This window comes from Hominiventricola aquisgranensis (genome assembly GCF_040096225.1).
Classification (GTDB): domain Bacteria; phylum Bacillota; class Clostridia; order Lachnospirales; family Lachnospiraceae; genus Hominiventricola; species Hominiventricola aquisgranensis.
The window spans coordinates 1-57,671 of record NZ_JBBMFC010000005.1; the positions used below are offsets into that span (position 1 = coordinate 1).

The window sequence follows — 57,671 nt, forward strand, 5'->3', positions numbered from 1 at the left end:
CATAAAAATAACCTCCAAACTGAGTAATTTTATCTTACATCAGTTTGGAGGTTTACACAAACTTTGGGATACTCCCGTTTCTCTATTATATCTTCTCACCAAATTCTTCTATCAATTTATTTCTAAAATCATCATCTCTCACCGCTCGTTCTAGGTCATTTCCACGCCCGGCATTTACAAGTTTCAAAGCCACATAAGCCATTGTCACTTCTCCTGTTTTTATGCCTTTTTCTTCAATCCGGTCTAATACATCACACATGGTTTTTAATCCTCCTTTATCATTTTTCAATTCTTCATTGTAAATATCTTCAAATCTGTGATCATCCGTCATAACACTAAGTAACTGCAGAACTTCTTTCACGTGTTTTATCTGCTTTATATGCGGTCCTTGTTGTCTGGTCTTCCAGATCATTTTCTAATATAACCTCTTTACCGCCAAACAACAATACATTTACAATATCCGAAAATACATCATTGTAAGACAGCAATACCTTTTCTGCAATATCTTTTTCCCCCATTTGAATCCCATCCTTTGTATATTTTATAATATAAACAAACTGTTGTCACTACCATTTATTAGCAGGAATACAACTATTCGTTTATTTTTTTCATTGGAATCTTTCTCTCGACTTGAGATAGATTATACGATCTCTTGATTATGATTAAATAATATCACGTGTTGCTTGGAAATACAAGCAACATTTTTATAAGAAAACATCTTGACAAACAAAATCCTCCCGATTACAATTTTTCAGCAACAATTATTTTGTAACAGGGAGGATTTCTTCTATGCAGTTAAATATGACAAAAGGCAAGCCGCTGCCGGTCATTCTGATGTTCACTGTACCGCTGATCATCGGAAATGTCTTTCAGCAGCTATATAATATGGTAGATACGATCATCGTAGGCAGATATGTAGGTGCCGATGCACTGGCAGCTGTTGGCTCCACCGGAACCATCATGTTCCTGATCACCGGTTTTTCTCAGGGGATCACTGCCGGTTTTTCTGTGCGTGTTTCCCAGAAATACGGAGCGCGGGATCAAATTGCAGTAAAGCGAAATGTGGCAAATGGTATCTTACTGTCTATCATCTCTGCTGTGATCCTGACTGTATTCTCCGCATCTATTATGAAACCTTTGCTTCATATTATGAATACACCGGACAATATCTATGATATGGCATATTCCTATATTATCGTAATCTGCATCGGAATTGCCGCAAATATTTTTTACAATTTGTTCTCCTCTTATCTAAGAGCAATTGGAAACAGCCAGATTCCTCTGTTTTTTCTGGTATTTTCTGCCTGTCTCAACGTTGTACTGGATCTTTTGTTTGTTGTAAAACTTCAGATGGGTGTTGCCGGAGCCGGATGGGCAACCAACCTGTCCCAAGCTATCTCTGCTGTTCTCTGTGCGCTTTACATCTGGTTTAAAACACCAGACTTAAAGCCTGAATCAGATCAGTGGAAATTGTCACCGCAGGACACAAAGCCCCAGCTGGCTGCCGGTATTCCCATGGCTCTTCAGTTTGCCATCACCGCATCCGGAACTATGATCATGCAGTCTGCAATCAACCTCTTTGGTTCCGAAGCGGTGGCTGCCTATACGGCTGCTGGAAAGCTCCAGAACATTCTCACCCAGGGAATGGTAGCCATGGGTCAGACCATGGCCACATATGGCGGACAGAATTACGGCTGTTGCAATCTGAAACGCATCCGCTTGGGTGTCCATGCAGCTCTGTTTGCTGAATTTATCTATTCCATGATTGCCAGTGCTACTATGATATTACTCCTGAAACCTTGTCTCCATCTGTTCTTCTCCGGAGATGTGGATATGAATGCCATGATACCATGGGCTACCACTTACAGTTACATGTGTGCCCTCTTCTTTCTTCCGCTCTGCACGATCTTTATCTTCCGAAATATCATGCAAGGTTGCGGATATGGCTTTCTCCCCATGATGGGAGGCGTTGCTGAACTGGTTGCCAGACTGGTCGTTTCTATGCTTTCCATGAAGCTTCTCAGTTATCGTCTGGCATGCTTTGCCGATCCTGCTGCCTGGATCGCTGCAGCTGTATTTACTGGTGTTTCCTATCTATATGTCATGCGGCAGATTGAGAAAGAATTTCAGACAACTTAACACTTTGTTTATTAACACCTTTTACCATGAAAAAACTGCTGCTTCACAGATGATCTCTCACCTATAAAGCAGCAGTTTTCTTATTTCTCAGCAAGCTCTGCTAGGATAATCTCTATACACACTCTACGATTTGTTTATCTCATGTCCTAATACTTATTTAGCCCCAATTTACTTATCAATGCTTCCTGAAGTAGTTTGGAAACATTGATATGTGCCGCCTCGGCTTCACGATTCAACCAATTGGGAAGTGTCACATTTCTCCGGACAGCTTTGCTGTCCACGCGCCGTCGATATATCAAAAAATCAACATCTACAAGAGTAACATACCCTTTTCCATCTTCCGCAAACGTCCCCTTTTCCGGATTTATAACAGAAATATCCGATGCATCAGGAATTGTTTTTCCTGCATCTTCAAGTGTTATTCCTTTTAATCCAATTGCATCTCTTGCCATTTCAATTGCATCCTGATAGTCTTTTCCCTCCGTCAGGATCTCCATATCCGGAACCTCAACTAAAATAATATTATCTGCAGGTGTGAGAATGACTGGATATACGCGCTTATTCTTCATACAAATGTCCTCCTGTCATAATGAATTATAATCCCCATTTTTTCAAAATTGCTCTTGCCAGACGTTCATTAATCTCCTTATGTCGCGGTATTTCCTCACGATTTTCTCCGCAAACATAAATATCATGATTTCCTCCATGACGCTCAAATCTAAAACCAACACTTTCAAGTTTTTTTATTAAATTTTTTCTCTTCAAGGATATCTCCTTTATATATACAATACACACTAAATACACACTTGTCAATGTGCCAAAATGTATTTATATATTTACAATATAACTTGGAACTTGCATAGAACCATGCAAAGATATATAGAAATATAAGTTAATAGTTATATTTAGACGGCTGGATATGAATTTATGGTAACATAATATTACCTTTTCCGCAAGAAAAAAGCCGGTGTTCCTCAATGCTAAGGTACACCGACTTATCAACTTATTTACCCTATCCTTGCTTCGCCACCTTTTCCCTGCACCAGAAAAATGCCGGGATCAAGAACACATCTGCAAACAGCCATGCCATGGGATGGGCCAGACAGGTTCCTGCAAATCCTATCATCTGCACGACCACTGTTGCCGCCAGGATCCGGGCGATCATTTCCATGATTCCCGATAAAATGGCAAATACAGAAAAGCCCATGCCCTGAATGGTAAATCTGACAGTATTTACCAGAGTCAGCAGGCAATATCCTCCAGTACAATACAGAAGAAACTGATAGGAATACGATATGATCGTTGTCTCTGATGCGTCTACAAACAACATGGTCAGCTGTTTTCCAAAGAAGATCGCCAGAACAAAGCAAAGAACGGATACCGCAAAGCCCATGCCTACCGCACTCTTAAGTCCTTTTCCGATCCGGTCATATTTCTCCGCTCCCATATTCTGACCTGCATAGGGTGCCATGGTCTGTCCCAATGCTTCCAGCGGACACTGAATAAATGCATTGATCTTCTGGCCTGCCGTCACGCCTGCCACCACGGCTGCTCCCAGTCCGTTCACAGCCGCCTGCAGCACCAGTGTTCCGATGGCTGTAACTGAATACTGTAATCCCATGGGGATTCCGATATAACAGAGCTTTCCCATATAAGAAAACTCCGGTCTCCATTCTTCCCGGCTGGCATGAAGCACCGGAAACTTTCGATACATATACCACAAGCAGATGATTCCTGAGATACCCTGCGCCAGAACAGTAGCGATGGCCGGACCTTCCACACCCATATCAAAGACCAGCACAAACACCAGATCCAGTACAATATTGATGCCTGATGAAATCGCCAGAAAGATCACAGGTGTCTTACTGTCTCCCAGAGACCTTATAATAGCTGCCAGAATATTGTAGAGGAACGTACAGGGAATTCCCCAGAATACGATCACAATGTACACATAAGCATATTCAAATATTTCTTCTGGTGTCTGCATTAATACAAGAATCGGCCGGCAGACTGCAACGACCACCAGTGTCATCACTATTGAAAATATGATGCAGAGCCATGCGCCATTCGTCACATACCGTCGAAGTCTGTGTTCTTCTTTTGCTCCGAACATCTGAGCCACGGGAATTGCAAACCCATTGCAGACACCCATACAGAATCCCAGCACCATAAAGTTCAAAGAAGTCGTAGAGCCTACTCCCGCCAGCGGGTTGACTCCTAAAAATTTTCCTACGATCAACGTATCCACCATGCTGTAAAACTGCTGAAACAGCAGTCCCAGAAACATAGGGATCGCAAATCCGAAGATCAGCTTTGCGGGTGAACCGCTTGTCATATCCTTTGTCATAATCCTATCCCTCTACCCTCACCAGACCATTTCATATTCTTGGATTCTATATCTGTCTCGTTGCCTCTCTAAGCCAGATTCGCTCTTTTTCCGGCAGACTTTCTGCTACGGTCTCATATACCTTCTGATGATACTCATTGAGCCATTGCCTTTCTTCTTCACTCATCTCTTCCGGAAGAACTGCATCCAGATCAAAGGGGATCATTGTCAGAATTTCAAAGCCTAAAAATGTACCATACTCATTATCTGTAAGTTTCTTACACACCAGCTCATTTTCCAGACGGATTCCAAACTTGCCGGTCAGATAAAGCCCCGGCTCATCCGTGGTCACCATGCCAGGCTCCAGCACCGCATTGGACAGGGAAGGACTCTGCTTCCAGCGAAATGCATTGGGTCCTTCATGAACGTTCAGAATATATCCAACTCCGTGACCGGTTCCATGCTTAAAATCCAGTCCAAGCTTCCACATAGGCTCCCGGCACAGAATATCAAGATTCAGTCCCGTACATCCATGGAGAAACCGGGCATGAGCCAGATGAAGATTTCCCCGGCACACGGCTGTATAGAGATGCTTTTCCTCATAAGTCAGTTCACCCATGGCAAAGGTACGGGTGGTATCGGTAGTTCCTTCCAGATAATGTCCACCAGCATCCACCAGAAGAAAGCTCTTCGGCTCAACAGATACATTGCTCTCCTCGGTAGCAGAATAGTGGACAATGGCTCCATGACTTCCATAAGCACAGATAGGCGCAAAGCTCTGCTCCACATAGTGTTCCTGCTCTGCCCGTCTTGCCTCCAGATAATCTGCCACTGACAGCTCTGTCATATTCTCCTTACCCACAGCTGTCTTCAGCCAGTACATGAACCGGGTAAATGCCACGCTCTCTTTCCGATGGGCTTCCTTAAGATTTTTAATCTGCGTCTCATTTTTGACAGCCTTCAGGAGTTCTGACGGATTCGTCTCGTCCAGAATCTCCACATCTGTCGGAATGCTGGTCAACAGCGCACAGTTTACATTCTTTTTATCCAGCAGCACCCGCGCTCCAGCCGGAAGTGCAGACAGATCTTCATAGATTGATTCATAAGGACGGATCTCCACCTGGCACTCTGCCAGATAGCTCCGAACCTCCTTTGTCACCACGGAAGGACGTACATACCAGATACAGTTCTTATCCGTCATCCGAAGAAATGACAAGGTCACCGGTACGCAGGGGATATCATCACCACGTAAATTCAGCAGCCACATAATATCACAGAGGGAGGCGATCACATGCTGGGTGGCTCCCGCCCTTTTCATAACTTCCCGCACTTTGGTAATCTTACTTTCTGAACTTTCACCACTCCAGCACTTCTCCAGAATCCATACCTTTTCATCGGGAATCTGTGGTCGATCCGGCCAGATCTCTCCCACCAGATCCTTTTCTGTATAGATGGATCCACCTTTTTCCATGGCGCTCTCCCGGAACTTATCCGCACTTACTGCGCCCATGGTCTTTCCATCAAAACCTACACAGCCACCAGCACAAAGCTCCGTTTTTACATATTCTTCCACAGTCGGCACCCCCGGTTCCCCCATACGGAACAGATGGATACCGGTTCCTCTTAACTGATCCTCCGCCTGCAGAAAATATCTGCCATCGGTCCACAGTCCTGCCTTGTCCATAGTGATCACGGCTGTTCCCGCCGATCCGGTAAATCCGGTCATATAAGCTCTTGCCCGATAATGAGGACACACATATTCAGATTCATGACAGTCAGTGGACGGGACCACATAGACCGTGATCCCGTTCTCCTTCATCTTCTCTCTTAATGCAGTTATCCGCTCGCAAACTGTTGCCATTAGTTCCACTCCGCTTTCTGAAAGGCTTTGTAACCTCTGTATGCTTCATAAATATCTGCCTTGCTGGACACTTCCCAGGGACTGTGCATGTTAAGAAGTGCCACACCGCTGTCAATCACATCCATACCATAATTGGCAGTGATGTAAGCGATAGTTCCACCGCCTCCCTGATCTACTTTCCCAAGCTCTGCAGTCTGCCAGTTCACGGACGCATCATCCATAACTTTTCGAAGTGCTCCGATATACTCAGCGCATGCATCGTTGGAACCAGATTTTCCTCTGGAACCAGTATATTTGTTGAATACCATGCCATGTCCCAGGTAAGCGATATTTTTCTTTTCAAATGCGCTTGCATAGTTCGGATCAAATGCCGCACTTACATCGGAGGACAGCATATGCGAATTCTGCAGACATCTGCGCAGTGCCAGCTCAGAATACTGTCCGGTCAGGTTCATCACCTCTGCCACCACATTTTCAAAATAGCGGGACTGCATACCTGTAGCACCCATGCTTCCAATCTCTTCCTTGTCAGTCAGCAGGCACACAGCCGTATATTTCGGGTTCTCTGCCTGCAGCTGGGCGGTCAGAGAAGTAAATGCGCAGATTCTGTCGTCCTGTCCATAACCCATGATCATGCTTCGGTCGATACCAAAGTCTCTTGCCGGACCTGCAGGTACTGCTTCCAGCTCCGCAGACAGAAAATCTTCCTCTTCTATCTCATATTTCTCTTTTAAAATTTCGAGCAGTGCTTTTAGGATCAGCTCTTTTTTCTCTTTTTTCTCTTTGTCCTTCTTGCTCTTCAGTGGTTTGCTTCCAACAATAATATTCAGGTTCTCGCCTTCCACTACAACCGCTGCTTTTTTCTGAAGCTGTTCGCCGGACAGATGGATCAGAAGATCAGAGATACCAAGTACCGGATCTGATGGATCCTCACCGATGGCAAGTTCCACCACCGTTCCATCCTTTCTGGCAACGACTCCGTGCAACGCCAGCGGAATTGCTGCCCACTGATATTTCTTGATACCGCCATAATAATGGGTATCCAGAAGTGCCATCTCTCCATCCTCATATAATGGATTCTGTTTCAGATCCAGACGTGGGGAATCAATATGCGCACCAAGTATATTCATGCCTTTCTCCAGCGGTTCTGTACCGATCTGGAATAATACCGCCAGCTTCTTTTTATGAATAGCATAGACTTTGTCTCCTGGCTTCAGGGTATCCCCGGAGGTCAGTGCTTCCTCCAGAGAAATATAGCCAGCTTCTCTTGCCATTTTCTCAGTCAGTCTGACACACTCCCGCTCCGTCTTTCCTGTAGAAATAAACTGGCGATACTGCTCTGCCAGCTTCATGACTTTCTTTTCCTGAGATTTGTCATAGGTTTCCCATGCATTTTTCCGTTCCATATCTGTCACTCCTTCTATCTGTTTTCTATTCTTTTCTCCACACTGGATTTCATTCCTTATGTAGCAGATTTTAGCACAATTCAAAACGGTCTGTCCACATTTCTGCGAACAGACCGCCAGTCTTTTTAACCAAGAATCGCTTTGTCGTTAGTGAACTCCTCGCCGCTGACCTCTTCAAACTTATGAAGCAGATCTTCCACGGTAAGATGTTTCTTCTCCTCGCCACGAATATCCAGAATAATATTTCCATCCATCATCATGATCAGACGGTTACCATGGACAATGGCATCCTTCATATTATGGGTAATCATCAAGGTCGTAAGCTTGTCACGGTTGACGATCATCTCTGTGGTCTCCAGAACTTTTGCTGCAGTCTTCGGATCAAGTGCAGCAGTATGCTCATCCAGAAGCAACAGCTTTGGCTTCTTCAACGTTGCCATCAGAAGAGTCAGCGCCTGTCTTTGTCCACCAGAGAGCAGACCTACTTTGGAAGTCAGTCTGTCTTCCAGTCCAAGACCAAGAGTTGCCAGCAGCCTCTTGTATACTTCCCGCTCGCTTCCTTTGATACCGGCGCGAAGCGTTCTTGTCTGACCACGTCTCAGTGCCAGTGCCAGGTTTTCTTCAATTCCCATAGTCGCTGCAGTTCCGTTCATAGGATCCTGGAACACACGGCCAAGATAAGCAGCACGCTTGTGCTCAGGAAGTTTGGTTACATTTTTTCCATCAATGATGATCTCTCCCTCATCCACCGGCCATACACCTGCAATAGCATTCAGAAGAGTTGATTTTCCAGCACCGTTTCCACCGATAACTGTGACAAAATCTCCATCCTCCAGGGTCAGATTCACGCCTTTGAGCGCACGTTTTTCATTGACAGTTCCTGCATTAAATGTTTTATAAATATTCTTGATCTCCAGCATTATCTGTCACCTCCCCTTTTTACCGGTCTGGAAAAATATTTGCTCTGCCAGTACGGAATTGCCAGGAATACAGCAACAACAGCTGCGGACAGGAGCTTCAACAGATCGGTGTCAATACCAAGCCAGATCACGATCTGCAGTACAAAATAATATACGATAGAACCAAGTGCCACGCCTAACAGCCGGAAGCCAAAATTGTGGAATATTTTTCCAAAAAGTGCCTCGCCAATGATCACTGCGGCCAGACCGATAACAATCGCGCCACGACCCATGTTAATATCAGCAAAGCCCTGGTACTGGCTTAACAGCGCTCCTGAAAATGCAACCAGTCCATTGGAGATCATAAGACCAAGTACCCGGTTAAAGTCTGTATTGATACCCTGTGCGCGGGACATCCGGTCATTACATCCGGTAGCACGCAGGGAGCATCCAAGCTCAGTTCCAAAGAACCAGTACAGAAATACGATCAGAACCACGATAATCACCGCTACCAGCAGAATCGTGTTTCTGTAGATCGGCACATTTTTAATATAACGAAGAGAAACCAGCAGGTCGAATTTATCAACATTGATCGCCTGATTGGATTTTCCCATAATCTTCAAATTCACAGAATACAGTCCAAGCTGTGTCAGGATTCCGGCAAGAATCGCCGGGATTCCCATAAAGGTATGCAAAAGACCTGTGACCATACCGGCCAGAAGACCTGCGATCAAAGCAACCAGAAGAGACACCCATACATTATGTCCACTCTGCATCATCATAATACATACGGCACCTCCGGTACAAAGTGTACCATCCACAGTCAGATCCGCAATGTCCAGGATACGGAAGGTGATATATACACCAATCGCCATGATTCCCCAGATTAATCCCTGTGCCACTGCACCTGGCAGCGCGTTCAGTAAACTTACAATACTCATTTTCTTATCACCTCTAAGATCCTTTGTTTTTTATATACAACGGCGACAGCGAGATAGGTGCGGCCCTGTTCTCGCTGTCGTCAATTATATCATTTATTTATTCAGATGCATATTCGCAAAATCACTTTTTAAAGCTTTCCTTTTGCTCATGCATAATTCTGAATGGTTGCATCTACTCAGCTTCGATTGCTACATAATCATCCGGAACGGTGATTCCAAGTGCTTCACAACGGTCTGCATCGTACTCTTTGGTAAACTGCGGTGCATACTCAATCGGCATCTCGGAGATATTAGCTTCCCCTTTCAGAACCTGTACTGCCATCTTACCAGTGGCAACTCCAAGATCATAATAATCAATAGAAAGAGTTGCAACTCCACATCCACTGCAGATACCTTCCTCACCTGCGATGATCGGAACTTTCTTCGGCTCGCAGATATTGTTAACCAGCTCGGTGTTGTTAGCTACGGTGTTGTCAGTCGGTACATAAAGTACATCGCTTGCATCTGCTGCTGTAGTAGCTACAGAAGACAGGTCATTGGAATCAGAGAAACCATACTGTGTACAAGTGTATCCAAGTTTTTCCAGAGCAGCCTGAACGGTGTCTACCTGATACTGGGAGTTAGCCTCTGCAGTACAGTACAGAAGACCTACATTCTTAGCATCCGGGAACAGTTCCTGCAGCATTGCTGCCTGCTCATCCAGCGGAGCCAAATCGGAAGTACCGGAGATGTTGTTACCTACAGTTCCATTAAAATCATCAATTCCAAGTGCTACACCATACTCAGTTACAGAAGTACCAAGTACCGGAATATCGCTGGTACCTGCCTGTGCTGCCTGCAGTGCTGCAGTTGCATTTGCAAGAATCAGGTCCGTTCCTTCTGAAACAAAGCTGTTGATGATAGTAGAACAGGTATTGGAATCACCCTGTGCGTTCTGCTCATCAAACTGAACTGCATCGCCGAACTCCTCGGTCAGTGCATCTTTGAATCCCTGAGTTGCTGCATCCAGTGCCGGATGCTGTACCAGCTGGCAGATACCGATCAGATAGGAAGCATCCCCATCTGCTGCTGTGGTATCAGCTGCTGCATCTGTGCTTTCAGTTGTCTCTGTTGTAGTGTCTGCCGCTGCAGTATCTGCAGAAGTAGAACTTCCACATGCAACCAGACCCATTCCCATGGTCATTGCCATAACAAGAGCGAGAATCTTTTTCATAATATTTCCTCCGTTTCCCTGCCCGTATGTTACTGATACGGACTAATTCATTAACTGTTTGCAATTATAGCGCTTCAACGCGCAAAAGTCAACCATTAAAAATAAAAAAGATAGGTGATATACAAAAAAGGAACCGCTCTCGCTAAGTCCTCGTCCAGCGGTACTAACCTGCAATCTGCGTCTTTGACTTGATTGCAGGAAGTACCGGGACTGCGGGACGTTCCTTTTTGCATATCACCTGTCTCTCTTAATTTCAAAACACAAAGTAATTCATCTAACATAGCAGCGCAATATACGATCTCACGCACCTTGCCTGTTATGTAAAGCTTTTTATGTCCTTTTATAATACTTTGCTTAAGAAGTCAATGGTTCTTGGCTCTTTCGGATTGTTGATGACTTCTTCCGGGGTTCCCTGCTCTACGATATAGCCGCCTTCCATGAAGATCACGCGGTCAGCCACTTCTCTGGCAAAGCCGATCTCGTGGGTTACAACTACCATGGTCATACCGTCACGAGCCAGTTCTTTCATAACAGCAAGTACTTCACCTACCATCTCCGGGTCAAGGGCACTGGTGGGCTCGTCAAATAACATAATATCCGGCTTCATCTCCAACGCACGGGCAATTGCCACACGCTGCTTCTGACCACCTGACAGCTGGCTCGGGAAGGCATCTGCCTTATCTGCCAGGCCTACACGTTCCAGAAGACGAAGTGCCTCTGTTCTTGCTTCTTCCTTGTTCATCAGTTTCAGATGAACCGGTGCCAGGGTCATATTGTCCAGTACAGTAAGATGATTGAACAGATTGAAGTGCTGGAATACCATACCAATATTCTCACGAACCTTATTGATATCTGTATGCTTGTCAGTCACATCATGTCCATCAATGATAATTTTGCCGGAGGTTGCTGTCTCCAGCTGATTCAGGCAACGGAGAAGTGTGGATTTACCACTTCCGGAAGGACCTAAGAGAACAACTACTTCCCCTTCCTGTACATCAACGCTGATATCCTTTAATACTTCCAGTTTTCCAAAATTCTTTTTCAGATTGGTCACATGGATCTTACACTGCTTATCTTCCACGGTTTACCCTCCTCTCGATTCTCTTGGCAACCTTACTGAGCGTTACGATGACAACCATATACATGACACCAACAATTGCCCAGGTCTGCAGACTCTTCAACGTATTTCCCACGATCGTCTTACCAACATTGGTAAGCTCCGGGAAGCCAATGATCGACAGAATAGAGGTATCCTTCAAAGTGATGATAAACTGGTTAATAATAGACGGGATCATGGTCCGCACTGCCTGCGGGATCACGACCAGAGCCATGGAGGAACTATAAGACAAGCCTAAGCTTCTGGCAGCCTCCATCTGTCCGCGGTCTACACTCTCAATACCGGCACGAATGATCTCTGCCATATACGCACCACAGTTCATAGAAAGGGCTGCTGTACCTGCCTGCAAAGCATTCAGACGAAAACTGGCAAATCCCAGTCCCTGCATCCCCGCCGGAACACCAAAATAGATGAAATATGCCAGTACGATCAGCGGCACGCCTCGTACAGCATCTACATAAATGGTTCCGATCAGATTCAGTACCCGGTTATGTCCCACATTCATCAGTCCGAAGATCATACCGATGACCATGGCAAATAACAGGGACAGCAGTGTCAGCAACAGTGTCTGACCAAGTGCGCGGAGCAACATGCTTCCGTAAACTTCAATAATACCTATCATAGTCTCTGTCTCCTTTTTTTATCCTCTGGTTTCCTGAAAATACTTCTTACATTGTGAAAGCCTCTCACACAGGGGTTTTCACAGTGCAGGAAGCAGCCACAGTATCTGCGGCTGCTTTCCGTCACCAGAATCATACAATTCTATTATTCTTATTTGCTCTCTCCAAGATATTTTGCAAGAATCTCATCATAAGTTCCGTTTGCTTTGATATCAGCAAGACCTGCATTGAACATGTCAAGCAGCGGCTGGTTAGCCTCGTTCATGATAGCGAATCCGTAAGGAGCCGGATCACTCTCCATAGTGTCAACTGTCTTCAGTGCAAGACCTTTGCTTACGATCCAGTCCTGAATGATCGGCTTATCCTCTACACATGCAACGCTGTTGCCCTGGATAACATCCTGATACATAGTCGGTGAATCCTCAAATACAGTAGTGGTGAATCCATACTGATCTTTCAGGCTCTCTGCAAATGCTGCACCCTGAGTACCGTTCTTAACAGCTACGTTCTTTCCTTTCAGATCTTCAAAGGAAGCGATATCGCTGTCTGCTGCTACTGCAAAGATCTGGCTGGAATCATAGTAAGAATCGGAGAAGATCCATCCGTTTGCTTTACGCTCATCAGTGATACTTGCTCCTGCGATCAGACCATCTGCCTGGCCGGACTGTACTGCTGCTACTGCTGCATCCCATCCAAGACTCTGGATATCGATCTTGAATCCCTGATCCTCAGCAACTGCTTTGATGATATCTACATCGATACCAACGAACTCGTTGTTCTCATCGGTGAACTCGAACGGTCTGAATACAGTATCCATTGCGATCACCCATGTTTTGTCAGAAGTATCAGCGGTATCTGCTGCTTCTGCATCCTCTGCTGCATCTGCGGTCTCAGTGCTCTCAGTGGTCTCAGCTGCTGCGGTATCTCCGGAATTGGAAGATCCACAAGCTACGGTTGCCATTGCCATGCATGCGATCATAGACATTGCGACTAACTTTTTCATAATATGTACGCTCCTTTTCCCCGGCTCTGCCGGTCCTATTACATAAGAAGGCGATGTATTATTGTATACACCGCCTTTGATGTTACTAAAAGTATAAATTTTTCTGTCCCGATTGTCAAGAGGGAAATGTTTTATTGTATACACGTATGGCTTTACATGTATTTTACGAATATACCCTGCACATCTGTTACAGATCTTCCGCAGCAGCCAAAACCAACTGTACTGCCTTATCGATTCCCAGCTTCTCTGTGTTCAGAGTCAGATCATAATTGCGGGAATCCCCATAAACAGTTCTTGTATAATATTCGCAGTTCTTCTTACGGGCACGGTCTGCCTGTTTTACATCAGATGCCACCTGATCCAGTGACACTCCCGGCATCATACCGGACATTCTCTTCACTCTCCACTGGAATCCTGCATGGGCGAATACATGAAGACAATGATCGAACTCATGCAGTATGTACTCACTGTTTCTTCCTACGATCACACAGCTCTCATGGTTTGCCATCTCACGGATTGCATCCCGCTGCGCCTGCCACAGCCGTTCATCCAGCGGCTTATTGTAGAAGTCAAACAGACTCTGCGCAAATCCAAAGGAACTTGGCACTCTCTCATCCCATCTGCGCACATCTTCCGGGTCCAATTTCGGATTGGCAAGGGCAGTTCTCAGGATAATATCTTTGTCATAAAACTGAATACCCAGCTCTTTTGCAACTCTTCTTCCAATCTCTCCGCCGCCTGCACCGAATTCACGGGCAATGGTAATCACTTTTCTCATGACAATTCCTCCGATTTTCTTATTTTCTTAGTTTTCCTTCTCCAGAAGCTTCCGTCCCATCAGCACACCCATGGCAGATGCCATCATCAGTCCTCTGGTCCATCCGGAAGAATCTCCCAGACAATGCAGAGCACCAATGTTCGTGTTCAGATTGGTATCCATCTTGACTTTGTTGGAATAAAACTTAAGCTCCGGACTGTATAACAGAGTTTCCCCACTGGCGAATCCCGGTACTACCTGATCCAGCATACGGATAAATTCAATAATATTAGTCATAGCTCTGTACGGCATAGCTGCAGTAATATCACCGGCTACTGCATCCTTCAGTGTCGGTCTTACGTTGGACTGAGCCAGTTCTTTTGCCCAGGTACGCTTTCCATCAAGAATATCTCCATAACGCTGTACCATAATATGTCCGGCACCCAGCATATTGGTCAGCTCGCCCACCTTCTGCGCATATGCGATGGGCTGGTTAAACGGCTCGGTAAAGTTGTGGCTTACCAGGATAGAAAGGTTGGTATTCTCACTCTTCAGATCCTTAAAGCTGTGTCCATTTACAACTGCCAGATTGTTATCATAATTCTCCTGTGCTACAAATCCACCCGGATTCTGGCAGAAGGTTCTTACTTTATTCTTCCACGGCTTCGGATATCCGATCAGCTTTCCTTCATAAAGAACCTTGTTGACCATCTCCATGATCTCATTACGGCACTCCACACGCACACCAATATCTACTGTACCAGGCTTGTGCGCAATACCGTTCTCCTGGCAGACTTTCTCCAGCCAGTCAGCGCCGCGGCGTCCTGTTGCAATGACGATCTCATCACCAAAGATTTCTCTGACACCGGATCTGTCCTCAATGCGGACTCCCTTGCAGACATCATTTTCCAGAATAATATTATCACATTCCGTGTTGAAGAGCATCTCCACGCCCTTCTCCTGAAGATAATTCTGAATGTTCAGATAAAGCTGCTGCGCTTTCTCAGTTCCCAGATGACGGATCGGGCAGTTCACAAGCTGAAGTCCTGCACGGATAGCACGTTTACGGATCTCCTTGATCTCTTCACCTTCGTAGTTGCCTTCCACATGCTCGTCAGCACCGAACTCCAGATAGATCTTATCTGTATAGTTGATCAGTTCCTGAGCAAAATCTTCTCCGATCAGAGTTGGCAGATCTCCGCCTACTTCATAAGAAAGACTCAGCTTTCCATCGGAGAATGCGCCTGCGCCGGAGAATCCGGTAGTGATCATGCAGTTCGGCTTACAGTTCATACATTTGCCGGTCTCTGCTTTCGGGCAGTGTCTCTTATCTACCGGCTTTCCTTTTTCCACCATCAGGATCTTCTGATCTGGTTTGTGACGGATCACTTCCAGAGCAGTAAAAATACCGGCCGGTCCGGCTCCTATAATAATTACGTCATATTTCATGAGTTTTCCCCCTGTATTTTTCTCGCAGGTCCAGACGGACCGCACATCAGTATACCATAACTTTTTCACTTTGCAAGTGTTTTCACAATTTTCCATAATTATTATAGTATGTCAACGAGAAAATGTCAAAATGATTGCTCTGTTCACAGAGCCGGTCAGTTGTCACAATTCAGTGTTGAATCATATTTTCTGCAAAAATGCCATATCCTTTCGCCGGATCATTGACAAACACATGTGTCACCGCTCCTATGAGCCGACCGTTCTGCAGGATCGGTGACCCGCTCATGCCCTGGATCACACCGCCGGTCAGTGCCAGCAGATCCGGATCTGTCACATAGAAGATCATGCCTTTGTTCACATCACTCTCATTCATCCGAAGCTCCTGGATCTGGATTTCATAATCCTTCAGTTCTCCGGAAACAGAACTTCTGAGCACTGCCCTGCCGGTCCGCACCTCCTGCTTAAATGCCACCTCCACAGTCTCCGTTCCCAGCATTCGCAAAAGCCTGCCTTCTGCCTGACCGAAGATTCCTCTGGATGTATTTTCCCTGATCACACCCTCCGCATGACTGTCAGAATACGTGATCATGCCGCTCAATTCACCAGGCGTACCTCTCTGACCACGAACGATTTTCAGAATACTGGTGTCATAGAGCATCCCGCCGGAGACTGTCAGCAGTTTTCCTGTATCCGTGTCGGTAATGCCATGTCCCAGTGCGCCAAAAGCTCCCTGTCTGGTTGCATAGGTCAGTGTTCCGATCCCCTGCACATCATCCTTGACCCAGATTCCAAGTTTATAAGCTCCTTCTTCTGTCTCCACTGCCTGCAGACGCACCCGCAGAGTCTCGTCTCCACGCTTCAGTTTCAGGATCATGATTTCATCCTGAATCTCCTGCACACAGCGGATCAGCTCTTCCTTTGTATTTATCTGACAGCCATTGACAGCCAGAATATAATCCCCACTTTGTACAATACTGCCTGCCGGCTCCCTTACCAGCCCCTCTTCTGTCTCCACCACGGCTGTTCCCACCACGTAGACACCATCTGTCTCCAGGTAGATTCCCACTGGAATACCGCCGGGGATCACCCGGGGTCTTTGCAGCGTCTGCACTGACACTTGTTTGAAGCCCAGATCCACCACCTGCACCTCTTCTTCTGTTCCCACACGGATCACATCAGGAACCCGGGTCTGAAGATACCATTTACAATAAAAAAACAGTGTCGCAACACTGATCACAAGGGCGCCCCACAGACAGGCTCTATAAACTTTCAGACGGTTCATGCAGCCACACCTTTCTGTCATTATTTCCTAAACATAGTGTCTGCATAAAACCGTCTGATTTTACTGGAAAATGTTGCTATTCTTCAGAGTCATGCACATGTTTAATAAATATGCGAGTTATGCTTGCATATTCGAGCATATTTTTAAACATGTATATGGCGAGAAGCCATCATGAGCAAAAATGGTGCCTCGAAGAGGCATTTTTGCGAATTGACTCTGAAGAATCACCTACGCTCTTTAAACTTCTGCGCCAGTTTCTTCATCTCTCTGGCATTATCGATCACTGCATCCGTGATCTGGGCACCGCCAAGGATCCGCGCCAGTTCTTCCACGGACTCCTGTTCATCAAGCAGCCGGATTCCTGTCTGGGTGCTGCCATCCACCGCTCGTTTTTCGATACAGTAGTGGCTGTCTGCCATGGATGCAAGCTGTGCCAGATGGGTGATGCAGATGACCTGTCTGCTTCGTCCGATCAGCGCCAGCTTCTCTGATACCTTCTGTGCCGTTCTGCCGCTGATACCTGTGTCGATCTCATCAAAGATCACTGTCTCAATGGCATCCTGATCTGCCAGCACCGTCTTGATAGCCAGCATCACACGGGATAACTCACCGCCGGATGCGATCCTGCCAAGAGGCTTCAAGGATTCACCCGGATTGGTGCTAATCAGAAATTCTACATCATCTGCTCCGTCTGCCCCCGGCTCTTCCATCCGCTGTACAGCAATTTCAAATTCCACATCCAGAAAATTCAATTCTGCCAGCTGCGCTTTCATAAGTTCTGCCAGCCGACCTGCAGCATGCTCTCGGATCTCATGTGCCTGATCGCAGAGACTCATCTGCACCTCTCCTGCCTTTATAAGCTCTCGCTCCAGCTTTTCCTTATGCTCGCCAAGATTCATCAACAGGTCAAGCCGTTCATTCCGTTCCTGTGCTGCCGCCTGGATCTCTTCGATGGTCTGTCCATATTTGGCTTTCAGATGATTGATCTGATTCAGACGTTCTTCTGTCTCCTGGTATTCCTGCTCAGAGAACTCCAGATCCTCCATACAGCTTTCCAGCTCTCGTCCAAAATCTGAAAGCATGGCATCCAGTTCCTGAAGCTGGGAAGAGAGACTTTCCATCTCTTTTCCATAACGCTCCACACCGGATAATTCCCTGCAGGAACGACCAATGAGTTCCGTGGCACTGGGTTCGCCGTCCATGCAGAGTTGCTGCACGATGCCAAGTGCCTCCACGATCCTGCGGCTGTTGCTCATCTTGCGGAAGCGCTCTTCCAGTTCCTCATCTTCCCCGACCTTCAGATTTGCTTCCTCGATCTCCTGCACTTCAAATTCCAGTAAAGACTGTTCTCTCATCCGGTCATTTTCATCCATAGAAGCTTCTTCCAGTTCCCGGCGAAGCTTTTTTACAATATCGTACTGCTTCCGCAGCGCTTTTTTCACATCTGCCAGTGCTTCTGCGGCATATTCATCCAGAATCTCAAGATGCTTCCGCTTATTCAATAATGACTGATGCTCATGTTGTCCATGGATATCGATGAGACAGGATGCCACATCTTTGAGCACAGAAGTGCTGACGGTCTCTCCATTGAGTCTGCAGATACTGCGACCCTTAGAGATCTTCCGGGACAGGATAACCTGTTCATCCTCTGCCGGAATACCAAGTTCCTCTAATTTATGCCGGATCTCCGGCCGGTCTGCCGTGAAGACCAGTTCTGAGAGCGCGTAGTCCGCATCCTCCCGCACCATTTCCCTGGGCACTTTTCCACCAAGTGCCATGGTCATGGAACCGATCAGGATTGATTTTCCTGCTCCCGTCTCTCCGGTCAATATATTCAGGCCCTCTGAAAAATCGATCTCTGCCTCACGAATCAAGGCCAGATTCTTTACATGCAGGTGCAGCAGCATCGGTTTTTCTACCTCCTTACGATCTTCTCCAGCTCCGCCATCACGGTCTGGGCATCTTCCATCGTCCGGATCGCACACATGATGGTGTCGTCTCCGGCGATGCATCCAACAATCTCTTTCCATCCGATATTATCAAGGGCTGTGGCAACAGCCATGGCCATACCGGACACGGTCTTGATCACCAGAATATTCTGCGCCTGATCCATGGAAACAAATGCTTCCCTTAAGATTCCCACGTACTTTTCTGCCATCTGGTGATCCTGATGGTTCAGAAGCACGTATTTCTGGCGACCATTCTTTCCCGGCACCTTGGACAGTGCCAGCTTTCTGATATCACGGGATACGGTAGCCTGCGTCACATCAAATCCTTCTTTTCGAAGCAGTTCTGCCAGTTCATCCTGAGTCTCGATATCATATTGTTCGATCAATTCAATGATTTTTTCATGACGTTTCAGTTTCATACCGCATATCCTTCCTGTCCTAATTTCTGCTCAGCTTGTTGCGGAGTACTTCCAGAAAGCTGACCTGATTGATCTTTAAGATCCGGGTCACTTCTCTGGACTTTTTGATTTCCACATAATCCCCTGTCTTCAATGGAAAAATCGCATCTCCATCAAAGGTTGCACATGCCTCATCTGTGTCTCCCCGTCTTCCCTTTCCGATCTCAATCCTGATGTGATCCTCCCCGGAAAATACAATGCTTCGGGAATTCAGTGTATGTGGGCAGATAGGTGTGAGCACCAGCATGGATGCTGTAGGGGAGATGATCGGTCCGCCCGCCGACAGACTATAACCAGTAGAACCTGTCGGTGTGGAGACGATCATACCGTCTGCCGTAAAGGAATTGAGATATTCTCCATTTACATAGACCTTATAATCTACTACACGAAGATTGCCGCTTCGATTGAGCACAATGTCATTCAGCGCAATATCACTGGCGATCTGCTGTCCATCCACACAGACACTTCCTCTGAGCATCATCCGGTCTTCCACCGTATAACTGCCTTCGATCAGTCGATCCAGTGCCGGCATAAGATTCTGCTCCTCGATCTCTGCCAGATACCCCAGATGTCCCAGATTGATCCCCAGAAATGGGATCTTTCTGCCAGCCAGTTCTCTGGCTGCCCGCAGCAGCGTTCCATCGCCGCCCAGCACAAGAATCCCGTCCACATTGCCGGAAGGAAGCTCACAATGAGCATTTCCATGCTCCTGCTCTTGTCCGCGTACCACACAGACCTGTCCCCGCTCGGTCAGATATCGCTTTGCCTGTTCTGCCAGCCGAAGACTCTCTTCTTTATCACTGTTTGCAATAATATAAAATGTTTTCATAACCCCTTACAGCGTCTGATGCGCCTGCTCCACAATTCTTTCCGGATCTACCGGGCAGCTCTCGGGAGCCATTCCCTCTTCCTGTTTCTTCAAGTGTGCCAGATATTCAATATTTCCCTCCGGTCCTTTGATCGGGGAAAATTCCAGATTCAATACAGAGAATCCAATGCTCAGCGCATATTCCAGCACCTTTTTGATAACTTCCAGATGGACAGATTTGTCACGGACCACACCTTTCTTACCCACCTGCTCTCTTCCTGCCTCGAACTGAGGCTTGATCAGTGCCACCACTTCTCCACCCGGGCACAGAAGCTCGCGCACCGGTTCCAGCACCTTGGTCAGAGAGATAAATGCTACATCAATCGAAGCAAATTCAACAGGCTCGCCGATCTGCTCCGGTGTCACATAACGAATATTCGTCTTTTCCATGCAGACCACCCGCTCATCCTGACGAAGCTTCCATGCCAGCTGTCCGTTTCCTACGTCTACAGCAAAGACCTTCTTTGCTCCATTCTGCAGCATACAGTCCGTAAATCCGCCGGTGGATGATCCTACATCCATACAGACCTTGTCATGAAGCTCCACATCAAAATGACTCATTGCCTTCTCAAGCTTTAATCCGCCACGGCTTACATATTTTAAAGGGCTTCCTTTTACTTCAATGACTGCTTTTTCAGGGAAGGACGCTCCTGCCTTGTCCTCTCGCTGTCCGTCTACAAATACATTTCCGGACATAATGATCGCTTTTGCTTTTTCCCTGGACTCTGCCAGTCCCCGTTCTACCATGAGAACGTCCAGTCTTGTCTTCATCGTCTATTTCTGCTCCTTTCGGCAGGTAATATATTTCTCAATGATCCGTTTGGTCACAGTCTGTGCATCAATACCTACTTCCTCATAGAGAAGTGCCACATTACCATGCTCCACATATTCATCAGGCAGAGAAATGTTCAGAAGCTTCACCGGAAGTTCCTGTTCCACTACATAATCCATGACCTTCTCGCCATAACCGCCGCTTCTTACATTTTCTTCCATGGTCACCAGCAGCTTATGGTCAGCGGAAAGCATATCCAGCACCTCTGTATCAATAGGCTTTACAAATCTTGCATTGACCAATGTACAGCTGTAACCGATCTCCTTTAAGTTCTTCCGCACCTGCTCAGCGATCTTCACCATATTTCCCACAGCCAGCAGCGCGATATCCTCTTCCTCGTAGATTACTTCACTCTTGCCGTATTCGACAGGCCGACGGTACTCTTTGAGTCCATCGTAAGCCTCGCCCCTCGGATACCGAAGAGCTATCGGTCCGTCAAACTCCACTGCGTATTTCAGCATATCAGACAGTTCCCATTTATTCTTCGGAGCCATAATATGCATATTGGGGATACTGGACAAATAAGACAAATCAAAGATTCCCTGATGGGTCTCCCCGTCGCTTCCTACCAGTCCTGCACGGTCGATGGCAAATACCACCGGCAGGTTCTGGATACAGACATCGTGCAACACCTGATCATACGCTCTCTGCAAAAATGATGAATACACTGCAAAGATCGGGCGCATGCCGCCTGCTGCCAGTCCTGCTGCAAAGGTCACTGCATGACCTTCTGCGATCCCCACATCAAAAAAACGATCCGGATAAATATTCTTAAACCGCTTCAGTCCGGTTCCATCCGGCATGGCTGCTGTGATGGCTACTACTTTCTCATTTCGCTGTCCCAGCTTCACCATACAAGTGGAAAATACATCCTGGTAATTGGCTTTTTTCTTCTTATTCAGAGGTAATCCGGTCTCAATATCAAAGGGCTCTGCGCCGTGAAATCTGGCTGGATGGCGCTCTGCCGGTACATAACCATTTCCCTTTCTGGTCAGTACATGAACCAGAACGGCTCCCTTTACTTTCTTTGCTTTATTCAGAATATCCTGAAGCTTTCCAATATCATGACCATCCACCGGTCCTAAATAGGTGATCCCCATATTTTCAAAGAGCATGCCGGGAATGAAGAGTTGTTTAATACCGCTCTTGGTCTTCTTCAGCTGGTTCGCCAGATGGCTGCCACCTGGGATCCTGCTCAGAGACTGCTCTACACCAGTCTTAAAATTCGTGTAAGCTTCATTGGTTCTAAGTCCGTTCAGATACTCGGACATACCGCCCACATTTTCCGCAATGGACATGTTGTTGTCATTGAGAATAATAATAAAATTCCGTTTCAGACGGGAAGCATTGTTCAGCGCCTCATAAGCCATGCCGCCAGTCAGCGCACCATCTCCGATTACGGATATCACATGCTCGTCACCGTCTTGCAGATCTCTGGCTGCCACCAGACCGATCCCTGCAGAGATAGAAGTCGAGCTGTGTCCCGTATCAAAACAGTCACAGTCACTTTCCTTTCTCTTGGGGAAACCACTCATACCGCCATATTTCCGAAGCTCGTCAAATCCTGACTTTCTGCCGGTCAGAAGCTTGTGCGTATAGGACTGATGTCCCACATCCCAGACTACCTTATCCTTCGGAAAATCAAAACACAGATGGAGTGCCATCGTAAGCTCTACCACACCCAGATTGGAGGCCAGATGTCCTCCGCTCCGGCTGATCTTCTCTACAAGAAAATGCCGGATCTCTTCTGCCAGTGTGTCATATTCTTCCGGTGGTATCTGTTTGATATCCCCTACCTGATTGATCTTTTCCAGCACCATATCGAATCCCTCTATTTCTCTCTATACACCAGAGATTTTATCAGTTCAGTCAGAAATACATTCTTATAAGGAAGGGACGCAAGTCCTTCAATGGCTCTTGCAGAGATCTCTTCCACATCCTTTTCTGCCTGTTTAAGTCCCTTTAATGTCACATACGTCGTCTTTTCATTTTTGTCATCACTGTGGATGGGTTTACCCAGCTCTTCCAGTGTGCTGGTCACATCCAGAATATCATCCCTGATCTGGAATGCGATTCCCACATCAGAAGCTACCTTCTCGATCACAGATACTTCTTCCTCAGAAGCTCCTGCCAGCACAGCTCCCACCATCATGGCCGCCTCCAGAAGCGCTCCTGTCTTCAGCTCGTAGATAAAATCCAGCCTGTCCTGGTCGATGGCATGCCCGGAGGACTGTACATCCACCACCTGTCCGCCGATCATACCATAGATTCCTGCCTTTCTGGACAGGATCTGCAGTGCCTTTGCCGTGCGGCGCAGATCTGTACTCTTATCGAACGCCTCTGCTGCGGTCTCAAAGGCATAGTTCAGAAGTGCATCTCCCGCCAGCACACCCATGGCATGTCCGAATTTTGCATGGGTGGTCAGCTTACCACGGCGGTACTCATCATTGTCCATAGCGGGCAGGTCATCATGCACCAGAGAATAGGTGTGGATCATCTCCATAGCTGCCATGAACGGCTCCACTTCCCTGCCTTCTCCTCCGAACATCCGATAGGTTTCCTGCATCAGCAGCGGGCGCAGACGCTTGCCACCTGCTGTCACACTGTAATTCATGGCTTCCATGATCTCATGCTGCGTACCGCTCTCCTCCGGCAGATAACTCTCCACGATCTTCTCAACAGCTGCCGTCTTACTTTTTAGTTCCTCACGAAAATTCATGTGTCTGTCCCTCCTCATCGATCTGAAGCATCTGCTTTTCCACATGATCGATGTTCTCGTTGCAAAGTTTCAAAAGCCCCATGCCCTCCTGATAGAGACCAAAGGACTCCTCCAGTGTCACATCTTTATCCTGCAGTTTCTCCAGCAGTGCTTCGATCCGGTCAAATGCCTCCTCCAGCCGAAACTGCTCCTGATCTGCTGTCTCTTTCTTCTTCGCCATATCAGCCGTTCCTTTCCAGACTGCGGATACCTTCCGTCCGCGCTACAACGGTTCCGTCCGTCACATGAATGGTCACTGCATCCCCTTCCTTCACCTGAGTGATGGAGGTCAATGCTTTTCCATCAGGGCTCTCTGTATATGAGTATCCCTGCTGAAGCTTCTTCAAAGGGGAACAGCCATCCAGCCGCTCCGCATATAATGCCAGCCTGTGCCGCCGGTCTTTTACTTTATCTGAAAATGCCTGCCGCATTTTATCATTCAAATCTGCTGCATATTGCCGCTTCTCCCGAAGCTGATACTGTGGGCTTGCCTGCAAAAGCCGCGCCTGCAGGTATCTTGCCCGGTCACGGTTCCTTACTATCTTCTGCTCCACCCGGTCTGCCAGCTGATTCTTAAAGATCCGTACACTCTCCACCAGCTGACGGTAATCCACCACAGCCAGCTCCGCTGCTGCGGATGGGGTCGGTGCCCGAAGATCCGCCACATAATCTGCAATGGTGGTGTCCGTCTCATGACCCACCGCCGAGATCACCGGTGTGCGACACTCGAAGATAGCACGCGCCACGATCTCCTCATTGAATGCCCACAGATCCTCAATGGATCCACCGCCACGCCCGACGATCATCACATCCACACCGTAAGCATCCAGCGTCTGTATTCCCTTTACAATGCTCTCTGCCGCCTGATCCCCCTGCACCAGAGCCGGGTAGAGGATCAGCTGCACATAAGGATTCCGCCGTCTGCTGATGTTCATAATATCACGGATCGCGGCTCCTGTTGGGGCTGTCACGATCCCGATCTTCCGATTATAAAATGGGATAGGCTGCTTATACTCTGCGGAAAACATCCCCATCTCTTCCAGCTCCCGCTTGAGCTGTTCGTACCTGCGGTACAGATCTCCTTCTCCGTCCGGCAGGATCTCTCTGGCATAGAGCTGATAACGCCCGTCCCTCTCGTAGACACTGACGCTTCCCAGCACGATCACCTTCTGCCCTTCCTGCATACGGAAGGTTAACCCTGTGCGCCGTTCTCCCGCGAACATCACACAGGCTATCGCCCCGGACTCATCCTTCAGGGAAAAATATATGTGTCCGGATGTATGATATTTGCAGTTGGATACTTCCCCTTTTACATAGATCCGGTTCAGCATGAAATCCTGTACAAACATATTTTTAATATAGGCGTTCACCTGTCTGACCGAATACACATTTTTCGCCATCTCTATGCCTCTTGCGCTTTAAGCCTCTTTACTGGAAAGTTTTGCCAGAACTGCGTTGACAAATGCAGGAGATTCATCTCCACCGAATTTTTTTGCAAGCTCCACTGCTTCGTTGATCGCCACGCGCTCTGGAATATCCTCGTCATATTTCATCTCGTATACACCCAGACGAAGGATCGTCAGATCCACCTTGTTCATACGCGACAGCTTCCAGCCTTTGGAATACTTCTCCAGCAGCTCGTCGATCTCCGGGAGCTTCTCCACGATCTTCTTGTATTTTTCTTCAATATAGGTCTCGTCCTTTGGCTCTACGATCTCTTCTTCTTTCATATCGTCCACATACAGACTCACCTGCTCTGCCATCTCATCCTGTCCATTAAATTCCACACGGAACAGAAGCTGGAAAATATGCTCTCTTAATTCTCTTCTCTTCATCCTTGCCTCCCATATTCATTTCCTGTACGATTAAAAAAGGATGCCTCTTGAGACATCCTTCTTACTTTGTCCAACCTTATTCCAGCACGATGCCGGCCACGCGGACATTCACTTCGGACACCTTCATGCCGGTCATGTTCTCGATTGCTGCCTTTACCTTGTCCTGCACGATGCCGGATACCTTGAGGATATTCGCTTCAAACTCCAGGTTCAGCGCCAGATCAACCTTCACGTCGGTATCTGTCACTTCTACTTTCACACCCTTGGACAGGGTCTTCATTCCCATCATGGAAACCAGTTCATTCTTAATATTGCCTGCCATGGATGCAACTCCACGTACATCAGTGGCCGCCATACCTGCGATAATGGCAACGACCTCATCTGCAATACGAACTTCTCCACGATCTCCATCTATCTTCAATACATGTGTAGCTCTGTCTATCTTCTCCATATTCCTACCTCCTGAATATCCGATGCTTTTGTATTAGTATACCAAAAACATACACCTTTGAAAAGGGGAAATTTAGCGTCCAAACTCGGAAAGAATCAGTCCTTCGTTGCGGTCCAGCGTCATGCCGATGCTCCAGCTGTTGACCCACAGAAGCAATGGTCTTCCCTTCAGATCACGGATCTTCTTCATGTCGGAGGTACCGCTGATCTTGTCCATATCGATCTGCTCATTTTCGATCCAGCGGATGTGCTCATAAGGCAGATTTTCCAGACGGATCTCCACATTATATTCATTTTCCAGACGGTATTTCAACACATCGAACTGCAGAACACCTACCACACCTACAATGATCTCTTCCATACCGGTATTGTACTCCTGGAAGATCTGGATTGCACCTTCTTGGGCGATCTGCTCGATACCTTTGACGAACTGCTTTCTCTTCATGGTATCGATCTGACGGACTCTTGCAAAATGCTCCGGTGCGAAGGTTGGGATACCTTCATACTGTACCTTATGATTTGGCATACAGACCGTGTCTCCGATGGAGAAAATGCCCGGATCGAACAATCCGATAATATCTCCTGCATAAGCCTCATCCACGATCTTACGATCCTGCGCCATCATCTGCTGCGGCTGGGACAGACGGATCTTCTTGCCATCCTGCACATGAAGCACTTCCATGCCTGCCTCAAACTTACCGGAACAGATTCTCATAAATGCAATACGGTCGCGGTGTGCTTTATTCATATTTGCCTGGATCTTAAAGATGAATCCAGAGAAGGAATCCTCCATAGGATCGACCATGCCCACATCTGCTTTTCTCGGAAGCGGGGAGGTGGTCATCTTCAGGAAATGCTTCAGGAAGATCTCCACACCGAAGTTGGTCAGGGCGGATCCGAAGAATACCGGTGACAGTTCTCCTTTGTCTACCATCTCCTGATCAAATTCTGCGCTGGCTCCATCCAGAAGATCAATCTCGTCCATGAGCTTTTCCTTCTGGCCTTCCAGCAGCACGCCGTCGGCCTCGTCCATGGAAAGTACCAGGTCTTCACCTTCCTTGGTACCCTTCTCCGTATCGGAGAACACATGGATCTTCTGGCTCTCACGGTCATAGACTCCCTTGAATTCCTTACCGGAACCGATGGGCCAGTTGATCGGACATGTTGCGATTCCCAGCTCTTTTTCAATATCATCCAGCAATTCAAAGGTATCCATGGCATCACGGTCCATCTTGTTGATAAAGGTAAAGATCGGGATATGTCTCATGACACAGACCTTGAACAGCTTTCTGGTCTGTGCCTCCACACCTTTGGATCCATCGATAACCATCACGGCAGAATCAGCCGCCATCAGAGTACGGTAGGTATCCTCAGAGAAATCCTGGTGTCCCGGAGTATCCAGAATGTTGATACAGTAGTTGTCATAGTTGAACTGCAGAACAGAAGAGGTTACAGAAATACCTCTCTCCTTCTCGATCTCCATCCAGTCAGACACTGCATGTCTTGCGGTTGCTTTTCCTTTTACAGAACCAGCCAGATTGATGGCTCCTCCATATAATAAGAACTTCTCCGTCAGGGTTGTCTTACCCGCATCCGGATGCGAAATGATCGCAAATGTTCTCCTCTTTTCAATCTCTTTTCTTATATCTGCCACGATAGTTCCTCCTCATCGCATCTACATCTTTGCATATTCCGTTTTAGTATAGGGCAAAGAGAGGTAGGTGTCAAGGTGGGAATTTATCTGCTGAAGCTGTCCCCATGAAGCTGATCTTAGATAAAAATAAGTAAGAAAGAGGAATCTATTTTCGTCACAATTTCAATTAACTTCACATTTTTTTAAGAATTCTTAGGATTTCCTGCTATTGTTTTCTTTTTTAGCATATGCTATGATACCGAAAAACAGGAATAATGACTGATGTTGCGTATTTTGCAAGACGCAGGAGGTTTCATATGCTTGCACGATTCAAAGGATTGAAAGAGAAATATCCGTATTATTGGGTCTCTCTCTATTTTGTATTTTATATGATCTGGTTCGCATGGGTAGAAAGCCGGGCCAATCTCCCCTATCATGTGATCCATTTTTCACTGGATGATTACATTCCGTTCTACGAATATTTTGTAATTCCATATATATTATGGTTTGGCTATATCGCAGTGGTATATCTGTGGCTGTTCTTTCACGACAAGTCCGCATTTTTTAAATACATTGCGGTAATCTATACGGGAATGACACTGTTTCTGATCATTTCCACCATTTATCCCAATGGACACCTGCTGCGGCCGACAGAATTTTCCAGAAACAACATTTTTATCCGGCTGGTGTGCTTCATCTACTGGGCAGATACTTCCACAAATATTCTTCCAAGCATTCATGTGTTCAATTCCATCGCCGCACATGTGGCAGTCATGAATGCACCGGAACTGAGAAATAAAAAGTGGACAGTCCGCGGATCGCTGATTTTATGCGTATCCATCATTCTGTCCACCATGTTCATCAAGCAGCACTCCTGCATAGATGTGATGCTCGGTATCCTGCTCGGTATTCTTATGAATTATGCAGTGTACCGTACCTCGTTCCTAGTTAAAGCCCATGACTTTATTGGCAAGCTTGTACGCGAGAACCGAGACCTTTCTCCCTCCCTTTCCAGGGATGTTCATAGCACGGCCAAAGATGCCGAAATATAATTTGTAATAAAGACCTGCGTCCTTCTTCTTGAGGTACTGCCACAGGTCTTTTTTCTTGTCCAGACTTTCCTGTGTTCCTGAACGGATCAGCATGATAGAAGAAACGGTCATCATAATATCCAGATAACTGGTCATATATTTTCTAAGCTTCGGATTCTGGATTGTGCGAAGGTCATACTGATCGATCATGATCTTGTTGACCTTGATCTGCTGATCCACACGTCCGATCATCACCTGTTCATTGACAGACTGATCTGATCTTCCGATGAAGTAGTGATACAGATCCAGATCCATATAGTACAGATTTTTCACATAGGGCAGTGGATAATAAACGAAAATGTTATCCACATAGAAGGTATGCTGCGGCAGCTCCAGTCCACAGTTTTTCAACATCTGTGTGCGGTAAATGACGGAGTGCATCAGAATATACTGTCCCAGATGAAAATGCTTTGCATCCTTCCAGGTAAACACCTGATCCTGAGGAAATACATTTGCATAACGGATCGCCTTCTTATGTTTTGCGCCCTGCTTATCGTAAATGTAATTGCAGAGCATCATATCTACATTCTGTCCCTCTCTTACCAGTTCAGCAAGTTTATCCAGCACCTTCGGATAATTTTCCTTGTCCAGCCAGTCATCACTGTCTACAACCTTGAAATAAAGGCCGGTTGCATGTTTCAGACCGGTGTTGACCGCCTGACCATGTCCTCCATTTTCCTGATGGACTGCCTTAACGATTCCCGGATATTTTGCTGCATACTCATCAGCAATCTCAGCCGTACGGTCTTTGGTAGATCCATCATCTACAATGATGATCTCCACTTCGTCTCCGCCCGGAAGCAGGGATTCGATACAGTTTCTCATATATCCTTCTGAATTATAACAGGGGACTGCGATTGACAAAAGCTTCATATTACACCTCTTTATCCTTTTTTATCTTGTCTGTCAGTTCCAGTGCTTTGAGCACCATAGCATCAATATTATAATATTTATATTCTGCAAGCCGGCCAAGCAGCCATACATTCGGGATATGCTCCACCAGCCCGCGGTACTGCTCATACAGCTTCTGGTTTGCCTCATTTGCAATGGAATAATACGGGATCTCACCCTCTGCTCCTGTATATGCAAACGGGTACTCTTTCACGATCGTAGTGCCCTCTGCCTTCTGTCCGGTCAGATATTTGAACTCGGTAATACGGGTGAAATCTTCACTGACCGTATAATTTACCACACTGTGTCCCTGATAATCCGGCTTGTCATAATATTCAAAATCGAACCGCAGGGAACGGTACGGCAGCCGTCCGAAGCGGCAGTCAAACAGTTCATCCAGCGGACCTGTATAGATCACATCACCGGTAAATGCCTGTCCGTCAAGAGATACGCTTCCTTCTGAAAATGTCACACGGCTTCTGGCATCCACACCGGTCTCCACAGTGATATTCTCATGATCCAGCATTTTTTCAAACATCAGTGTATATCCATGAAGAGGCATGCCCTGCCACGGTTCCTGGAAATACCGGTTGTCATGGGAGATCAGCACCGGCACACGGCCTGTCACAGCCGGATCGATCTGCTCCGGCGTCTGTCCCCACTGCTTCATAGTATAATGAAGAAAAATATTTTCATAAACATAGTCAGCGATCTCACGGATCTCAGGGTCTTCATGCTCCCGAAGCTTCAGGATCGGCACACGGCTCTCCAGTCCAAATGCATCGATGAGCTTCTTCTCCAGTGCATCCGCTTTCTCCTGCTCATATACCATATGAAGGGTGTTCAGGTTGAAGGGCACCGGGATCAGCTTGCCATGGACATTTGCCACAACCTCATGTCCAAATGCATACCAGTCCGTAAAACGCGAGAGATAGTCATACGCTTTCTGCTCCTTTGTATGGAAAATGTGCGGTCCATACTTGTGGATCAGGATTCCATGTTCATCCTTCTCGTCATAGCAGTTGCCGCCGATATGGTCTCTCTGCTCCAGTACCAGCACCTTTCTTCCAGATTCTGCCAGATCCCTGGCTGCCACACAGCCAGCCACACCGGCACCAATGATCACACTATCAAACATATCCTACTTACCTTCCTTGTACTTTTCCTGTCCCAGAGAAATGTTAAGATACTCTGCATATGCGGCAAATGCGGCAGGAATCGGATAATGCTCCTCCGTCTCCTTCACATCCACAAACAGCAGCCCTTCCTGGTCCATGTTTTCTGTCTCTTCCAGACTGATCGCATAACCGGTCATGTGCCATTCCACATGGCTGAAAATATGCTTTGCTCCCGTTAAAGGCAGAATACGAAGCGGCGCATATCCCCATGCCTTCACCTGGGCAAGAACTTCTTCCTCACTTAAATGTCCCTCTAATCCTGGCAGTTCGTATAAGCCTGCCAGCAGTCCTTTGGACGGACGCTTGCGGATACCGACCCGGTCTCCTTCCTTCAGGATCAGGATCGTCCGGTCTTCGATTCTACGCTCTCTTTTCACCTTTTTCTTCGGAAGTTCATCCACGATTCCCTTCTTATATGCCTCACACAAAAATGCCAGCGGACAGATCTCACATTTTGCCTTTCCATTAGGCACACACACGATGGCTCCGATCTCGATCAGGGCCTGATTAAAATCTCCTGCCCGATCTGCCGGAATGATCTTCTTCACTTCTGCTTCCATGGCAGTCTTTACCGACTGCTTCAGCACATCCTCATAGCTGGCTGTCACACGGGACAACACTCGTAATACATTCCCGTCCACCGCAGGCATGGGTATGCCAAATGCAATAGAGCTGACTGCTCCTGCTGTGTAATGTCCCAGCCCCGGCAGGCTTAAAAGCTTCTCATAGTCCGCCGGAAAATCGCCGCCATATTCGGACACGATCACCCTGGCTGCTTTCTGCATGTTGCGGACCCGGTTATAATATCCAAGTCCTTCCCACAGCTTCAGAAGCTCGTCCTCCGGTGCCTCTGAGAGTGCCTGCACATCCGGCAGTGCTTTGATGAACCGCTCAAAAAATGGTTTGACCGCTTCTACGCGTGTCTGCTGTAGCATGATCTCAGATACCCACACCCGATAGGCTGCAGTATCTTCTCTCCACGGAAGCACCCGCGCATGCTTATCATACCATGAAAGGAGCGGCGTTACAATCTGTTCAAGCACGATATCTACTCCTTAACTTCTTAAGTTTTCTAAAGATGACTATTCTAATGGGTTATGAATACTACAGCCGAACCTCCACCATCTGATCTGCTCTGATGGATTCCGGCGTCACCTGACAATCCACTGCCAGCACCTGCACGCCTGCTTTTTCTGCCCTTCGGAGTGCTTCTCCAAATGCTGGATGTGTCCGGTCGTTGGGTTCCAGATAACGGATTCCTTTCATCTGGATTACAAATAAGATCCCTGCCTCATAGCCATCTTCCATGCAATGGATCAGTTCCTCCACATGCTTCACACCCCGTTCGGTCGGTGCATCGGGAAATCTTGCAACTCCGTCTTCCTCCAGAGTCACACCCTTAACTTCCAGAAACAGACGATGTTCTCCCTGCTCCAGATAAAAGTCAAACCGGGAATTGCCGTATCGGGTCTCTGGACGGATTGATGTGGTCATGTCGTAGCATTCTAATACATCTGCTGCCCATCCTTTAACAGCTGATGCCTGTCCGGCACGCACCAGACCGCCGCCTCGGATCCATTCTTCTGCGACTCTGTTCGGTATCTGGGAATCCATATTGATGATGGTTCCTGCCTTATCCACAGCGATCAGATCCAGTGCCGTCTTACGATTCGGGTTTTCATTTCGCTGCGCCCAGATCCTTGCCTCGGGTACCAGAAGTTCCCGGCAGCGCCCCGTATTTTTTACGTGACAGATCTCAATCCCCCGGGAAGTTTCCACCTGTGCTATGAACCGATTAGGTCTTGATTTAAATATTGCTTCTTCTATTCTCTCGTAAATCATGGAGTTAGTATAGCACAAATGCTTGATTTCTCTCAATGTTTTTATTAGAATGATGCAAGGGTCGAAAGCCGGAAACCACGCTGCGCTTGCGCATAAGTGGTTTTATGGCTTAGCGACCCGCTCCGACATGAGGATAACAGTGGGGCGTATGCCACACGATATCCGAATGACGGGCAGGATTGCGAGAGTGCGTAGCACGTAGCAATCCGTAATGCATCATTCAAACTCGATAATTACTATTAGAAGGTAAAGGAGAACATTATGAAAACTGATGGAATTATTTTAGATATAGACGGAACCCTGTGGGATTCCACACCGATCGTGGCAAAAGCCTGGAATGAAGTCATTGCCCAAAGAAAAGATGTGCCAGTCCGTCTGACCGCCAAACAGCTGACCGGTCTCTTCGGCCGCACATTGGAGGTGATCGCAGATATGGTCTTCCCCTTTTTAGAAAAAGAAGATCGTTATACCCTTATCAATGCCTGTTGCGACCGGGAACATGAACTGCTCTACGAATGCGACGATGACATTCTCTATCCCGGTGTAGCTGACACCATCCGTTCCCTGTCCGCAAAAGTGCCTCTGTTTATCGTAAGCAACTGCCAGAGCGGATATATTGAGCTGTTTCTTAAAAAGACCGATCTTGGTTCCTTCATCACAGACTTTGAGTGTGCAGGAAATACCGGACATCCCAAGGGATACAATATCCGCTTAATCGCAGACAGAAATCATCTGGAACATCCGGTCTATGTGGGCGATATCGACGGAGACCGCGTGGCATCCGAAGAAGCTGGCGTTCCATTCTGTCATGCCTCTTACGGATTCGGTGAAGTCGATCACGCAGATTATGTGATCAAAAATTTTTCTGAATTAAAAAGCATATTTGAATAAAACTCAATACATGAATCATCAGTGTAAAATACTATAAAACTTCTATTTTACATTGATGATTCTTCTTTTTTTTGTCATAACCAATTCCAACTGCAAGAATTCGACCCGTATATGGATCATCATCTCCAATCTTTCCCTTGAATTTTAAAGCATATCTTTTTTCTTTAATTTGTTGAATTGCTTCTTCTGGTGTATGATCTACCTTTAATTCCAAAATCATGCAATCTGCTTTCTTATCCTCTGGATAAAAAATAAAATCCACATATCCAATTCCTGCTTTTTCTTCCCGTTCAATACGATATTGATCCCTTGCCGACAAATAAACCAAATTTACGATTGCTGATAGCTCAGTCTCATGATTGTAAGATAAAATAGGAACTTCTGTATCATGAACATATCCAAGGATTTTTTCCATCGTTTTGGTATCTCCAGCCAATGTTGCTGCAAGCATCTTGTCTGATTCTTTCGCAAGTCGATATACATAACCCAAAGATGGCTCCTTTAGCAGCATTTCATCAAATTTTTCCATCAACTCCCGGTTTGGTATGCTGACTTTTCCATCTCCATAACTCAAAAACCCATACACAACCATAGCAGAAAAAATTTCATCCTTGGTAGCCAGATTCATGGAAGTAGATGCATACTCCTGCACTTTTGCTGGTACAGCTTCTCCAGCTGCCATCAATGCAAGGTCATCTCTCACATCCGCCACATTATGCTCAATATAATAGAAAATTTCATCATAAGGGCCTGCACTGGTCCAGTAATTTCCAAGATTATTAAACTGTAATGCAAATACAACAGACCTTGGATTGTACACTCGTACTCCAGATTTCGTCTGATAACCATTGTACCACTGCCTTAAGCCATCTCTGGTAACACATGGCAATAATTTCTGCTGTTTGCAATTCTCGAGATATTTGTCAAAAAGCCTGTCAACTTCCTCATCCGTAAAGCCAAAATACTGGCTGAACATAGATTGATTGACCATAGTAAATTCCGCGAACATATTCAGTTCAGATCCGCTGGAATACTTCGCAATTGGAAGAATACCTGTCATATAGGTGAACTGTACATAAGGTTGATCCTTAAGCAGTGTATTTAAAAAAGAAATATAACGGTGCTTATCCGTATCCGTAATATATTTCTTATGAAAAATACAATCCCACTCATCCAGCACAAAAATAAAACGATCCCCTGTCTGATTAAAAATTCTGGTAAAATCTTCTGTAACAGAGCCTTTTTCCCTGAATACAATCTGTGAATATGCCTGATGCAGATCTTCTCTGAGCAGTTCCTTGATCGTATCAATATATTCCTGATAGCTATCGCTGTCCTCATTATTTTTGCTGAAATCTATATAAATCATATTATAATGATTTAAGTTTTCTGCATAACCAGAAACTTCTGAAATATTCAATGAGTCAAAAATGTTTCCTGCCTCATTGCCTTTTCCGAAAAATGCTCCTATCATATTTGCCGCCATCGTTTTTCCAAATCGACGAGGTCTTGTAATACAGATGTGTGAATTTCCTGCAGCCACCATAGGAAACAATTCCTTCAAAAGCATGGTTTTATCCACAAAATACGGTTTCTTTATCTCACTTTTATATAAAGAAAATGCCGATGTACTATTCAAATAGAATCCCATGTTCACACACCCCGCTTTCATTTCTTCTATGATAACAAATGCCAGATAAAACCGTCAACTCTGATTTCTCCTACATTTTCACAATGAAAATAAATCTCTCACCTGCATCTCGGTCTTCTCAAGTACATCATCCACCACACCTGCAGACCGCAGATATTGGTATTCATCTCTGGTTCCAGTGCCATGCGGGACAAGATATGCTCCCGCATCACTGCCCAGTCCGATATGCGCCCCCAGCTTCGCCGCCTTTTTTACATTTTTCATCTGCATATCCAGATTTTTCTGGATCTCTTCATCCGGGAACCGACCACAGCCCAGCAGATTTCCTACTGGTGCAAAGGTTGGAAACCAGGCCGTACCGCGCTCTGCCAGAAGCGACAGCGTCTCATCTTCCATGAAAAACCCATGTTCCAGACTGTCCACACCCGCTTCCAATGTTTCATAACAGGTCCGGTCACCGTTGCAGTGCGCCATTACTGCCATTCCGGCTTCATGAGCCGTATCGATCATGAATCGGATCCATTCCCTGTCAAGTCCCGGTTCTGTCAACGTTCCTGCATGAGCAAAATCCAGAATCCCGCTGACCATGATTTTGATAAAATCTGCGCCTTCTTCTTTAGCCTGTTTTACCAATTGCTCATATTCTGTCCGATCTGCAAACGGATGTCCTACGATTCCACCATAATGTCCTTTCAGGTGAATGGCAAACACCGGTGTCCGATAGTCAATGCCATATTCCGCTGCCACGGATCTAGCATAGCGCGAAGCTCCCCAGGCATCTCCCCCATCTCTCACAAATGTGATCCCTGCTTTCTGATATGCCTCCAGATGGGTTCTCACTGCCTCCTGACATACTCCATTCTTATGCAGTGCTACTGCCGCTTTATAATTCATTCCGTCCATGATCACATGGGCATGACATTCTCCAAACATGCGGTTCATCTCCTTCTCTGTCGTTCATTTTACCATGTTTTCTGTCATTTTTCCATGTCTGACATCCCAACATGTCTTTTTACGGATACATGGAAAAATCCAGTGTCCGCTCATATTTTTCTGCCGCCGGGTCTTTCATCTCATAGATGCGTCTCCACTCCTTTGTCTCGTCATTTCTGGCTGTCTCGGACTGATTTCGATAGAGGAATCCCATAATCTGATAGCAGTCGATCCAGATCTCATTGTCACTATCCTTCTGGGATTCATCAAAGATGAGCTGCATACCAACATGCAGATGTGTCTGGTCAATGTTGTTGACATCTTCTTTGGTGCTATAACCGGTATGTCCCATGTAACCGATCACATCCCCTGCCAGCACTACCGATCCTTCCTTCAATTCCGGCTGATAGGGAAATCCTTGCCGCAGATGGGCATAGTAATAATACCGTTTCTTATCAAAACTGCGGATCCCAATGCGCCAGCCTCCATACTGATTCCAACCAAGCGCCTCCACATATCCAGATTCCACACAGACCACCGGTGTTCCCACCTGACCCATCATATCGTGTCCCAGATGTTCCCTCCGATAACCGTAGCTGCGTGATGCACCAAAATCATCATAATCCGTATAGGGAAATCCCTTTGCAATGGGATGAAATGCTTTCAGCCCATAACGCTTCTGTGTAACCTTTCTTCCCTGTGCATCCGGCTCCTCAATCTCATATTCACCTACCATTCCTCCCAGTACCGTCTCATAAACTTCTCTGTAATATGGAAAATATTCAAGATCCTCCGTCAGTTCTTCCAGCTTCTTCCCGGCTTCTGCTTCCATCTCCAGTTCTTCCATGCATTTGCAGACCGTCCGGTCATCTCCAAACTTTCCACCTGTATGTGCCGCTGTCCATGCCAGCAGATCGATCCAGCTGATATGCCGATCCGTTCCGTATGTATCCCGATCATACTCATAGCTCTCTGTCAGAGCAAACTTGGAGACCGTAAAGTCCACCCACTTGATATAGTCTTTTGTTGTATTCTCTTCACTTTCTTTGTCTGCATTTTCGCTCATCTGTGTTTCCTCAATCTGACCATTTTTCTTTGCCAGATTACTGGAAGTCAGTACCAGAATCTCTTCGTCTTCAGAAGTCTGCTCCGTCAGAATCTTATCTACTAAAGCAGTTAGTCTATCCTTCTTCACAGACCAGAAACAAGTGCTTCCAAACACCGCCAGAATCAATAAATCAGTGATAATAACCTTCTTCAAAACTGCTGTATTCTCATCCTTTTTTCATCATTCTATGTGTAAAAAAAGGGTTTCATGTCCACTTAATTTTTATTTGACACCCCCCGTAAACTGTGGTAGTCTAATCATGTGCCGTTTGGCACGATTTATTTTAAGGAGGTACCATGATGAACAAAGGTACAGTAAAGTGGTTCAACAATCAGAAAGGATACGGATTTATCTCTGATGAGCAGGGAAATGATGTATTCGTTCATTACTCAGGTCTGAACATGGATGGATTCAAATCCCTCGAAGAAGGCCAGGCTGTTGAATTCGAAGTAGTTAACGGAGCAAAAGGACCGCAGGCTACTAACGTAACCAAACTCTAATCTGAACATTTACAGATTCTTATGTTAAAATAAATATAAGCACACTGTTCTTATATGTGTTTGAATTTGAGAATTATGCAGAATGCTGGGACTGGAAAAAACAGAAACCCCTCAGAGTTGCCACTCTGAGGGGTTTCGTTTGTTTTTTGAACCATTATGGAACTATTTTCTCTCTTGCCTATTGGCATTGTAGCATATGCCTTTTTCCATTGCAATATTCTTTTATCTTCCAAAATAACGGTCAATGCCGTCTGCAATACCTGCCGCCATCAGATTCTGATAATCATCAGTAGCCATCTTCAGATCTTCATCTGGATTGGTCATATAACCCATCTCGATAATGGTCACCGGCACACTTGCCCAGTTGATGCCGCTCATGGTGTCAGTTTCCCACACACGTTCTCTCTTTGCACCGGTCTTTTCCACGAAGCAGTCAAGTACATCTGTGGACAGCTTGTAGCTCTGATCATGCAGATTTCCATTGTAGGGATTCGAGGCAGTCTGACAGATAGTCATTGCTCCATGGACACTGCTGCTGTCTGATCCGTTGGCATGGATCCGAATAAAAGCACCTGCTCCTGCCTGATTGGCAATGGCTGCACGCTCGCTGTTGCTTATATTCACATCATTGGTAGTCCGACACATGAGTACATCATACCCGCGGTTCACAAGCTCCGTCTGAAGCTTCAATGCCACCGCCAGTGTCAATTCATATTCCTTCAGACCGCTGGCCTTACCGGAAGTTCCGCCTGCCACCTTTGCCTTGGTCTGGGATGCACCCGGTCCAATCGGTTCTTTCTCAGAATTGCCTTTCTGCTGATGTCCTGCATCGATCACCACCAGATTGCCGTTCGGTTCGCCGGGGACAGCTGCCTGTGCTGTGTCCGCAGCGGTTTCCTGCTTTTCTTCCGTTGTCAGATATGCACTGGCAACATAGTATACTTGTCCGTACATGATCACCGTGCTCCATTCTCCATCATCTGCCACTCGTTGTGCAGACTGACCTGCGCCTAGATTTGATATAATTTCACTGTCCATGGATGGCTGGTTACGTACTCTTACTTTTGTGGTTGCCCAGACCGTCTCTGCCTCGGACAAATCAAAATCATCTGCGGTAACTGTATCTGTCGCATCCGCCTCTGGCATGTCCACAACTACCGGATTCTGCACGGGATCTTCTGTATCCGTTTCATTACCAGCATCTTCTCCTCCTGCATTCTCGTCGTCTGCCTCTGCTTCGGCCTGTAATTCATCTGCTATCTCTGTCGGTTCCTGGACTCCCACATCCGCACTGCTGCTTCCACAGCCAGTCAGTCCAAGAACTCCTACAGTCAATAATAGTACTGCCAGATATTTGATTCGTTTCATATGGTTTCACTCCTCCTGTTCGTACCAGACTTACTATTTGTTTTCAGATTTGTTTCCACCAAGGTTCATCATGCTCATTCGCTCTTTCATCAGTTCCATAATAAGATTTCGCACTGTCCAGTCCTTATTGTGAAGCGTCACGATTGCTTTTAAAGGAGTCGGTTCTATTTTCTGCTGACGATATTCCTTCAGAAACTGGTCAAGCAACACTTCTGGCAGGCCTGAAAAGATTAAATATTCCGGCAGATCCAGCATCACAAATGGAACTTCCTTTTTCGCACCCATTGCTGTCAGTGGATCAATCCCCGCCAGAACACCTACTTTTTCATCTGCATCCTTTGTCTGTATTTCCTTTGTATGAACACCCAGCTTTTTACACAACGCGGTGATCTGCTGTGCTTTCTTCTCCTCCTTAATAGAATATAATACCAATGGTGTATATGCCATGTTTTTCCCTCCTGACTCAGAATCTTTATACTTTTTAGAAAACCTTTATTTCGTGACCACACTTTCGTCACATTTTTTTATTATGATAATACTTGTAACAGGAACACATCAGTATTTCATTCATAACACTTTAGGGGACTTAAAAAAGTCCCCACTCCCTCGAAAGTTCAGGACTCTGTGATCAGAGTCCTTTTTTATTGTTCTCGTACTCCTTCAAGCAATTGGATGCCTTGCCGGACAGTTTCAGGATTGCTGCCATATTGAAGATCGTCATCAATCCGATTCCCACATCTCCCAGTTCCCACACAAAGGTATAGGCTGCCAGTCCTCCGATGAACAGCATCACCAGTGCCAGTACTTTATAGGATGTCTGAGACACCCAGTTGTCTCCAAAGAGATATGCCACATTGGATCTTGCATAAAAAAGAATTCCAATAAATGTGGAAAAACTGAACAACCACAGGGTTGCTGCAATAAATATGGTTCCGAAGGATCCCAGATGATACTGCATCGCAGTCTGAAGCAAGGACATACCTTCCAGTCCCTGAAGCATATCAGACGGAGCCAGCAGCATGATCATCGCTGTACAGCTACAAATCACGATGGTATCGATAAACACTCCAAAGGCCTGTAACAATCCTGCCTTTGCCGGATGTCCCACATCAGCTGCCGCTGCCGCACAGGGTGCAGAACCGGAACCAGCCTCATTGGAGAACAGACCTCTCTTTACACCGTTCATCAGGATCGCACCGAATCCACCTGCCACCGCCTGACGGATTCCAAAAGCTTCCTCAAAAATTCTGGCAAATACAGATGGCAGCAGTGTCACATTTTTGAAAATAATAAATAAGGTAATCGCAAAATAACAGGTTGCCATAATAGGAACCAGGATATCCAGGACTTTTACTGTTGCATTTTTGCGCAATACGATCACAGCCGCCAGTATTACAAGAACGATAGTTGTATATAATGCCGGAATATGAAATGCATTTTCAAATGCACTGGACACAGAGTTACTGATAACCTGGCTGATTCCACACCAGCAGATCAATCCGGAAATCGCAAACAAAACAGCAATGATCGATTTCTTTCCTTTTCTGCCAAAACAGTCCTGAATGTAATAAGCCGGCGTTCCACGAAATCCACCGTACAGCGGATCTTTTTCTCTATATAGCTGTGCCAGCGTTGCCTCCACAAAAGCCGTAGCCGATCCAAGTATTGCAGTGATCCACATCCAGAACACCGCACCTGCACCTCCTGCCGAGATTGCTGCCACTACTCCAACCAGATTTCCCATTCCAACTCTGGTAGCAGTTGCGATGATCAGTGTCTGAAATCCGGAAATAGAACCTTTTACTGAATGATCATTCTTTTCTGTCACTGCGCGGATCATATCCGGAAACAGACGGATCTGCGGAAAACGAAGCCGAACTGTAAAAAAGATCCCTGCCGGGATCAGAAGCAGAACCAACAACGAAATGCCCACTGTTCCACCTCCTGGAAGTGGGATCGCGATCAAATCTCCCCACAAAAATTCATAGATTCCATTCACTATATGTATGAATCCGTTGACAATGTCCATATTACTTAATCCCCCTGACTTTTTTGCTTCAACGCTTTTACTCGTTAATAAGTATCTTAACACATGAGGCATTTTCCTGCAACCGGATACCCATGGTAAAAAAGTAAACAACATAAAAAAAGCGCCTTGATCACTCAAGACGCTGTTATTGTTAGTCGAGGTGCGGTGTCCGCTTGCGCGCTTACAGAGCACCGCCCTCATTTTAGAAAGTCCCCAAGGCCTTTCGCCTACTTCATATTTTCTCTAAGAGAAAAGCTCCGGTAGAACTTATAATTATACTTTAGCAGAAAGATATGTCCAAAATATGGGTAAACACTAAACAAAGTATAAACTTTCTTAAAATCACCCTATTTATTTGACATATTCCGAAGCTCGTTCAGAAGCTCCAGATCCGACGGCTTCACTTTCAGATTTGTGGTCATCTTTTCCCCGTCTGGTTTTGTCACAGTCAGCTCCAGGATCGTTCCTTCCTGCAGGCCACTTCCGAAGGCGGCCTTGAAAAAGGCTCCGACCTTCGGATGATTGGCATTAAATTTATTCTTGGCGCTCATCAATTTCATCAGGGCCATAGGATTCATAGGAAAACTCCTTTTCTACAAAAGCTCTTTCAGAATCTGATTTACCATTCCTGGATTTGCTTTTCCTTTCATGGCTTTCATGGTCTGGCCAACCAGGAATCCGATTGCTTTTTCTTTTCCGTTATGATAGTCCTCTACAGACTGTGGATTGTCAGCAATGACTTTCTCGATGGTGCTGCGCAGTGCGCCTTCATCGTTGACCGTCTTCAGTCCGTGCTCTTCCACGTACTTATCAGGATCAATGTCTTCCAGGAAGATCTTCTCAAATACTTCTTTTGCCACAGAGCTGTTGATGGTTCCTGCATCTGCAAGCTCGATCAGTTTTGCCAGATTTTCCGGCGAGAATTTCAGGTCATCAGCTTCCATCTCGTGCTCTTTCATCAGTCGCATGGTCTCTACCATCAGCCAGTTGGATACCTTCTTCGGCTTCTTGCAGATTGCCGTGGTAGCCTCGAAAATATCAGCCAGTTTCTTAGCAGAGGTAATGATCTGTGCATCATAATCCGGAATATCAAAATCTTTCTTATAACGGATCAGTTTCTCCGTACGCAGCTCCGGCTGACGTGCTTTGATGGCTGCAAGCCACTCGTCACTGATAATGATCGGCACCAGGTCTGGTTCCGGGAAATAGCGGTAGTCCTGTGCATCCTCTTTGGAACGCATTGCATGAGAAGACTCTTTATTGTCGTCCCATCTTCTGGTCTCCTGGATAACCGGGCGGCCCATCTCCAGCAGTTCGATCTGACGCTCACGCTCACCTTCAATAGCATGTGCAATTGCCTTGAATGAGTTGAGGTTCTTCATCTCGGTACGGGTACCGAACTTCTCTGCTCCCATTTCACGGACAGACAGGTTGACATCCGCACGCATGGAACCTTCCTGCAGCTTACAGTCAGATGCTCCAAGATACTGAATGATCAGACGCAGTTTCTCAAGATAAGCGATAACCTCATCTGCATTTCTCATATCCGGCTCGGATACGATCTCGATCAGCGGTACACCGGAACGGTTATAGTCTACTAAAGAGCAGTCTTCCCACTCGTCATGAACCAGCTTACCAGCATCCTCCTCCATATGGATCTCATGGATACCGATCTTCTTCGGACCTGCCGGAGTCTCGATCTCCACATATCCATTGCGGCAGATCGGATAGTACAACTGAGAGATCTGATAGTTCTGTGGGTTATCCGGATAAAAATAGTTTTTACGGTCAAATTTACAATTCTGAGTAATGGTACAGTTCGTAGCAAGTCCTACGGCAGCTGCATACTCAACGACCTGCTTATTCAGCACTGGCAGAGAACCAGGCATACCGGTACACACCGGGCAGGTATGGGTGTTGGGTGCTCCTCCAAATTCTGTACTGCAGGAGCAGAAGATCTTGGTCTTAGTTGCAAGTTCTACATGAACCTCCAGACCGATGACGGTCTCATACTGTTTGCTCATCTTCGATTCTCCTCCTTAATCCTGCTCTTTTGCTGCTTCACAACGCTCATAGGTTCTGGTCTGCTCATAAGCATAAGCAGCACGGATGATGTTGTTCTCTTTGAAGCAGTCGCCGATCAGCTGCATACCGATCGGCAGTCCCTTGCTGTCCACACCACACGGTACAGAGATACCAGGCAGTCCTGCCAGATTGACAGAAATAGTGTAGATATCGCCCAGGTACATTTTGATCGGATCACTTAAGGAATTGCCAAGCTTCGGTGCGGTGGTCGGAGCTGCCGGTCCAAGGATCACATCATATTTTTCAAATGCACGGTCAAATGCTTTCTTGATCAGTGCTTTTGTCTTCAGTGCTTTGATGTAGTAAGCATCATAATATCCGGAACTGAGCACGAAAGAACCAAGCATGATACGACGTTTTACCTCCGGGCCAAAGCCTTCGCTTCTGGTCTTCTTATACATATTGTGAAGACCATTGTACTCTTCGGTCCGATAACCATATTTCACACCGTCAAAACGTGCCAGGTTGGAGCTTGCCTCTGCGGAAGCGATGATATAGTAAGCCGGGATCGCATATTCTACCAGGCTCAGATCAAATTCTTCCACGATTGCACCTTTCTCTTCCAGCACTTTGGCAGCTTTCAGAATGCTGTCTTTCACTTCCGGATCAAGACCCTCTCCAAAATAATCTCTCGGAATACCGATTCTCAGACCTTTGACATCATCCTTCAATGCAGATGTAAAGTCATAGGACTCTCTCTTAACGGAAGTACTGTCCTTCGGGTCATAGGAAGCGATTGCTTCCAGAACCGTTGCACAGTCAGTCACATCTTTGCAAACCGGTCCAATCTGATCCAGAGAAGAACCATAAGCGATCAGGCCATAACGGGATACGGTTCCGTAAGTCGGTTTGATGCCGGTAACGCCGCAGAAGGAACTTGGCTGACGGATGGATCCGCCAGTATCAGAACCCAGTGCAAAGGAGCACTCCTCAGCAGCAACTGCCGCGCAGCTTCCGCCTGAGGAACCGCCCGGTACATGCTCTGCATTCCACGGGTTTTTGGTCGGTCCGAAGTGAGAGGTCTCCGTGGTACTTCCCATGGCGAACTCATCCATGTTGGTCTTACCGATCACAACTGCACCTGCTTTTTTCAGGTTCAGTACTGCTTCTGCGGAGTAGGTCGGTTTAAAATTGTACAGGATCTTGGAACTGCAGGTGGTCAGCATTCCCTCTGTACACATATTGTCTTTGATCGCAACCGGAACACCTGCCAGCGGCCCTGTCAGTTCTCCTGCTTCGATCTTCTTCTGGACTTTGGCAGCCTCTGCAAGTGCTGCTTCTTCGTCTACAGTTACATAACAGTTGTATGTTCCATCCAGCTTCTTGATCTGCTCCAGTGCCGCTTTGGTAGCGTCCACTGCAGTCACTTCACCGGATTTGATCTTTTTGCCGAGCTCTACGGCAGTCAGACTCATCAGATTCATATTGGTGTCCTCCTATTCTACCGTCTTAGGCACTTTAAATGCATTGTCTTTCTTTGCCGGTGCATTTGCCAGTGTCTTTTCATGCTCATCACCATTTACAACTACATCCTCGCGGAATACGTTGTGTACCGGAAATACATGGGACATAGGCTCCACGCCCTCTGTATCCAGTTCATTCAGCATATCGATATAGTCCAGCATATTGCCCATATCTTTTTTTGCCTGTTCCTTCTCCTCAGGAGAAAGCTCCAGCTTTGCAAGGATACCGACATATTCAATTGTTTCATCAGAAATAATATTTGCCATCGTATTTCTCCTCTTTTATTAATCTGCTTATGGCTCCAGTCTGGACAGGTCACGCGGATACAAAGTAGTCTCACGCACATTATCCTCGCCGACCAGCTTCATAGTCAAACGCTCCAGACCGATTCCCAGTCCACCGTGAGGCGGCATACCATAACGGAAAGTATCCAGATACTGCTCCAGACCTTCCTGATCCATTCCTTTTGCTGCGATCTTCTCGATCAGCATGTTGTAATCATGGATACGCTGACCACCGGTGGTAATCTCCAGACCATGATACAGAAGGTCAAAGCTTAAAGTATAACGGTTATCCTCCGGATCATCCATCGCATAGAACGGACGCTTTTTGGACGGATAATGAGTTACAAATACAAAATCTGCATCGTACTCTTCTTTGAAATACTGTCCGATCAGGGTCTCCTCTTCCGGTTCCAGATCGAACGGGTTACGGATCTTACGGTTGTATTTCTCTGCTACCAGCTCTTTTGCCTTATCAAAACGAACAGCCGGGATCTTGTCTACCTTCGGAAGAGTGATGTTCAGGATCTTCAGCTCCTTTGCATACTCTTTTTCCAGAAGCTGCATGGTATACTGCAGGAATCCGGTCTCCATTGCCATGATATCTTCAAAGCTGTCGATGTATCCCATCTCAAAGTCCAGAGAAGTGTACTCATTCAGATGTCTCTTGGTGTTGTGTTTCTCTGCACGGAATACCGGTGCCGTCTCGAATACACGATCAAATACTCCTACCATCATCTGTTTGTAGAGCTGCGGAGACTGCTGCAGCACTGCCGGACGATGGAAATACTCCAGTTTGAACAGGTTTGCTCCACCCTCGGCACTCTTTGCACCGATCTTTGGAGTATGGATCTCAGTAAAGCCTTCCTGATACAGGAAATCACGGAAGCCTCTTACAATACCTTCCTGAATCTTGAATTTTGCACGCTCTTTGATATTTCTCAGAGATACAGAACGCATGTTGAGCTTTGCATCCAGAGAAGTGTTCAGTTTCCATTTTGCAATCGGAAGCGGCATGGGTGCACTCGGAGCGGAGAGGATCTTGATGCCTCTGATCCGTACTTCAATTCCACCTGGAGCACGCTGCTCTTCATTAAGAATGCCCTCTACTTCTACAGTACAAGCCTCTTTCAGATCTTTCAGATCAAATCCGGACTTTCCTTCCTCATATACGCACTGCAGAAGTCCGTCTCTCTTACGAAGTACCACGAATGCCACATCACCCATATCACGGATGGTATGAACAGCTCCGTTTACCTTGACTGTCTGACCGATCAGCTCTTTGTTCTGCAGCTTGGCAAGCTCGAGCAGGTCTGTCGTCTTAACACCTGTCATAAATTCCATGTTTCATTTCCTCCTGAATCTGTTGTCCGGGTACGGGGTTGCTTATATTGTTCGCAGTGCACGCTCGACACACTGCTCATTGCTCACACAAAAAACGTCCCGTCCCGGAATATTTAGTTACAATACTCCGGGACGGGACGATCCATTCAATCTCCCGCGGTACCACCCGCATTGAGCAGTCATCCTGCTCCTCTCTTTCCTGCATGTAACGTATGCCTCGGGTATGGCCTACTAGATTTCGACCATCCAGCTCCCAGGTGTTCCCTTTGTCTGCTCCTCCAAATGACGCTCTCAGTCGGTGACGTCATATTCCTGTCGGTCTCTGCATGACAAGAGTCCTGTTCTTCGCCTTTTCATATCAAATCCAATCCTAGCATAAAACATACGTAAATGCAAGGGGTTTTGCTTTCTAATTTTCCTTTAATTTTCCGCATACACAGCAAAAGCCAGATCCACGTTTTCCACTTCTTCCGGTGCATACAGTGCACCGTCTGCATAGAGATCCCATGCACTCTGATAATAGAGGAAATCCGTCCGGATTACACAATCCGGATTGCGCAAGGTCACTTCTATGGTATAGGTCTGTGTCCGCTCCGGCACAATTCTGTCAAATGCAATCGTATACGCAGACATGCATGGAGCTTCTGCGCCTATAACCTGACCGGAAGCCACTGCCACGCCACTTTCATCCCACACCGTCACATCATAAACGGAATCATTAGCTGCTCCATCCCAGTTTGCCACCCACAAAGCAATGTGGTCAAATGCTTTTCCAGTTGTAAATGTCTGTGAAAAGTGTTCCTGTAGCGTCAATTCATTGCTGCTCTCCTGATCTTGTAATACCGAATAGCTTCGCACCGGTTCTCCGCTTCGATGCACCACTGCTGCAGTTCCAAGGAACACCACCAGTACCGTTACACCGCAAGCTGCCAGCGCTGTCCGAGCTGAAGGAAGCGACTTGATGAAGCGATGGACATCCGCTTCCAGCAGACACATACCGTCCGCCGCTTCTGCGAGGATCAGAAGCATAAATGGGATACTGTATGCCTGATCCACTTCCCAGATCAGATAGAACAGATACGCTCCACACAGATTGATTGAGAAGATGTCAAGGAAACTTCTCTGCCGCTTCAACGCACGCCAGATCAGTGCCAGCAGCAGAAGTCCTGTCAACATTCCATGATAGCTGTGCAGATACAGCGCCAGATAATCTGCGCGCCCGCCATTCAAATATTTCTGTAACGGTGACGTACTCTGCATCGTCCGGAACAATGCATAATAATCATCCGTTCCATCAGAAAATGCCACACGCATCTTATTGCGGAACAGGGTCAGCATCCCAGCTGGTCCCATATCAGCAATCCGTTCTTTCAGACGTTCTACATCTGCTGCCGTCCGTTCTTCCCTGGTAGAGAAGGAGCCTGTATAAGCATCATCTGCACTGTTGTACTGACCATCTCCCTGGGCACTCATCATGATCCAGTGGACTGTTGGATAGCCCGTCTCTGATGGATCAAATCCTGCATAGTGATCGCGGATCTTGCCATATGCGGCAAATACCAGCAAAAGTCCTGCCACAAAGCACACAACTGAGATGACTGACTGCTGAACTGCCCGTCGAAAATGTTTCCCACGCTCTGAGGCTGTACTTCCATCCGAATCTGTGGACGCAGTACCAAAATAACTGATTTCCTCTTTTACACCGCCGATCTGCAGCACCGTATACATCACAATCGAGCACACAGTCAGGATCACCGTTGCCCGGATCTCATACCCCACTGCCAGTAATGCTCCGGTCAGCAGATACTGGATCCATTTTTTCCATAATAGTTTCTGCCTTCTGGCTTTATCATACAGCCAGACTGCTCCCATGGAAAATGTAAGGGAGATCGTGGAGGTATAATACATCTGTCCCAGCAGATACCACAGAGGATTCCCCATAGTCAGCAGCAGAAAGCAGATAGCCCGGCGCCTGGAGCGATATCGGGTGATCAGCCGGAAGGTACAGTAAAATCCCACATTCATAAACAAAATGTTTACAATTTTCACCGCATCCATCCACCAGATTCTGGGAACCCCAGCTAATTCCACTACCTTCAGCCACACGCAGGTAAACAGACACATAGGAATGTTGTTGGGATATTTCATAAAATAATTTTTAAAATGAGTCTGCCCAATTGTGCCACCCTGCTCCACCAATGCCACTGCTGCATCAAAGATCTTCAGATGATCCTGACGAAGAGAGCTTCTGACCGTCAGCACAAACAGCACCTGCACCGCAAACATCGCGATCACCAGCAGTGGGACTGCCCTCCGCCAGTGCTTCTCGATCCATGGTTCTGCGATCCTGAACAGTTCCAGATACAACACGCAAAACAAAAAAGAGGTTCCCAGCAAAAAAGCGGGAACCATTTTTCCATGCAGGATTCCCTGGAGTACAGCGGCATTATTTAATGTATCCACAGCACCATAAAAAACATAGGCACTGACAGGGATCAATATGGCAAAGAGCACCAGATAGACTGCTCTTTTACATCCGTTCCAGAAATCCGTCATTATTCCAGACCCTCCGGCAGAGTGATCTCACCATCGAATACGGTCGTTGCCGGGCCTGTCATGTATACACATCCATCTTCTTCGTTCCACTCGATCTCCAGGTCTCCGCCCAGCAGATGAACCAGAACACTTCGGTCACACAGCCCATTCAGCACAGCAGCCACAGCTGTTGCACAGGTTCCCGTTCCACAGGCAAGGGTCTCTGCGGAACCACGCTCCCAGACTCTCATCTCCATGGTCTTGCGATCCAGCACTCTGACGAATTCCGTATTGGTACGCTTCGGAAAACGTTCATGACTCTCAAACAGCGGTCCGTAAGTCTCCAGCGGGAACTCCTTCACCGGTGTATCAATGAAGATCACTGCATGAGGATTCCCCATGGATACGCAGGTCATCTTCCATTCCCTGCCTCCAGCCTCAATTGCTTCTGCAACCACAGGCTCTTTCTCTGCTTTTACCGGGATCTCACTGGCTTTCAGGATTGGTTTACCCATATTGACACGAACCTTGGACACTTTTCCATTTTCTATGGTTAATTTCAGATATTTGATACCGGCAAGGGTATCCACACTGATCTCATCCTTGTCTGTCAGACCATAATCATACACATATTTTGCCACACAGCGGATCCCGTTTCCACACATCTCTGCCTGAGAACCATCTGCATTATAAATATTCATCCGAAAATCCGCACGATCCGAACTTCCGATCAGAATCAATCCGTCAGATCCGATTCCAAAATGACGGTCACTGACGATCTTTGAGATCTCTGCCGGATCTTTCAGTTCCTTTTTCGTACAGTCCACATATACATAATCGTTGCCGATTCCATGCATTTTTGTAAATTTCATAATGAAACCTCCTGCTATCACTATCTTTTACTATACCAAAAAGGCCGCTTTCATACAAGCTATATCTTTGTCATACTAATGACCATCTCTGCGGTCTCAGTCAGCGATGTACCGCTGTCCATACTGCATTTCTGAATATATCGATGGGCTTCTTCCTCCGTCATATGATTTCGCTCCATCAGAATGGATTTTGCTTCCCACAGAACCTTTTTCTCCGCTTCTGAACGCTGCTTTGGCTTTGCTCTCAGTTTTTTTCTGCGTCGCGTCTGGTTCATGCACATCATTTCCAGTGTGTTCATCAGATCATGAACCTTCAGCGGCATGGATACACAGACAATATCACGGTCACCGCACTCCGAACAGACCCTATGGGACGCCAGCAAAAGCATATCAAATCCCTCAGGCAGCGAATTTTTCAGATCAAAATAATACATATCTGAAAATTTATATCCACTTATAATGATCCCGTCATTCATCATATCTATGTAATTGAGTACCTGCGACCCCTGGGTACAGACAGCCGTCACATCATACCCGTGCCGCGACAGCAGATTGCGGATACTCTTTCCATCCTCTGGTTTGGGAAGGACCACAATTATACTGTTCAAACTTCAACTCCCCTTTCTGTTTTTGTATGGTAAAAACAAAAAGGTCCGCCTAAACTCTCAGCAGATAACTGTCGATCTCCCACTGGCTTACCTGGGCATTATATTCTTCCCATTCCTTCTTCTTGGCATCTGCGATCTTCGCACACATCTCTTCACCCAGTGCCTCTTTCATCAGCGGATCTGCCTCAAATTCCTGGATTGCCTCTCCCAGATCTCTTGGAAGGATTTCCACGCCGTTTGCCTCCAGTTCTTCCAGTGTCATGGCATTCATATTGGCATCCATACACTCCGGCGGCAGAATCTGATTCTTAATTCCGTCCAGCCCCGCATGAAGGCATACAGCCAGCGCCAGATACGGATTGCAGGCAGGATCCGGGGAGCGAAGCTCAATTCTGGTATCCTCTCCTCTGGTACCAGGAATCCGCACCAGCGGTGTCCTGTTCTTTGCCGACCATGCAATATAGGTCGGTGCCTCAAAGCCCGGGATCAGACGCTTATAAGAATTAACGATGGGATTCAGGATCAGCGTCATGGCTTTAATATGTTTGAAAATACCACCCAGGAAATAATATGCCTCCTGGCTTAATCCATATTTATCCCTGGGATCCTGGAAAATATTTTTGCCATCTTTGGACAGAGACATGTTAATGTGCATGCCGGATCCATCCACACCATTTTTCGGCTTCGGCATAAACGTAGCATGGAGACCATGACGTTTGGCAATGGTCTTCACCACCAGCTTAAAAGTCATAATGTTGTCTGCTGTTGTCAGTGCATCCGCATACTTAAAATCAATCTCATGCTGTGCCGGAGAATTCTCATGATGAGAAGCCTCCACTGCAAATCCCATGTCCTCCAGCGTGAGGATCATGTCTCTTCTTGCATTTTCACCAAAATCCAGTGGGCTCATATCAAAATAGCCTGCCTGCTCGTGGGTGATCGTTGTCGGCATTCCATCATCGTCCACATGATACAGGAAGAATTCGCATTCCGGTCCTACATTGAACGTGTATCCCATGGATTCCGCCTCGCTTATGATCTTCTTCAGCACATAACGGGGATCTCCCTCATAACAGCTTCCATCCGGGCGGTACACATCACAGATCAGACGCGCCACCTTGCCCTGCTGGGGTCTCCACGGAAATGTAGCAAAAGTGCTGTAATCCGGGTACAGATACATATCACTCTCTTCCACCCGCACAAATCCTTCCACTGAGGAACCGTCAAACATTACTTTGTTATCCAGAGCATTTTTCAGATGACTGGAAGTGATCGCAAGGTTCTTCATATTTCCAAACAAGTCGGTAAACTGGAGTCTGATAAACTCCACATCTTCGTCTTCTACCATTTCCAGAATATCTTTTTTCGTGTATTTACTCATCTCGGCTGCTCCTTTTCTCGCATATATTGTGTGACAATTCCTTCTATATCAATAAATTGTCAATCATCTGTATTTATAGAAAAAGGGCGTACTTCCTTACGAAAACGCCCTTGTTTCTAAAGGAAAATATAACAGCCGGAAGGCTCTTTGTCAATAACTGGATTTCTACATAGAATATAACAGAAAGGAGTTGAAAATATGAATAATTATATCTGGATTCTGCTGTTGCTCATCCTCTTTGGCGGCTCTGGCAATGGCTGTAACTGTGACTGTGGAGGCAATCGGCCGCGTTGCAATGACAGACCATCTGGAAAACCCTGTGGTCCGGGGTCAGGTTCTGGCTTCCCACCTCCACCGCCTGCCCCCTGCGACTGTGGATGCCGGAAGGAAGAGCCTTCCTGCCCAGGTCCTTCTTCCTGCCCAGGTCCTTCTCCCTGCCCAGGTCCTTCTCCCTGTCCGGGACCTTCTCCCTGTCCGGGACCTTCTCCACGTCCGGTTCCACCGCCACCTCCGCCACGTCCTCCCTATGACAACGGATGTGGCTGTGCCCGCTGATGTCTTCAGTCTGAGACATTCCAGACCACTGTCATGCCAAAGTATTAATCTCAAAATGCAGAGTCACCGCCAGATGACGGTGACTTGTATTTTGTATGCAAAACTTCAGGCTTCTTTCTTCCACATGGTAAATAACAGGATCGGGCAAGCTGCCATCAACGGATAGCCATAGCGAAGCAATGCCGCCGGTCCCAGAAGACTGGTACCCAGATACATCCAGAGCGGAAGGATCCATAGTAATTTCTCATATTCTTTCTGATAGATCAGATACAGACTTGCCAGCACCAACAGCCAGAAATAAAGTCCCATGGACAAGAGCTCCCGCACAATGGGAATCTGTCGGAAGGACGCATCCGTTCCAATGGCAGTGTAATACCGGTTCAACCATTCGCTCTTTGGCTCCATCTGCACATGAGGATAATGGGGATCGTCTTTCTGAATGTCAAAGCAGACAAATTCCAGATATTCATCCTCCACATCCGGATACCAGAATCCAAGGGTGGTATTTAAAAATGCATCAATATAAATCTTCTTATTTCTACATCCAACCTGGAACCAGGTCTTCAGAAATTCTGCCTTTTCTTCCTCAAATGCGTCTGTATGAAACTGATTTTTCACCGGATCAGACAGATTGGGTGTATACAATGCCATAGTCTCTTCATCCATCACCGGTCGGATCACATCCATCTCTTCTGGGCGGATATCCCCGCCTGCCACATACGTGCGGCTCAGAGTCTGGATCACAATATTGTACATCTCTCTGGCATTTCCCGGCTCTGCACCGATCACGTTCAGAAACGGACCATTATAGACACCGTAGACAAGCACCAGTCCAAGTGCCAGCACCAGCAGCTTTTTCCGGTATTTCCACAGATAGATCAGCAGAAATGGAACACACGCCAGCATCGTATGAAAACCATTGTTTCGCAAAAGCAACAGCAGCGAAAAAGTAATTCCTGCAAATATGGTATGCCTCCAGCCCTTAAAATATTCCTCAGGGGTGCTGCACATACAGATCACCTGCAGAAGGCACAGCACCAGTACACCGGAAAACACAGTATCCTTGGTCGTATAGACGGCCATCATGCCATGAAACGGAAACAGACAGAAAAACAGTACTGTTCCGATCCAGAGCCATTGGGGCACCTGCTTCCTTTTTAAGAAACAGCTGATCCATGCAAAGATTCCGGCCAGAATGATCATCTGCAGCACATTGCAGAGTGCCGCAGCCGTATTGTCACTCCATCCAAAAGCTCTGGTCATACTGAAAATACCGCATAAAATGCCCGTATGGAGCAGCGGATGATGAGCCGTCAGCCAGCCGGAAAAGGTCCAGCCGATCTGATTGGGCGCATCTGCCGCAAACAGACCCGGGTAACCTCCCAGAAACGCCGGCAGGAAGCTTATAAAATACAGAAGCCAGTATTTTATGAAGGCAGGGACGTTTTGTGCCGCCCTGCATAATGCCAAAGACTTTGCCATGGCGGTCTGTGGCGCTGTGCTGCCCTGCGATTCTCTCTTTGGCAAACCAGCACCAGAATCTGCGCTCCGCCCCCTTAGCCAGTTCATCAATAAAAAGCTTATCAACACTCCCGCCGTAAACAACGGAACCCGGATCAGAATCCTGTGAAAGATCGTCTTATGCAGTGGATTTTCTGAGATTGCCCACAAAGTCCCATAATGCTGGATCATATATCCACAACGATCAAAGGCGGCAAATACTATGCCGCCCAATAATGCAAATATCCAGATACGAAGGTTCTTCCCATGCAGCTTATCTGTCATTCTCTTTAAGCTCCTTATAATGCATGTCTACTTTAATCAGATTCATCTCAAACTCCTGACGGCTTCTCTGAGCCCCTGCTGAGAGGACCAGACCTGCAAATACAGACTGGATCGCTGCCATCATGGCAAATCCACAGGCGATCAGGGTCGGGAATTTGGGTACAAGCCCGGTTGCAATATACTCCATCAGCACCGGGATAAAGAATCCTATGCTCATCACCGCCAGAACAAGTGCCAGAAGCCCGAAGAAATTCATGGGCTTGTAGTTTCTGTATAACTTTGCAATGCTCATCAGCACTTTTGCACCGTCTGAATACGTGTTCAGCTTGGACTCGCTTCCCTCCGGGCGGTCACGGTACTCGATGATCACATTGTCCACCTGCATATTCTTATCTGCTGCATGGATCGTCATCTCAGTCTCGATCTCGAATCCTTTGGACAGCACCGGGAAGGTCTTTACAAACTGATAACTGAATGCACGGTAACCCGTCATAATGTCCTTGATCTCGGTATGGAACAGCCGATTGATGGTTCCTCTTACCAGAGAATTACCAAAATTGTGGAATGGACGCTTATTCTCTGTAAAATAAGTGGAAGACAGACGATCTCCCACAACCATATCTGCCTGATGCTCCAATACCTTGTCCACCATCTCTCTGGCGAACTCTGCCGGATAGGTATCATCTCCATCCGTCATCACATAGACTTCCGCATCAATCTCGCGGAACATGCGGCGGATCACATTTCCCTTTCCCTGCATATACTCATGGCGGACCACAGCTCCGGCCTTCTCTGCCAGCTCTACCGTCCGATCAGATGAATTATTATCATATACATAGATCACGGCTTCCGGCAGTACCGCTTTAAAATCACGAACTACCTTCTCCACAGTCTTTTCCTCGTTATAACACGGGATCAAAACAGCAATTTTATCCAAGGTTTTTGTCTCCCTCTTACTAATTTTCTTCGATTTATTGATTGTATCATATCCTTATATGAAAAGCAAAGAATTTGATAATCTATAACGCAATAATTCTTTGACATCTATTTTCGTATATAGTAAAATGAGACTGTATTGGAGGAAAATATGGATATAAATGAACTTTTCAAAAAAGATAAACGTGAATCTGCTGTTGACATTGTAGTCAATAATATTAAACAGCTTTTAATTGAAAGAAAATTGAAGCCAGGAGACCGCCTTCCAAGTGAGCTTGAGATTTCTGAAGGCATGGGAGTCAGCCGTGGTTCTGTCCGTGAGGCCATGAAGATCCTTACTGCATTTGGTCTTGTGGATATTCGGGTGGGGAATGGTACTTATATCTGCGATACCCCTGGCACCAAGTTGATGGATTCCTTACTTTTCAGTTTCTTCATTGCCAATCCGGATACGAAGAATCTCTATGAGCTCCGTAAAGCACTGGAAATCGATGTTCTTCAGCTGATCCTTGTGCATTATGATGAAAATGAGGATGACCGTATTGCTCTGGAAGAAAATCTGGAAGAGCTCTCCCAGCTGATCGCCAAAGGAGCCACCCCGGAAAAACTTCAGGAAAATGATCTGGCTTTCCATCATCTTCTTGGAAGCTGCACGACCAATCCTTTGTTAGAACAGATCTACAACATTGTAATTGACTTTATGGAGCCCTCCATTACAGCCACTCATAAGAGACAGCATGGTGAATATGTTTATAAGGTTCACTCTGATATGGTAGATGTGATCAGAACCCGGAACGGCGAGCGGATCTCCGAAGCGGTTGCCGCTTCCGTTGATACCTGGTCATCTCTGCAGGATTTATAAAAATATACAAAATTCTTACGTTCTTTCAAAATCCGTGGGATAACTGCTGTTGTCCTGCGGATCTTTTTTTCAGCCTTCAGCCTGTCGCATCGACCAGGTGTCTACAGAAGATGTGATAACCTCTTCGATCCGGCTGTAATCCCTGGTACGGATCACTTCCAGTATCTGCATATGTTCTTTATACACGATCTCTCCATGCTGATTTTTTAATGTTTCCGCAATGGATGCTTCCATAAAATCGATCACGATTCCATAGATCCGTTCCATTAATACATTTTTAGTACAGATCCCCATCAGACAATGAAAGGAAATATCATTTTCTCTCAACCAGTCAGTATCTGGATTCTTTGTAAGCAATTCTTTCAGCTCATCTACATTTTCCTCCAGCATCCGGCGTTCTTCTTCATTTTCATCATAATGATCCAGGACAGACTCCAGAATGTCGATCTCGATCAGCCTGCGAAATTCATATAATTTCCCAATATTGGGATTATTGACAAAGAAGCTGAACAGCAGAGAATCAGCCAATGTTCTTCCTGGTTTCTGACAGATATAGGTACCTGTCCCTACTCTTGACTCCACCAGACCAAATGCAGTCAGAATTCTGAGAGCTTCCCGTACCGATCCGCGACTTACATTCATCGCTTCAGAGATCTCCACCTCGTTAGGAAGCCGGTCTCCTGGTTTTAACTTTCGTTCGATCAGCAGTTTTTTAATGTTGTTTACCACAATATCCACTGTTGATTCTCTTTTGTTCGCTCTGAACAGTTCTTGTACGGCCATAGTTCTCCTTCTTCTGATACAAAAATTCCCCACCAGGCATGGCATCCTGGCAGGGAGATGTTAGAGGAATTGTATCAAACTTAGCTCTTTCAAATAATCTCTTTTTTGCTTATCTCCGTTTTTTAAGGAAAAGACCGGCAGTATCCGGAATCTAATCCATCTGACCACCGACCTTTTCCATAGGGCATATATTACAAATTGTAAAGATGATTACTTATTTCTGCGGTTTTACATCAAAACCAAGGTTCTCCTGAGAGGTCTCCGGATGAAGCATGGTTGCGATTACTTTACGAAGCAGCTCGTCATCCCAGATCTTCTTCCAGTCGTCACGAAGTACCAGATGATTACCGATCTCAAGTGCAACCTTACAAGCATCTGATACAGGCGGGTTGCCTGGCAGATATCCAAGGAAGTTAGCAGTCAGGTTGAATACATGTCCTGTCAGGAAGGAAACAGCAGCCTCACGGTCGATTCCTCTTTTAACAGCTTCATTTACGGTCTCAGCCATTGCATAGCAGCAGGTAGCTCCAAGAGTCTCTACCAGAGTCGGCTCCAGGAATGCGATCTGCTCGGAAGTCATAACGAATGCTTTGTCTGCACGATACATGCAGCGAGCGGTCTCCTGAGCCAGTTTGAATTTCTCCTCATCGCCCTGGATGCAGCTCATTACGATATCCTGATGTCCGCCTTCACCGCCGAAACGATCCTGATATGCTTCTTCTTCTTTCTGCCATTTGAAGTAGGACGGATGGCACGGATGTGCTACACCGAATGTACAGTCATCACGCAGAGTCAGCTCTTTTGCAACAGCTGCAGCCGGATCAAGGATCAGGAATACGGTGCCCGGTTTCAGCATCGGAACATACTCAGCAGACAGTTTTTTGATTAAAGTATCCGGAACT

56 protein-coding genes (1 of these 56 running past the window's edge) are annotated in these 57,671 nt (G+C 46.5%); 5 read left to right on the plus strand and 51 right to left on the minus strand.

Annotated features, from left to right (window positions below):
- Nucleotides 1-85: 85 nt before the first annotated feature.
- Together WMO62_RS03595 and WMO62_RS03600 are read right to left on the minus strand one after the other, a co-directional pair.
- Nucleotides 86-361 carry a hypothetical protein gene (locus WMO62_RS03595; protein ID WP_349143833.1) on the minus strand — a complete coding sequence of 92 codons (276 nt, stop codon included), beginning with the start codon at nucleotides 359-361 and terminating at the stop codon, nucleotides 86-88.
- Nucleotides 336-518, minus strand: coding sequence for a hypothetical protein (locus WMO62_RS03600; RefSeq protein WP_349143834.1), 183 nt, complete (start codon nucleotides 516-518; stop codon nucleotides 336-338). The genes WMO62_RS03595 and WMO62_RS03600 overlap by 26 nt, the downstream gene beginning before the upstream one ends.
- 271 nt (nucleotides 519-789) lie before the next feature.
- Here WMO62_RS03600 and WMO62_RS03605 point away from each other — a divergent pair, with 271 nt between their 5' ends.
- Nucleotides 790-2,139: an MATE family efflux transporter gene (locus WMO62_RS03605; RefSeq protein ID WP_349143835.1), complete on the plus strand. Its 1,350-nt coding sequence runs from the start codon at nucleotides 790-792 to the stop codon at nucleotides 2,137-2,139.
- Nucleotides 2,140-2,285: 146 nt separating this feature from the next.
- Here WMO62_RS03605 and WMO62_RS03610 read toward each other — a convergent pair whose 3' ends face one another.
- The 25 genes from WMO62_RS03610 to WMO62_RS03730 form a co-directional block, all read right to left on the minus strand.
- Nucleotides 2,286-2,708, minus strand: coding sequence for a type II toxin-antitoxin system HicB family antitoxin (locus WMO62_RS03610; RefSeq protein WP_118596128.1), 423 nt, complete (start codon nucleotides 2,706-2,708; stop codon nucleotides 2,286-2,288).
- Nucleotides 2,709-2,733: 25 nt separating this feature from the next.
- Nucleotides 2,734-2,904 carry a type II toxin-antitoxin system HicA family toxin gene (locus WMO62_RS03615; RefSeq protein ID WP_349143836.1) on the minus strand — a complete coding sequence of 57 codons (171 nt, stop codon included), beginning with the start codon at nucleotides 2,902-2,904 and terminating at the stop codon, nucleotides 2,734-2,736.
- Nucleotides 2,905-3,151: 247 nt separating this feature from the next.
- Nucleotides 3,152-4,486, minus strand: a complete 1,335-nt coding sequence (locus WMO62_RS03620) for an MATE family efflux transporter (RefSeq protein ID WP_349143837.1) — start codon at nucleotides 4,484-4,486, stop codon at nucleotides 3,152-3,154.
- Nucleotides 4,487-4,532: 46 nt separating this feature from the next.
- Nucleotides 4,533-6,326, minus strand: coding sequence for an aminopeptidase P family protein (locus WMO62_RS03625; RefSeq protein WP_349143838.1), 1,794 nt, complete (start codon nucleotides 6,324-6,326; stop codon nucleotides 4,533-4,535).
- Nucleotides 6,326-7,732 carry an aminopeptidase gene (locus tag WMO62_RS03630; RefSeq protein WP_349143839.1) on the minus strand — a complete coding sequence of 469 codons (1,407 nt, stop codon included), beginning with the start codon at nucleotides 7,730-7,732 and terminating at the stop codon, nucleotides 6,326-6,328. The genes WMO62_RS03625 and WMO62_RS03630 overlap by 1 nt, the downstream gene beginning before the upstream one ends.
- Before the next feature lie 125 nt (nucleotides 7,733-7,857).
- Entirely contained in the window at nucleotides 7,858-8,652 is a 795-nt protein-coding gene (locus WMO62_RS03635; RefSeq protein WP_117496549.1) for an ABC transporter ATP-binding protein, read from the minus strand.
- A complete protein-coding gene (locus tag WMO62_RS03640; RefSeq protein WP_147601872.1) occupies nucleotides 8,652-9,572 on the minus strand; it encodes an ABC transporter permease subunit in 921 nt (306 codons plus the stop codon). The genes WMO62_RS03635 and WMO62_RS03640 overlap by 1 nt, the downstream gene beginning before the upstream one ends.
- Before the next feature lie 172 nt (nucleotides 9,573-9,744).
- Nucleotides 9,745-10,785, minus strand: a complete 1,041-nt coding sequence (locus WMO62_RS03645) for an ABC transporter substrate-binding protein (RefSeq protein WP_118438145.1) — start codon at nucleotides 10,783-10,785, stop codon at nucleotides 9,745-9,747.
- Between the two features lie 340 nt (nucleotides 10,786-11,125).
- A complete protein-coding gene (locus WMO62_RS03650) occupies nucleotides 11,126-11,866 on the minus strand; it encodes an amino acid ABC transporter ATP-binding protein (protein WP_117496547.1) in 741 nt (246 codons plus the stop codon).
- Nucleotides 11,856-12,524: an amino acid ABC transporter permease gene (locus WMO62_RS03655; RefSeq protein ID WP_117496546.1), complete on the minus strand. Its 669-nt coding sequence runs from the start codon at nucleotides 12,522-12,524 to the stop codon at nucleotides 11,856-11,858. The genes WMO62_RS03650 and WMO62_RS03655 overlap by 11 nt, the downstream gene beginning before the upstream one ends.
- A gap of 149 nt (nucleotides 12,525-12,673) precedes the next feature.
- A complete protein-coding gene (locus WMO62_RS03660) occupies nucleotides 12,674-13,525 on the minus strand; it encodes a transporter substrate-binding domain-containing protein (protein ID WP_349143840.1) in 852 nt (283 codons plus the stop codon).
- Between the two features lie 187 nt (nucleotides 13,526-13,712).
- Complete coding sequence (locus tag WMO62_RS03665) at nucleotides 13,713-14,303, minus strand: cytidylate kinase-like family protein (protein WP_117496544.1); 591 nt, start codon at nucleotides 14,301-14,303, stop codon at nucleotides 13,713-13,715.
- 27 nt (nucleotides 14,304-14,330) lie between these two features.
- Nucleotides 14,331-15,731, minus strand: coding sequence for an NAD(P)/FAD-dependent oxidoreductase (locus WMO62_RS03670; protein ID WP_349143841.1), 1,401 nt, complete (start codon nucleotides 15,729-15,731; stop codon nucleotides 14,331-14,333).
- Nucleotides 15,732-15,900: 169 nt separating this feature from the next.
- Nucleotides 15,901-17,034, minus strand: coding sequence for a SpoIVB peptidase (gene spoIVB / locus WMO62_RS03675; protein ID WP_349143842.1), 1,134 nt, complete (start codon nucleotides 17,032-17,034; stop codon nucleotides 15,901-15,903).
- A 203-nt stretch (nucleotides 17,035-17,237) separates the two neighbouring features.
- Nucleotides 17,238-19,025, minus strand: coding sequence for a DNA repair protein RecN (gene recN / locus WMO62_RS03680; RefSeq protein WP_349143843.1), 1,788 nt, complete (start codon nucleotides 19,023-19,025; stop codon nucleotides 17,238-17,240).
- The gene (gene argR / locus WMO62_RS03685) at nucleotides 18,929-19,381 is read right to left on the minus strand and encodes an arginine repressor (protein ID WP_349143844.1); all 453 of its coding nucleotides are present in this window, start codon (nucleotides 19,379-19,381) and stop codon (nucleotides 18,929-18,931) included. Before argR ends, recN begins: the two co-directional genes overlap by 97 nt.
- Nucleotides 19,382-19,400: 19 nt before the next feature.
- Nucleotides 19,401-20,249 carry an NAD(+)/NADH kinase gene (locus tag WMO62_RS03690; RefSeq protein ID WP_118596137.1) on the minus strand — a complete coding sequence of 283 codons (849 nt, stop codon included), beginning with the start codon at nucleotides 20,247-20,249 and terminating at the stop codon, nucleotides 19,401-19,403.
- Nucleotides 20,250-20,255: 6 nt separating this feature from the next.
- Entirely contained in the window at nucleotides 20,256-21,059 is an 804-nt protein-coding gene (locus WMO62_RS03695; protein ID WP_117496538.1) for a TlyA family RNA methyltransferase, read from the minus strand.
- A 3-nt stretch (nucleotides 21,060-21,062) separates the two neighbouring features.
- On the minus strand, nucleotides 21,063-22,940 hold the full coding sequence (gene dxs / locus WMO62_RS03700) for a 1-deoxy-D-xylulose-5-phosphate synthase (RefSeq protein ID WP_349143845.1): 1,878 nt from the start codon (nucleotides 22,938-22,940) through the stop codon (nucleotides 21,063-21,065).
- 11 nt (nucleotides 22,941-22,951) lie between these two features.
- Nucleotides 22,952-23,839, minus strand: coding sequence for a polyprenyl synthetase family protein (locus tag WMO62_RS03705; protein ID WP_349143846.1), 888 nt, complete (start codon nucleotides 23,837-23,839; stop codon nucleotides 22,952-22,954).
- Nucleotides 23,826-24,059, minus strand: a complete 234-nt coding sequence (gene xseB, locus WMO62_RS03710) for an exodeoxyribonuclease VII small subunit (protein ID WP_117496535.1) — start codon at nucleotides 24,057-24,059, stop codon at nucleotides 23,826-23,828. The genes WMO62_RS03705 and xseB overlap by 14 nt, the downstream gene beginning before the upstream one ends.
- A gap of 1 nt (nucleotide 24,060) precedes the next feature.
- Entirely contained in the window at nucleotides 24,061-25,278 is a 1,218-nt protein-coding gene (gene xseA / locus WMO62_RS03715; RefSeq protein ID WP_349143847.1) for an exodeoxyribonuclease VII large subunit, read from the minus strand.
- Between the two features lie 18 nt (nucleotides 25,279-25,296).
- Nucleotides 25,297-25,713, minus strand: a complete 417-nt coding sequence (gene nusB / locus WMO62_RS03720; RefSeq protein ID WP_349143848.1) for a transcription antitermination factor NusB — start codon at nucleotides 25,711-25,713, stop codon at nucleotides 25,297-25,299.
- Between the two features lie 76 nt (nucleotides 25,714-25,789).
- On the minus strand, nucleotides 25,790-26,164 hold the full coding sequence (locus WMO62_RS03725; RefSeq protein WP_117496532.1) for an Asp23/Gls24 family envelope stress response protein: 375 nt from the start codon (nucleotides 26,162-26,164) through the stop codon (nucleotides 25,790-25,792).
- Between the two features lie 72 nt (nucleotides 26,165-26,236).
- Complete coding sequence (locus tag WMO62_RS03730) at nucleotides 26,237-27,817, minus strand: peptide chain release factor 3 (protein WP_118438157.1); 1,581 nt, start codon at nucleotides 27,815-27,817, stop codon at nucleotides 26,237-26,239.
- A gap of 296 nt (nucleotides 27,818-28,113) precedes the next feature.
- Here WMO62_RS03730 and WMO62_RS03735 point away from each other — a divergent pair, with 296 nt between their 5' ends.
- Complete coding sequence (locus WMO62_RS03735) at nucleotides 28,114-28,848, plus strand: phosphatase PAP2 family protein (RefSeq protein ID WP_349143849.1); 735 nt, start codon at nucleotides 28,114-28,116, stop codon at nucleotides 28,846-28,848.
- Here the strand turns inward: WMO62_RS03735 and WMO62_RS03740 are convergent.
- The 4 genes from WMO62_RS03740 to sfsA all read right to left on the minus strand — a co-directional run bounded on the left by WMO62_RS03740 (nucleotide 28,741) and on the right by sfsA (nucleotide 32,816).
- A complete protein-coding gene (locus WMO62_RS03740; RefSeq protein ID WP_349143850.1) occupies nucleotides 28,741-29,760 on the minus strand; it encodes a glycosyltransferase family 2 protein in 1,020 nt (339 codons plus the stop codon). The two genes, WMO62_RS03735 and WMO62_RS03740, sit on opposite strands and share 108 nt — an antisense overlap.
- 1 nt (nucleotide 29,761) lies before the next feature.
- Nucleotides 29,762-30,916, minus strand: coding sequence for a UDP-galactopyranose mutase (glf, locus tag WMO62_RS03745; RefSeq protein ID WP_349143851.1), 1,155 nt, complete (start codon nucleotides 30,914-30,916; stop codon nucleotides 29,762-29,764).
- Between the two features lie 3 nt (nucleotides 30,917-30,919).
- The gene (mutY, locus tag WMO62_RS03750) at nucleotides 30,920-31,999 is read right to left on the minus strand and encodes an A/G-specific adenine glycosylase (RefSeq protein ID WP_349143852.1); all 1,080 of its coding nucleotides are present in this window, start codon (nucleotides 31,997-31,999) and stop codon (nucleotides 30,920-30,922) included.
- Between the two features lie 61 nt (nucleotides 32,000-32,060).
- Nucleotides 32,061-32,816 (minus strand): DNA/RNA nuclease SfsA, encoded by a 756-nt coding sequence (gene sfsA / locus WMO62_RS03755; RefSeq protein ID WP_349143853.1) that lies wholly within the window; start codon nucleotides 32,814-32,816, stop codon nucleotides 32,061-32,063.
- 243 nt (nucleotides 32,817-33,059) lie between these two features.
- Between sfsA and WMO62_RS03760 the strand changes: the two genes are divergently transcribed.
- A complete protein-coding gene (locus WMO62_RS03760) occupies nucleotides 33,060-33,689 on the plus strand; it encodes an HAD family hydrolase (RefSeq protein ID WP_349143854.1) in 630 nt (209 codons plus the stop codon).
- Between the two features lie 31 nt (nucleotides 33,690-33,720).
- On the opposite strand, the gene WMO62_RS03765 is transcribed toward WMO62_RS03760, so the two are convergent.
- The 3 genes from WMO62_RS03765 to WMO62_RS03775 all read right to left on the minus strand — a co-directional run bounded on the left by WMO62_RS03765 (nucleotide 33,721) and on the right by WMO62_RS03775 (nucleotide 37,534).
- Nucleotides 33,721-35,340 carry an AAA family ATPase gene (locus WMO62_RS03765; RefSeq protein ID WP_349143855.1) on the minus strand — a complete coding sequence of 540 codons (1,620 nt, stop codon included), beginning with the start codon at nucleotides 35,338-35,340 and terminating at the stop codon, nucleotides 33,721-33,723.
- Nucleotides 35,341-35,418: 78 nt separating this feature from the next.
- Nucleotides 35,419-36,273 carry an amidohydrolase family protein gene (locus tag WMO62_RS03770; RefSeq protein ID WP_118716972.1) on the minus strand — a complete coding sequence of 285 codons (855 nt, stop codon included), beginning with the start codon at nucleotides 36,271-36,273 and terminating at the stop codon, nucleotides 35,419-35,421.
- Nucleotides 36,274-36,352: 79 nt separating this feature from the next.
- Nucleotides 36,353-37,534, minus strand: coding sequence for a M23 family metallopeptidase (locus WMO62_RS03775; protein WP_349143856.1), 1,182 nt, complete (start codon nucleotides 37,532-37,534; stop codon nucleotides 36,353-36,355).
- Between the two features lie 146 nt (nucleotides 37,535-37,680).
- Here WMO62_RS03775 and WMO62_RS03780 point away from each other — a divergent pair, with 146 nt between their 5' ends.
- Complete coding sequence (locus WMO62_RS03780) at nucleotides 37,681-37,881, plus strand: cold-shock protein (protein WP_117496505.1); 201 nt, start codon at nucleotides 37,681-37,683, stop codon at nucleotides 37,879-37,881.
- Nucleotides 37,882-38,103: 222 nt separating this feature from the next.
- Here the strand turns inward: WMO62_RS03780 and WMO62_RS03785 are convergent, their stop codons facing one another.
- From WMO62_RS03785 to WMO62_RS03855, 15 genes are all read right to left on the minus strand, one after another.
- Nucleotides 38,104-39,249, minus strand: coding sequence for an N-acetylmuramoyl-L-alanine amidase (locus tag WMO62_RS03785; RefSeq protein WP_349143857.1), 1,146 nt, complete (start codon nucleotides 39,247-39,249; stop codon nucleotides 38,104-38,106).
- A 33-nt stretch (nucleotides 39,250-39,282) separates the two neighbouring features.
- The gene (locus WMO62_RS03790; protein ID WP_349143858.1) at nucleotides 39,283-39,696 is read right to left on the minus strand and encodes a DUF3783 domain-containing protein; all 414 of its coding nucleotides are present in this window, start codon (nucleotides 39,694-39,696) and stop codon (nucleotides 39,283-39,285) included.
- A gap of 181 nt (nucleotides 39,697-39,877) precedes the next feature.
- A complete protein-coding gene (locus WMO62_RS03795) occupies nucleotides 39,878-41,278 on the minus strand; it encodes an alanine/glycine:cation symporter family protein (RefSeq protein ID WP_117496502.1) in 1,401 nt (466 codons plus the stop codon).
- Nucleotides 41,279-41,625: 347 nt separating this feature from the next.
- Nucleotides 41,626-41,856 carry a hypothetical protein gene (locus WMO62_RS03800; protein ID WP_349143859.1) on the minus strand — a complete coding sequence of 77 codons (231 nt, stop codon included), beginning with the start codon at nucleotides 41,854-41,856 and terminating at the stop codon, nucleotides 41,626-41,628.
- A gap of 15 nt (nucleotides 41,857-41,871) precedes the next feature.
- Nucleotides 41,872-43,302, minus strand: a complete 1,431-nt coding sequence (gatB, locus tag WMO62_RS03805; RefSeq protein WP_118596149.1) for an Asp-tRNA(Asn)/Glu-tRNA(Gln) amidotransferase subunit GatB — start codon at nucleotides 43,300-43,302, stop codon at nucleotides 41,872-41,874.
- A 15-nt stretch (nucleotides 43,303-43,317) separates the two neighbouring features.
- Complete coding sequence (gene gatA, locus WMO62_RS03810) at nucleotides 43,318-44,787, minus strand: Asp-tRNA(Asn)/Glu-tRNA(Gln) amidotransferase subunit GatA (RefSeq protein ID WP_349143860.1); 1,470 nt, start codon at nucleotides 44,785-44,787, stop codon at nucleotides 43,318-43,320.
- Nucleotides 44,788-44,799: 12 nt separating this feature from the next.
- The gene (gene gatC / locus WMO62_RS03815) at nucleotides 44,800-45,093 is read right to left on the minus strand and encodes an Asp-tRNA(Asn)/Glu-tRNA(Gln) amidotransferase subunit GatC (RefSeq protein WP_117496499.1); all 294 of its coding nucleotides are present in this window, start codon (nucleotides 45,091-45,093) and stop codon (nucleotides 44,800-44,802) included.
- Nucleotides 45,094-45,120: 27 nt separating this feature from the next.
- A complete protein-coding gene (gene aspS, locus WMO62_RS03820; RefSeq protein WP_118438175.1) occupies nucleotides 45,121-46,452 on the minus strand; it encodes an aspartate--tRNA(Asn) ligase in 1,332 nt (443 codons plus the stop codon).
- A gap of 420 nt (nucleotides 46,453-46,872) precedes the next feature.
- Entirely contained in the window at nucleotides 46,873-49,008 is a 2,136-nt protein-coding gene (locus WMO62_RS03825; RefSeq protein WP_349143861.1) for a glycosyltransferase family 39 protein, read from the minus strand.
- A complete protein-coding gene (dapF, locus tag WMO62_RS03830; RefSeq protein ID WP_118627118.1) occupies nucleotides 49,008-49,859 on the minus strand; it encodes a diaminopimelate epimerase in 852 nt (283 codons plus the stop codon). The genes WMO62_RS03825 and dapF overlap by 1 nt, the downstream gene beginning before the upstream one ends.
- Nucleotides 49,860-49,918: 59 nt before the next feature.
- The gene (locus WMO62_RS03835; RefSeq protein WP_349143862.1) at nucleotides 49,919-50,467 is read right to left on the minus strand and encodes an ANTAR domain-containing response regulator; all 549 of its coding nucleotides are present in this window, start codon (nucleotides 50,465-50,467) and stop codon (nucleotides 49,919-49,921) included.
- A gap of 49 nt (nucleotides 50,468-50,516) precedes the next feature.
- Nucleotides 50,517-51,848 (minus strand): glutamine synthetase family protein, encoded by a 1,332-nt coding sequence (locus WMO62_RS03840; RefSeq protein WP_117496494.1) that lies wholly within the window; start codon nucleotides 51,846-51,848, stop codon nucleotides 50,517-50,519.
- A gap of 229 nt (nucleotides 51,849-52,077) precedes the next feature.
- Nucleotides 52,078-52,365, minus strand: a complete 288-nt coding sequence (locus tag WMO62_RS03845) for a hypothetical protein (RefSeq protein WP_349143863.1) — start codon at nucleotides 52,363-52,365, stop codon at nucleotides 52,078-52,080.
- Between the two features lie 143 nt (nucleotides 52,366-52,508).
- Nucleotides 52,509-54,188, minus strand: a complete 1,680-nt coding sequence (locus WMO62_RS03850; RefSeq protein ID WP_349143864.1) for a DUF6020 family protein — start codon at nucleotides 54,186-54,188, stop codon at nucleotides 52,509-52,511.
- Nucleotides 54,178-55,125, minus strand: coding sequence for a glycosyltransferase family 2 protein (locus WMO62_RS03855; protein ID WP_117496491.1), 948 nt, complete (start codon nucleotides 55,123-55,125; stop codon nucleotides 54,178-54,180). The genes WMO62_RS03850 and WMO62_RS03855 overlap by 11 nt, the downstream gene beginning before the upstream one ends.
- Nucleotides 55,126-55,275: 150 nt before the next feature.
- Here WMO62_RS03855 and WMO62_RS03860 point away from each other — a divergent pair, with 150 nt between their 5' ends.
- Complete coding sequence (locus WMO62_RS03860) at nucleotides 55,276-55,986, plus strand: FadR/GntR family transcriptional regulator (RefSeq protein ID WP_349143865.1); 711 nt, start codon at nucleotides 55,276-55,278, stop codon at nucleotides 55,984-55,986.
- A gap of 69 nt (nucleotides 55,987-56,055) precedes the next feature.
- Here the strand turns inward: WMO62_RS03860 and WMO62_RS03865 are convergent, their stop codons facing one another.
- Together WMO62_RS03865 and WMO62_RS03870 are read right to left on the minus strand one after the other, a co-directional pair.
- Nucleotides 56,056-56,769 carry a GntR family transcriptional regulator gene (locus tag WMO62_RS03865; protein ID WP_147601844.1) on the minus strand — a complete coding sequence of 238 codons (714 nt, stop codon included), beginning with the start codon at nucleotides 56,767-56,769 and terminating at the stop codon, nucleotides 56,056-56,058.
- 214 nt (nucleotides 56,770-56,983) lie between these two features.
- A protein-coding gene (locus tag WMO62_RS03870; RefSeq protein WP_117496486.1) for a phosphogluconate dehydrogenase C-terminal domain-containing protein crosses the window boundary here: on the minus strand, nucleotides 56,984-57,671 show its 3' portion. 209 nt of this gene lie beyond the right edge of the window; 688 of the gene's 897 nt are visible here — the last part of the coding sequence; its start codon lies beyond the right edge, outside the window; the stop codon is at nucleotides 56,984-56,986.

Coding starts and splice junctions, on each gene's coding strand:
- WMO62_RS03600 (WP_349143834.1), bottom strand. CDS start 518: ATGGGGGAAAAAGATATTGCAGAAAAGGTATTGCTGTCTTACAATGAT.
- WMO62_RS03605 (WP_349143835.1), top strand. CDS start 790: ATGCAGTTAAATATGACAAAAGGCAAGCCGCTGCCGGTCATTCTGATG.
- WMO62_RS03610 (WP_118596128.1), bottom strand. CDS start 2,708: ATGAAGAATAAGCGCGTATATCCAGTCATTCTCACACCTGCAGATAAT.
- WMO62_RS03620 (WP_349143837.1), bottom strand. CDS start 4,486: ATGACAAAGGATATGACAAGCGGTTCACCCGCAAAGCTGATCTTCGGA.
- WMO62_RS03625 (WP_349143838.1), bottom strand. CDS start 6,326: ATGGCAACAGTTTGCGAGCGGATAACTGCATTAAGAGAGAAGATGAAG.
- WMO62_RS03630 (WP_349143839.1), bottom strand. CDS start 7,732: ATGGAACGGAAAAATGCATGGGAAACCTATGACAAATCTCAGGAAAAG.
- WMO62_RS03635 (WP_117496549.1), bottom strand. CDS start 8,652: ATGCTGGAGATCAAGAATATTTATAAAACATTTAATGCAGGAACTGTC.
- WMO62_RS03640 (WP_147601872.1), bottom strand. CDS start 9,572: ATGAGTATTGTAAGTTTACTGAACGCGCTGCCAGGTGCAGTGGCACAG.
- WMO62_RS03645 (WP_118438145.1), bottom strand. CDS start 10,785: ATGAAAAAGATTCTCGCTCTTGTTATGGCAATGACCATGGGAATGGGT.
- WMO62_RS03655 (WP_117496546.1), bottom strand. CDS start 12,524: ATGATAGGTATTATTGAAGTTTACGGAAGCATGTTGCTCCGCGCACTT.
- WMO62_RS03660 (WP_349143840.1), bottom strand. CDS start 13,525: ATGAAAAAGTTAGTCGCAATGTCTATGATCGCATGCATGGCAATGGCA.
- WMO62_RS03665 (WP_117496544.1), bottom strand. CDS start 14,303: ATGAGAAAAGTGATTACCATTGCCCGTGAATTCGGTGCAGGCGGCGGA.
- WMO62_RS03670 (WP_349143841.1), bottom strand. CDS start 15,731: ATGAAATATGACGTAATTATTATAGGAGCCGGACCGGCCGGTATTTTT.
- spoIVB (WP_349143842.1), bottom strand. CDS start 17,034: ATGACAGAAAGGTGTGGCTGCATGAACCGTCTGAAAGTTTATAGAGCC.
- recN (WP_349143843.1), bottom strand. CDS start 19,025: ATGCATCGCCGGAGACGACACCATCATGTGTGCGATCCGGACGATGGA.
- argR (WP_349143844.1), bottom strand. CDS start 19,381: ATGAAACTGAAACGTCATGAAAAAATCATTGAATTGATCGAACAATAT.
- WMO62_RS03690 (WP_118596137.1), bottom strand. CDS start 20,249: ATGAAAACATTTTATATTATTGCAAACAGTGATAAAGAAGAGAGTCTT.
- WMO62_RS03695 (WP_117496538.1), bottom strand. CDS start 21,059: ATGAAGACAAGACTGGACGTTCTCATGGTAGAACGGGGACTGGCAGAG.
- dxs (WP_349143845.1), bottom strand. CDS start 22,940: ATGGTGCTGGAAAAGATCAATCAGGTAGGGGATATCAAACAGATACCA.
- WMO62_RS03705 (WP_349143846.1), bottom strand. CDS start 23,839: ATGAATTTTCGTGAGGAACTAAAAAGTAAGACGGCAGCTGTTGAGAAG.
- xseB (WP_117496535.1), bottom strand. CDS start 24,059: ATGGCGAAGAAGAAAGAGACAGCAGATCAGGAGCAGTTTCGGCTGGAG.
- xseA (WP_349143847.1), bottom strand. CDS start 25,278: ATGGCGAAAAATGTGTATTCGGTCAGACAGGTGAACGCCTATATTAAA.
- nusB (WP_349143848.1), bottom strand. CDS start 25,713: ATGAAGAGAAGAGAATTAAGAGAGCATATTTTCCAGCTTCTGTTCCGT.
- WMO62_RS03725 (WP_117496532.1), bottom strand. CDS start 26,164: ATGGAGAAGATAGACAGAGCTACACATGTATTGAAGATAGATGGAGAT.
- WMO62_RS03735 (WP_349143849.1), top strand. CDS start 28,114: ATGCTTGCACGATTCAAAGGATTGAAAGAGAAATATCCGTATTATTGG.
- WMO62_RS03740 (WP_349143850.1), bottom strand. CDS start 29,760: ATGAAGCTTTTGTCAATCGCAGTCCCCTGTTATAATTCAGAAGGATAT.
- glf (WP_349143851.1), bottom strand. CDS start 30,916: ATGTTTGATAGTGTGATCATTGGTGCCGGTGTGGCTGGCTGTGTGGCA.
- WMO62_RS03760 (WP_349143854.1), top strand. CDS start 33,060: ATGAAAACTGATGGAATTATTTTAGATATAGACGGAACCCTGTGGGAT.
- WMO62_RS03765 (WP_349143855.1), bottom strand. CDS start 35,340: ATGGGATTCTATTTGAATAGTACATCGGCATTTTCTTTATATAAAAGT.
- WMO62_RS03770 (WP_118716972.1), bottom strand. CDS start 36,273: ATGTTTGGAGAATGTCATGCCCATGTGATCATGGACGGAATGAATTAT.
- WMO62_RS03780 (WP_117496505.1), top strand. CDS start 37,681: ATGAACAAAGGTACAGTAAAGTGGTTCAACAATCAGAAAGGATACGGA.
- WMO62_RS03785 (WP_349143857.1), bottom strand. CDS start 39,249: ATGAAACGAATCAAATATCTGGCAGTACTATTATTGACTGTAGGAGTT.
- WMO62_RS03790 (WP_349143858.1), bottom strand. CDS start 39,696: ATGGCATATACACCATTGGTATTATATTCTATTAAGGAGGAGAAGAAA.
- WMO62_RS03795 (WP_117496502.1), bottom strand. CDS start 41,278: ATGGACATTGTCAACGGATTCATACATATAGTGAATGGAATCTATGAA.
- WMO62_RS03800 (WP_349143859.1), bottom strand. CDS start 41,856: ATGAATCCTATGGCCCTGATGAAATTGATGAGCGCCAAGAATAAATTT.
- gatB (WP_118596149.1), bottom strand. CDS start 43,302: ATGAGCAAACAGTATGAGACCGTCATCGGTCTGGAGGTTCATGTAGAA.
- gatA (WP_349143860.1), bottom strand. CDS start 44,787: ATGAATCTGATGAGTCTGACTGCCGTAGAGCTCGGCAAAAAGATCAAA.
- gatC (WP_117496499.1), bottom strand. CDS start 45,093: ATGGCAAATATTATTTCTGATGAAACAATTGAATATGTCGGTATCCTT.
- aspS (WP_118438175.1), bottom strand. CDS start 46,452: ATGGAATTTATGACAGGTGTTAAGACGACAGACCTGCTCGAGCTTGCC.
- WMO62_RS03825 (WP_349143861.1), bottom strand. CDS start 49,008: ATGACGGATTTCTGGAACGGATGTAAAAGAGCAGTCTATCTGGTGCTC.
- dapF (WP_118627118.1), bottom strand. CDS start 49,859: ATGAAATTTACAAAAATGCATGGAATCGGCAACGATTATGTATATGTG.
- WMO62_RS03840 (WP_117496494.1), bottom strand. CDS start 51,848: ATGAGTAAATACACGAAAAAAGATATTCTGGAAATGGTAGAAGACGAA.
- WMO62_RS03850 (WP_349143864.1), bottom strand. CDS start 54,188: ATGACAGATAAGCTGCATGGGAAGAACCTTCGTATCTGGATATTTGCA.
- WMO62_RS03860 (WP_349143865.1), top strand. CDS start 55,276: ATGGATATAAATGAACTTTTCAAAAAAGATAAACGTGAATCTGCTGTT.
- WMO62_RS03865 (WP_147601844.1), bottom strand. CDS start 56,769: ATGGCCGTACAAGAACTGTTCAGAGCGAACAAAAGAGAATCAACAGTG.